Origin of the sequence: Marivita hallyeonensis, from assembly GCF_900129875.1 — a bacterium.
In the GTDB taxonomy this organism is placed as follows: Bacteria; Pseudomonadota; Alphaproteobacteria; order Rhodobacterales; family Rhodobacteraceae; genus Marivita; species Marivita hallyeonensis.
In genome coordinates, this window is sequence record NZ_FQXC01000006.1 from 1 (window position 1) to 55,086 (window position 55,086).

Here is a 55,086-nt window from a genome sequence, read left to right on the forward strand (position 1 = left end):
GTGGAGCGAGTATGATTGGCACGAGGACAAAGACTGGGACCCGTTCGCTAAGATACATGGCCTCATCTGATCAGGCGGAGTTTTTCACCGGTATCATTCGTTTTTTTCATTTAGGTCCACAACAACAGGCCAGTGACCATCTGTCGGTTTCACGACAGCAATCTTTGGCTCCAAACTTTGGAATGTCGGGACTTCGACTTCGCCATTTCTCGATATTTCAGCTATGGTTGCGTGACTGTGTTCGGTGTATACAAATTCGACGTAACCGGTGATTGGTTGTTTGTCATGATTTCTACAAATAAGCTTCTTCTTATGCATAGTCGAAAAAAGGGCACACCATGAAGTTGACTTCTGAACAATTGGTAGCGTTCGAAGAACTTGGCCGCAAGCTCGAAGAGGTCGGGTGGGAACCTAAAATTCCGGATGCAGCGCCATTTGATCAGATGGCCCCCGATGAAAAGAAAGGCAAAATCCGCAAAGCTATCTCGTTTCTGCGTGAACGTGGCCCGGAAGTGCGAGCATCTGTATGCGATGGCACGAACGTAAAGTTGAGCATTCAGACCGCTGGAAATGTTGTATCCGCAACCACAGACGCAATCGTTATGGCTGGTGGTATGATTGTACCTGCCGCAACTATTGCAAATGCGCTAGTGCAATATGGCTTGGGGAACTACTGTGCAAAGAGGTGATCGTATGCATTCAAATCAATATTTCATTTATTGAAATTTATGCGCTTACCAAGTTTGACATGGGTTGCATCGACATCCTGAAAAGCGAAGCGGTTGCTTGGTGCAAATAGATTATATTCCGCCCCCCTTCCCCCCAACATGCTCCAACCTCTGCCGAGCCACGACCTCATGCGCCTCGGCCTTGCGGCTGTCCGCCAGACAGCTCTCGACATAGGTCAGGTGATCCACCACCGCCTGCCGGGCGCCTGCCGGATCTCGCGCCTGTAGCGCGTCGTTGATCGCGCGGTGTTGGTCGAGCAAGGTCGCGCGGGTGGTCTTCTGTCGGAACATCATTTGCCGGTTGTAGAACACGCCCTCCCTCAATAACTGATACATCGAGCGCATCATGTGGAGCATGACGACGTTGTGGCTGGCCTCTATGATGGACAGGTGAAACTCGGCGTCGAGTTCGGCCTCATCCGACGGGTCGCGCTTCTGGTGCGCCGCTTCCATCTTGGCGAACACCGCCGCGATCACAGCTAGATCCGTGTCCGACGCCAACCGCGCCGCGCGTTCGGCGGCCAGCCCTTCCATGTCGCGGCGAAAGGAGAGGTAGTCGAACACCGCCTCGTCATGGCTCGCAAAGAGCTTCACCAAGGCGGGCGAAAAGGCGGACCCCAGCACATCAGCCACATAGACCCCCGCGCCCTTGCGGCTGGTCAGCAGCCCGCGCTCCGACAGGTCGGCAATCGCCTCGCGCAGGGAGGGGCGGGAGACCTCCAGCCGGTCCGACAGTTCCCGTTCCGACGGCAACCGCTCTCCGGGCCGCAGGATGCCGCGCAGGATCAGTTGTTCGATCTGGCGGACAACGGCGGTGGAGAGTTTCTCGGGGGTGACGGGAGTAAAGGGCATAGGGGCCTCAAGCTGAATTGGTCAAATGATATGACCAAAGCGCGCCCCAAACAACCTACCAGCGCGTCAAAGCATCCTCGTCTTCGTCTTTCGCAGCGACCCAATCGGTCTCGCCCGACGCAGAATGCTCTTTCTTCCAGAACGGCGCGCGGGATTTGAGGTAGTCCATCAGGTACTCCGCCGCCTCGAACGCGTCCTTGCGGTGCGGCGCGGCAGTAGCGACCATCATGATCTTCTCCCCCGGCTCCATCCGCCCGTAGCGGTGAATGACCAGCGCATCTCCCAAAGACCAGCGCTCCACAGCCTCCGAAGCGATCTTCTCCAGCGCTTTCTGCGTCATCCCCGGGTAATGCTCGATCTCCATCGCATCGAGGCCGCCGCCGCCGAAGTCCCGCACCACGCCGGTGAACGTCACAACCGCGCCCATATCGTGGCGGCCAGAGGCAAATGCCTCCGCCTCCGCCCCGAAATCGAACGGCGCTTCCTGAACGACAACTCGCATCAGCCGCCCGTCATGGGTGGGAAAAACGCGACCTCGCGCGCGCCTGCCAAAGGCGCATCGAAATCGGTCAGTTCCTGATCGACAGCCACACGCAACGCCGACAGGTCCGAGAACGCCACCGCATAGCGCTCTTCCTTCGCGCGCAGTTCCTCGACCAGATCGGCCACGGTCGCCGCGTCGGTCGTCACGGTCTCTTTCGGCAACCCGATCCGTTCCCGGACCCATGCGAAATACAGAACATCCATCCGATCAATCCTTCAAATGCGGCACTGCTTTGCGGAAATAGTCCCAACCGGTCATCAGCGTCAGGAATGCCGCGATCCAGAGCAGCAAAAGCCCGAGATTCCCGGCCCAGACCATGCCCGCCACTTTCCACCATAACCCGTGCAGGTCTTCAATCTCGCCGGTCATGATGCCATCCACGATCTCCGGCGACATGCCGATGATCGACATACCCAGATAGTGCTCGAAAACGCCCTGGGCGAAAAGCACCGCGATGGCGATCATCTGCAAGGTCGTTTTCCACTTAGCCAAAGGTGTGACCTTCAGCGTGCCCGCCGTGTCGCCCAGAAACTCGCGAAGGCCCGAGACAAAGACCTCACGGAACAGGATGAATGTCGCGGGCAGCACCAGCCAGGGCGACATCGACGAATAGCCCACGATCACCATCAAGGCGATCACCACCATCGCCTTATCCGCAATCGGGTCGAGCATCGCACCGAGCTTGCTCTCCTGCTTCCACGCGCGGGCGAGATAGCCGTCGAACCAGTCGGTCACGGCGGCCAGCACGAAGAGCACAAGCGCAAACCAGTCGGCGAGCGGGCGCGAGAAATAGAGAAACATCAACGCCACTCCCGGCGCCGCAAGCAGGCGCAGAACCGTCAGGATATTGGGCACTGTCATGTTCATGAGACACTACCTAACGCGGCAATGGGACAGTGAAAAGGCAGGTTTGACCTGAGACGCCCTATTCAGCCGATGCTGACGTCGCGCGGCGCTGCAATGCATCGATGAAGCGCGCGCGCGCTTGCGGGAGTGGCTTGCCGATCTGGTCTTTTGCGAGCTTGTTGACAAGGAAGTATTCCGTCACGCGCAGCGCCTCCACGATGTCAGTGTCATCGGTTGCCGCACCCTGCAGCGCGGGGGGCAGGGGCAGAAGGCGGTTGGCCCAATCGCCCGCGCCCTTGGACGACACGGCGCGCGCGCTTTTGGGTGAGATATAGATCAGGTCCTCGGTTGACCCTGTGACGGCACATTGCTTCAGATCAAGGCCATAGCCCAGATCGTCCAAAAGGGCGGTTTCCCACTGCAGATAGGCCAAGGGCCACAGGTCGGGTTGGTCCAGAAGATCCAGCAGGTTCTGGCTTTTTTGGTAAAGCGCTTCATGCGCCTCACGTTCGGGCAGGGCAAAGGCAAGAAGCGCAAGAACCGCGTTCATCCCCGCAAGCGCCAGCCGTTGCCCCATCGCGACGGCAGCGCGGGAGCGCTGCAGCTCGACCGTGAAACTGCCGATGTGGTCCTCCAGCCGCGCCCGCCATGCGAGGTCAAGCTGCGCGCCGGTTTGCAGGATCGGGGCGATTTTCCGCGACGCGCCTCCGCGCACGACACCGGCGTAGCGACCGCGTTCGGGCGTGAATACTTCGATGATCATCGAAGTTTCGCCGTGCCGTCGGCTGCTCAGAAGGATGCCCGTATCGCGCCAGTCCATGACCGGAGGCTATCCCGACAGGCCGTCTTCATCCAGCAGGTGCCGACCGTCCCGATCCTCGACCTCGATCACCCAGAGATCGGCGTCGAAGCTGCGCTGTTTCGCGATACTGGCATCGACATCCTGTTCAGCCCCCTCGGCCAGCACTTGCCAACTGCGTTCGCCGGTCATGAGGTCGAATTGGCGGACAAAGGCTTTGGCCCGCCCATTGAGCGTGTTGAGCTTCACCAGAACGGCGCCAGCTGTGTCGTCGCCATGCGCGGTCACAAAGGCAGGGATGTCATGCAGCGACAGGCGGCGCAGGTAGGCTTGGACCCAGAATGAGGCAGTGAGGCGGGTCATCAGCATGCTCGCGCGGAACAAGTCCGAAGGCAACCGCGCGATCGCCAGACCGGCGCTGGCAGTTGGTCAGGGTCAGCACTCTGATCGAATGGCAATAGGACTTGGTCGCCACGAACAGCACAGAACCAGCGTTGGGTCGCGTCTCTACGCACCATCCTTGAAATCCAGACCCATCTCGGAATAGCGCTCGGCTTCGTCCAACCACTTTTCGCGCACTTTCACCTGCACGAACAGGTGGATCCGCCGCCCAAGGAACTCTTCCAGTTCTTCCCGCGCCGCCTTGGAGATCGCCTTGATCGTCTCGCCCTTGTTGCCCAGCACGATCCCCTTGTGGCCGTCCCGCGCGACGTAAACGATCTGGTCGATCCGGGCCGAGCCATCCTTGCGTTCTTCCCAATTCTCGGTCTCGACGGTGAGCTGGTAGGGCAACTCCTGATGCAGCCGCAGCGTGAGCTTTTCGCGGGTCATCTCCGCCGCGATCATGCGCAAGGGAAGATCGGCGATCTGGTCTTCGGGGTAAAGCCACGGCCCTTCGGGAAGTTCCGCCGCCAGCCATTTGCGCAAATCCGCGACGCCGTACCCTTTTTCCGCCGAAATCATGAAGGTCTGCGCGAAATCGTATCGTGCGTTCATGTCTTCGGACAGTTTGAGCAAGACCGGCGCTTCGACGCGGTCGATCTTGTTGATGGCCAACGCCACCGGGCGTTTGCCCGCGACCTGACCCAGGTTCTCTAGAATGCGTTCTACGCCGTCCGTGATGCCCCGGTGCGCTTCGATCAGAAGCACAATGATATCTGCATCCGCGGCCCCGCCCCAGGCGGCAGCGACCATCGCGCGGTCCAGTCGGCGACGTGGTTTGAACAGACCCGGCGTATCCACCAGCACGATCTGCGCGTCCCCTTCCATCGCAACGCCGCGAATGCGAGCACGCGTTGTCTGAACCTTATGCGTGACAATCGACACCTTCGCCCCAACCATCTGGTTGGTGAGCGTCGATTTGCCTGCGTTGGGTTCTCCGATCAAAGCGACGAAGCCGGCGCGTGTGGTCATCGGGGTGCATCCGTTCCTAGAAGACCGGCCTCATACGCCAGATCAGGCGGCAGAGCCAGCCCCGTGTTTGCGGCCGCTGCGCAGAAGCGTGTAGGTGCCGCTCCCCACGATGAGCGCTGCGCCAGCAAGCATCACAGCGTCCGGTCGTTCGCCGAAAACGAAATAGGCGATCACCAGCGCGATCAAAAGCCGGGAGTACCTGAATGGGGCCACGACAGACACCTCGCCCGTGCGCATGGCAACGGTCAGCGCGCTGTAACCCACCAGACCGGCAAGGCCAGTGCCAAGAAGCAGGGTCAACGCTGGCAACGTTGGGGCGGATACTGGTGCATCCTCGAATATCGTGATGATGACACCGGCAATGAACACCATAAGAAATCCAAGAACACCCAATTGCGCCGCCGATACCTCGGGCGGGCTAGCCCGGGTCATCAGATCGCGCCCGGCGAAACCGATCATGCCAAGGATCGCGAAGATAGCGGTCGCGTCAAACCCAGTGGGTGTAGGGCGTACGATCAACAGAACGCCCAGGAACCCGATCAGCATGGCAGCCCATCGGCGCAAACCCACCGGTTCTTTCAAAACGACCACCGCCCCGAGCGTGACCACCAAGGGCGCTGCCTGCAAAATGGCAGACGTGGTTGATAGGGGCGCAAAAGCAAGGCTCAGGGCAAAGAAGAGCCGACCCATGATCTCGAACCCGGATCGGATCAAAAGCGGGCCTTCGACAAACCGCCGAGTGAACAGAGGGTCCTTGATCCACAGACAATATAGCGCAAAGCCCATTGTTCCGAACGTGCCGAAAACGATGGTTGCAACACCGGGCGAAACGCCTCCGGTCGCCGTTGCCCCTTTGAAAAACGCGTCTTCGATGGCAAAGCCGAGCATGGCGAGAACCATGAACAGACTGCCGCGCAGGTTGTTGCTCAAGAAGCGGTCCGTTCCAGCGCTGCAAGCAAGGCTTTTGCCGCAGCCTGCTCTGCCTGTCGCTTCGATCCGGCCTGTGCTTCGGCAGATTGCCCGTTCTCAAGCTTGGCACAAATCACGAAGCGCGGGGCGTGATCGGGGCCGTCCCGGCTTATCTCATCATAGGTCGGCGGCGGCATCCCACGCGCCTGTGCCCACTCTTGCAGCGAAGTTTTCGCGTCGCGCGCATCGTCTTCCACCGAACCGATCCGTTTGCCCCAGAGGCGCAGGACCATGGTTTTCGCCGAGTCAAACCCGCCGTCCAGATAGACGGCGGCGATCACTGCCTCCATCGCGTCTCCCAAAAGCGCCTGCTTTCGGCGACCGCCAGACATCATCTCTGACCGCCCGAGCTTCAGACTGTCGCCAAGCGCAATTTCGCGCGCCACGTCGGCGCAGGTCTCTTTGCGAACCAAGGCGTTGAACCGCGGGGCAAGCTGACCCTCACGCGCGCTTTTGTCTTCGGCCAGAAGCGCCTCGGCCATCACGAGGCCCAGTACACGGTCGCCCAGGAATTCGAGACGCTGATTGTCGTCCCGGTTGACGCCCGCCCGCGAGGAATGGGTTACGGCCCGCACAAGCAGTTCCGGGCGCTCGAACCGGTGCCCCAGGCGCTTGCTCAGCGCCTGAAGATCCGCCGAGAGTTTCATTACTCGATCTTCTCGAAAAAGCGGTCACCGCGCCAGGTCCAGAAATACAGCATGGACGATCCGGCGGAAGAGAACATCACGCGATTGGCCTTGCCGATCAGGTTCTCGAACGGAACAAATCCGACGCCACCGGCGACGGCGGGGACCCGGCTGTCAGACGAGTTGTCGCGGTTGTCGCCCATCATGAAGTAATGGCCCTCAGGCACCGTATAGACGGGCGTATTGTCCGACCCCTGGTTGCCGATATTCAGAATCGAATGCGTGGTGCCATCCGGCAGCGTTTCTAAAAACCGCTCTTTGACACAGGTGCCGCCATTGCCAACCGGACCATTTGCGCAGCGTGGGCGCAGGCGCTGCGGGCCTTGCGGCGCGGCGGTTTCTTCGAATACCGGCTGCGGGACAAGCTCGACGGGATCACCGTTGATATGCAGGACGCCACCGATCATCCGCACCTGATCGCCGGGCAGGCCGACAACCCGTTTGATGAAATCACGGCCTGTTACCGGATGCCGGAACACCGCGACATCGCCGCGTTCGGGTTCCGAACCGAACAGACGGCTGTTGTCGCCATCCGCCCAACCGCAAATGTCTCGCGCGTCGATATCGATCCCGAAATTCGGAAGGTAGAGGGACGGGCAAGACGCGTAGGAATAGCCGTAAGACATTTTGTTGACGAACAGGAAGTCACCGATCAACAAAGTGTCTTTCATCGACCCGGACGGAATCCAGAACGGTTGAAAGAACAGGGTCCGAAACACACCCGCGATCAAAAGCGCATAGACAACGGTCTTGATCGTTTCGACAATCCCGCCACCCTTTTTTGTTTCTGTCGCCATGTGCCCGCCTTTTACCCAAACCTCCCGCGGTAAATGAGCGGGGCTGACCCGGGTGTCAAGCAACGCGGCCGTTACTTTGGGCGGGCTTCGATCAGGACAGTGGCCTGTGCCCAGGGATGGTCGTCGGTGAGCGTGACGTGAATGATCGCCTCATGTCCGGGCGGGGTCAGTTCCTCGAGCCGCGCCTTGGCCCAGCCGGTGACCTCCATCACCGGTTGGCCGGTGCGCAGGTTCCGAACGGACATATCCTTCCACGCAATCCCCATGCGCAGACCAGTGCCAAGCGCCTTGGAACAGGCTTCCTTCGCCGCCCAACGTTTCGCATAGGTCCCGGCGACGTCTCGGCGACGTTCGGCTTTTCGCTGTTCGGTTTCGGTGAAAACCCGGTTGCGGAACCGATCTCCGAACCGTTCCAGCGTTCCGGCGATGCGGTCGATATTCGCTAGGTCCGTGCCGATGCCGATGATCATGCTGCCCTCTTACACCGAAAACATCGGGAAACTGACCCCCAGCGCCCATGCGAGTATCAATCCCAAGGCCAGCCCCGCCGTCAACGGCCCGGTTTGTTTCGCAAAGGCGCGGCCCATTGTTCCGTGAACGAGGAAGAAGAGAACGATGACCGGGGCAATCATCACAAGGAAGAAAAGGCTTTCGAAATCAAGCGTTACGGCAATTCCAAGCGAGATCAGAAGTGCGACACGGGACGCGATACGCTTCCAGATCGAGGCCCGCCATGCAATCGCGGCATCTGCGACCATGAAGGGCACCGCGCCAAGCGCAAGCGCCGCGATGATGGGCAACCGCTCTGCCACGGGGAAGAAATTTGCCCCGTACCGGTCCAGCGCAAAGCCGAAGACGCCGAGGCCCCAGACCAGCAGGCCTGTAAAGCCGATAAGGTTGACGCGATTCACTGGAACAGCACCGGTCAGCCAGCGCAGCAGGATGAGGCCTGTAATCCCGTACAGCCCAAGATGAACCGCGAGGTAGTCCGCGACAAGAACCGGAAGCGCGTCGATGTCGATGAGGGTCGCCAAAAGCGGCGTCAGAACCATCGGTCCTCCGATGACCAGAGCGAATTTCCAAGTTGGAAGGACCGGCTTGGGTGGGAGGTCGTCTTTGTGCACCAAGAGCCGCGCAAGGGGACCGGCAAGTGCCGTGATTGCCGCCATAACGGCAAGGAACGCCCATCCCGTCGGCGGAACCGCAACCGTCGCGTCGCGAACATAGGCGCGGTTGAGCCAGGCCAAAGCGTCTGCGCGCCCTTCCCGGGACTGCAGGATCGCCACATGTTCGACGTGTGGCGCAACCTTGGTTGCGCGGATGACGCCTTCTGATGTCACGACCTCGCCTTCGTCTGCGTCGGCGTCCACCATCCGCGCCGCGCGCAATCCGAAGTCGCGCAAAGGCGGCTCCCACTGACCCGAGATCAAAAGCATGTTTGCGGGGTGTTTATCGGTCACTGCCTGCGAGAACGCCGACAACAGGACCAGTGGGCCGGTACGATCGGATATCTCGGCCACCCGAACAAGCACGTCTGTCGCCATCGAATGGCCGAGCAGGGCTACAGGTTGCTCGCCATCCTGCACCGCATCGATCACCGCCAGCGTCTGATCCACCAGTCGCATCGTGGTGCCTTCGATGAGGTTGACGTCACCTGACATGGGTAGTGGATGGGCGCCGTGACCTTCGAAGTCGAACATGTGCACCCTGTATCCGGCTTGCGCGAGGACAAGGCCGTATCCCTGCATCATCTCTCGCGAGCCGGCAAACCCATGCGCGACCACGACGTGCGGTCCGTTTGCGCCGTCTTGCGCCAGAGTGGTGACCGGAGTGTTGCCGACCGAGGTCACGTCGAAGGCAACGCCACTTCGCGCGGATTCGAGCACGAAGACCCCGACCAGTCCAATCAGCAGGGTCAAAACCGTTAGGAAAGGACGGATCATTCTACGATCAGACAGCAGGTCAGGCGCGTGCTGCGTCCATCACGCGGCGCATCTCTGTAATGGCTGGGCCGAGGCCGCGAAAGATCGCTTCGCCGATGATGAAGTGACCGATGTTCAATTCGATGACTTCGGGCAACGCCGCAACGGGCGTTACGCAGTCATAGGTCAAGCCATGTCCTGCATGCACCTCCAGCCCGAGCGAGTGCGCGTATGCCGCCATGTCCCGCATCGCTTCCAGTTCGCGATCCCGTTCGTCGAATCGTCCCTCGGCGTGGGCATCGCAATACGCACCGGTGTGCAATTCGATGACCTGCGCGCCGATCCGGTGCGCGGCCGAGATCTGGCGTTCATCCGCCGCAATGAAGATCGAAACACGGCAGCCCGCCTCGCGCAGCGGAGCGATATATCCCGCGAGCCTGTTCTCTTCGCGGGCAACCTCTAGGCCACCTTCAGTTGTACGCTCTTCCCGCTTTTCCGGTACGATACAGACGGCGTGGGGTTTGTGGCGCAGGGCGATCTTCTGCATTTCCTCGGTCGCCGCCATCTCGAAATTCAGTGGTACGGTAAGGGTGTCCATCAAGCGTTCGATATCTTCGTCGCGGATATGGCGCCGGTCTTCGCGGAGATGCGCGGTGATCCCGTCGGCCCCCGCGTCCTCGGCGATTTTCGCCGCGCGTGTGGGGTCGGGCACATCCCCGCCGCGGGCGTTCCGCACCGTTGCAACATGGTCAATGTTCACACCCAACCGCAGTTTCCCGACATAATCCGTCATAGTGCACTCCTTCGCCTGAGCGTGAAGGTAGGGCGCAAATCCGCGAGGGGGAACAGAATTTCACGTACCGATACAATCGGCCGTGGGGCAACCATCCTAGTCTGCTGCCTGGCTTTCGTCGGTTTGCTTTTTCTTTTTCTTCAGCGACGCCAGTTTCGCCTTAAGCACACCTTTGCGGCGGTTCTGGTAGGCGCGGATAATCGGAACCGAAAGATAGTAACACACGAGCCCCGTCAGAATGCCGGGAAGGATGCCGCCGACCAGCCACGGAAAAAAGACTTCGTCATAGAAGATGCGCAGTGCGGACCAGTCCGCCGTGGCATCCGTGAAGATCGCGATGAAGTTCTGCCAAAGGTCTTCGCCCGCTTTGGCAAACTTGTAACCGATGCTGCCATGTTCATGCGCGACCTCGCCCAATCCCAAAAGCCAATACCCGGTCTGGAGCGAGGCGACGCTGATCGGAACGTAGGTGAGTGGGTTGCCGAAGAAGGTCGACAACAGCGCGGCAAGGATATTTCCACGCATCACCCACGCGATGATCGCGGCAGTGACGAAGTGCATGCCGTAGAAAGGTGTGAAGGTCGTCAGCACGCCAGCGAAGATCCCGCGCGCGATGCGTTCGGGCGGGTCGGGAAGTCGGTTCAAACGGTGCTGCACGTAACGGGCCGCACGGGCCCAGCCGCCACGCGGCCAAAGTGCCTCGCGGAGGGTGGTCAGAATCGACCGCCTGTCCCGCCGTTTGAAAACCAAATCTCGTCCCTTCGATCTTTCTACTCGGCCGCGGCCGCTTGCACCGACAAAGCGGGATCCCGTCTTCGGACGACAGACGCTACATCGCTTTCCGCTTCCAGTGCCGACATGACGGAATGCAGGTGGTTTGCATCACTCAGGTCGATATCTATCAGCAGCTTGTAAAAATCTGGTTTGCGATCCACAAAGTTCAAATCCGAGATATTGGCCTTCTGTTCGCCAATCAATGTGCAAATCCGTCCCAGTACACCAGCGTCATTGCCGATGGTCAGTTCAAGCGTGGCGGAGTAGACTGGTGGGTGGTTTCCGGACGCCCAGTGCAAATCAATCCAGCGGTCGGATTGGTCTTCGAACCCTTCCAAGGCGGAGCAGTCGATGCTGTGGACGACCACCCCCTTGCCGCGCTGGGCAATACCGACGATCCGTTCGCCCGGAAGCGGTTGACAACAGGGCGCGCGGTCAAAGGCCTGACCCTGATTGAGCCCGATCACCGCACGTTGCGTTTCGATGAAATCCAGCGGTTTCGGGGCGAGGTCGGGATACACAGCGGCGACCGCCTCGCGCGCGGACATTTCTGCGCTGCCAAGCCGCGCGAGGAGTTCCTGCGCGCTTTCGATGCGCAGGTTGCGTGCGGCCATTTCCAGCACCTTGTCGCTGGCTTTCTTGCCGACATTTTCGAACGCCGCGCGGGCCAGTTCGCGACCGAGTTGCGCATAGCGTTCGCGCCCGGCTTCGCGCAGGGCACGGCGGATGGCCGATTTCGCCTTACCGGTGGTGGCGATATCCAGCCAGGTCGCCTGCGGGGTTTGACCTTCGGCGGTCACGATGTCGACGGATTGGCCGTTTTTCAGCCGTGTCCACAACGGCACGCGCAGTCCGTCCACCTTGGCACCGACACAGGCCGCACCGATGCGTGTGTGGATCGCGTAGGCAAAGTCCAGAGGTGTCGCCCCGCGGGGGAGTTTGACGACATCGCCCTTAGGTGTGAAGCAGAAGACCTTGTCCGGATACATCTCGAGCTTGACCGCTTCGAGGAAATCCTCGTGATCATCCTCACCATCGAATTGTTCGGTGAGCGACGCCACCCATTTCGCCGGATCGACGGCAAACGGGTTCTCGCTGCGTACACCGTCGCGATACGACCAATGCGCAGCGACGCCGGTTTCGGCGACATCGTGCATCTGGCGCGTTCGAATCTGCACCTCGACGCGCTTTCCGTCCCGCCCCGAAACGGTGGTGTGAATCGACCGGTACCCGTTGGATTTGGGTTCGGAAATATAATCCTTGAACCGCCCCGGAATTGCGCGCCAGCGTTGATGGATCACGCCAAGCGCAGCATAGCTGTCGGAAATCGACCGTGTGATGATCCGAAAGCCGTAGATATCCGAGAGACGGGAAAAGCCAATCTCTTTTTCCTGCATCTTGCGCCAGATTGAATAGGGTTTCTTGGCGCGGCCGAAGACTTCGGCGTCGATATCCGCTTTCTCAAGTTCGGACCGCATGTCACTGGTGATGCGGTGGATCACGTCACCGGTTTCTTTCTGCAACGTGATGAAGCGGCGGATGATGCTTGCGCGGCCTTCAGGATTGAGAACGCGGAAGGCAAGGTCTTCCAATTCCTCGCGCATCCACTGCATCCCCATGCGGCCAGCGAGCGGCGCGTAGATGTCCATCGTCTCGCGGGCTTTCTGGATCTGCTTTTCGGGCCGCATCGCCTTAATCGTCCGCATGTTGTGCAGACGGTCGGCGAGTTTGACGAGGATCACCCGCAAGTCTTTGGACATTGCCATAAAAAGCTTGCGAAAGTTCTCGGCCTGTTTGGTCTCGGAACTGGACAGCTGGAGATTGGTCAGCTTCGTGACGCCATCGACGAGTATCGCCACCTCTTCGCCAAAGCGGTCGGCGATCTCGCTGTAGGTCGATTTCGTGTCTTCGATCGTGTCGTGCAGGATGGCGGTGATGATAGTCGCATCGTCGAGCTGTTGCTCGGTCAGGATCGCCGCCACCGCGACAGGATGCGAGAAATAGGGCTCTCCGGAATGCCGGAATTGCCCTTCATGCATGGCACGCCCGTACTCGTAAGCCTCACGAATGAGCGCTTCGTTTGTCTTGGGGTTGTAGTTGCGAACCAGCGCAACAAGGTCGTCAGCCGCGATCATCGGCGCCTCATTTTCATGCGGCCCGCATCGCGCCGCTGCTTAGCCCTGGCCTTGCGCCTCCATGAGAGCGCGAAGCAGTTTTTCCTCGGACAGATCGTCGTCCGCCGGTTTGTCGGGTTCTGCCCCCATCAGAAGGGCCATTGCGTCTTCTTCCGGCTCGTCCACTTCGATCTGGGTCTGGTTCGATTCGATCAGACGCTCGCGAAGTTCGTCGGCCGATTGTGTTTCTTCCGCGATCTCGCGCAGGGCAACGACCGGGTTCTTGTCGTTGTCACGGTCCACTGTGATTGCTGCACCGCTCGAGACTTCCCGCGCCCGGTGCGCAGCGAGCATCACCAGCTCAAAACGATTTGGGACTTTATCAACGCAATCTTCAACCGTGACGCGGGCCATGGAGCACTCCAATTCATCGGGCAACCTTCAAGAAGCCGTTAGATATAGCGCGTGCGCCTCGAATACAAGCAGATATCAATTGACAAGCTTGATCACTGCGGCCACGTCATCTGGCGGCAGCGCGGCACACATTTCAGCCACGGTCTTGTTCAAGACCGGGTGCACCCAGTCTGCCGCAATGTCCCGCCATGGCACAAGCACAAAGGCGCGCTCGTGAAGCCGGGGGTGTGGGAGGATCAACGTGTCCGGAGCGCGAACCCGTTGCTGATCGGGTGCAAGCTCCATCCAGTGTCGAAAGACCGCGGCGTTCGGCAGGACGAGATCGCCCGCCGCCAGAAGATCAAGATCGACGGTCCGGGCGCCCCATCTGCTTTTCCGTTCCCGACCCAAATCGCCTTCAAGTGCATGCAGGTGTTCCAGCATCTCGGTCGGCTTCAGATCGGACATCACCTTGGCCACTGCATTGACGAAATCAGGCCCGGCGCCTTCCGGAAAACACGGGGTCCGGTAGACATCGCTTGCCGCGATCATCTGTGTCGAGGCCACGTTCAAGCGATTCAATGCGCCTTGGAGAGTGTCCAGCGGCGAGTGTTCGCCAAATGGGAGATTTGCGCCAAGGGCAATATAAAAAACATTCATAAAAACACATATATGAGGTTCTGTCCGGAAATCGCACCTTGCGGTACGCTGGCAAACCATTAAATCACCGGTCGCGGCTTGGCCAAGAGACATTCGGATCAACCACTCCCGAAGGTTCGCCAGGCAGCGTTATTGTTTTGGAAGGCTCAATTCATGTTCTACAAAGACGAGCGGTTGGCACTGTTTATTGATGGGTCCAACCTCTACGCCGCAGCCAAGTCGCTGGGTTTTGACATCGACTACAAGCTTCTGCGTCAGGAATTCTTGCGGCGGGGCAAGCTGCTTCGCGCGTTCTACTATACGGCACTGTTGGAAAACGACGAGTATTCGCCGATCCGTCCCCTTGTGGACTGGCTGCATTACAACGGCTTCAACATGCGCACGAAGCCGGCAAAGGAATACACCGACAGCCAGGGCCGCCGGAAGGTCAAAGGCAATATGGACATCGAACTGACCGTCGATGCCATGGAGTTGGCCGATCACGTCGATCACATCGTTCTGTTTTCCGGTGATGGCGACTTCCGCCCGTTGGTGGAAAGCCTGCAGCGCAAGGGCGTACGCGTGTCTGTCGTCTCGACAATTCGTAGCCAGCCGCCAATGATTGCCGACGAACTGCGTCGGCAGGCGGACAACTTTATCGAACTCGATGAGTTGCGTGATGTCATTGGTCGACCGCCGCGTGACCCGATGCCGGATCGCCAGCCGATCTCGGCCGAGCAAGACTGATCTTGCTCCAGCGCCGATAGGCCCATGTGGGAAGACATACTCGCGTTGAGCGGGCTTTTCATCGTGGCCTTCGGCGCAGCAACGATCCTCCCGTTCCAATCCGAAATTGTGTTCGTCGCGCTTCAACTGCGCGGCGACATTCCTGTGCTCGAAATCATCCTTTTTGCCAGCGTCGGGAATACGCTTGGGTCAGGGGTCAACTACGCGCTGGGGCGAGTGATCGAGCATTACCGGGATCGTCGCTGGTTTCCGGTGTCCGAATCGCAACTGGAGCGTGCCCAAAACTGGTACTCCAAATACGGTGTCTGGACGCTTTTGTTGAGTTGGGCCCCACTCGGTGATGCGCTTACCGTTGTGGCAGGTGTAATGCGCACCAACGTGTGGCTGTTCTTCACACTGGTCGCGATTTCAAAAACGACACGCTACATCGCGCTGGCATGGGTCACTGCACAAGTCAGCTGAAACGTCTTTAGTTGCCGTACAGACTCGCGCGTTCGTTGATGCCGTTGTGGATTTCGATCACTTCGTCCGACCATGTGCTTTTGATGAAGGCCAAGACATCTTCGATCTCTTCGCGGCTGAGCACGTCGCCGAACCCCATCATGTTCGACTTGTACGTCCCGCCGACAATGGCTTCGGTCCCGCGGGTGACAATGTTGATCAAAAGGTCGTCGGCATGGTGCCAGGTGTGGCCCGTCTCGTCATGCGGCGGTGCCGGAAGGAATCCGTCTGCGTCCGGTTGACGCCACTCTTCGACCTGCCCCTCAAGATCGGCACCATGGCAGACCGCGCAATACTCGTTGTAAACGACTGATCCGTTGGCAATACGCTCGGCGTCCTCATAAGGCAGCAACCCAGAGGCCTGCGCCCCGGACGACAAAATTACAAAGGATAGGATCGCAATTGCGTGGCTGGGGCGCATTCTGATCTCCGATTTCGCGTCTTTGCGCGAAGAAACCACCATGTCGCGCTGGAAGGTCAAGTGACAGCCGCGTGATCAACGCTAGGGGCTGGACCCTTGCGATCAGTGGCCTTACCTCTGAAGCAACAGGAGACACGAGATGACCAAACCGCCCCTGACCCTGTATCTTGCCGCGCCGCGTGGGTTCTGCGCCGGTGTCGACCGTGCGATCAAGATCGTCGAGATGGCGCTCCAGAAATGGGGTGCGCCTGTCTACGTGCGACATGAGATCGTGCACAACAAATACGTCGTGGACGGGTTGCGGGACAAAGGTGCGGTCTTCGTGGAAGAGCTTGAAGACTGCCCGGATGACCGCCCGGTGATCTTTTCTGCGCATGGCGTGCCGAAGGCGGTTCCGGCCGCCGCGGCGAAGCGTGAGATGATTTACGTCGATGCCACCTGTCCGCTGGTGAGCAAGGTCCATATCGAGGCTGCAAGGCACCACGAAAACGGTCTTCAGATGATCATGATCGGCCACGAAGGCCACCCCGAGACGGTAGGCACCATGGGACAGCTGCCCGAAGGTGAAGTGCTTTTGGTCGAGACAGTCGAAGATGTGGCGACGGTAAAGGTGCGCGACCCCGAAAAGCTCGCCTTCGTGACGCAAACGACCCTGTCGGTCGATGATACCGCCGATATCGTGGCCGCGTTGCAGGCGCGGTTCCCGAGCATTGTCGGTCCGCACAAAGAGGACATTTGCTACGCGACCACCAACCGACAGGAAGCTGTCAAGGCGATGGCGCCCCGGTGCGACGCCATGCTCGTCGTCGGCGCACCGAACTCGTCCAATTCAAAGCGTCTTGTTGAAGTCGGGCGCAAGGCGGGATGCACCTATGCCCAACTGGTGCAGCGCGCGCCGGATATCGATTGGCGCGCTCTCGAGGGCATCTCGTCCATCGGCATCACCGCCGGGGCCAGCGCGCCGGAAGAGCTGATCAATGAAGTGATCGACGCCTTCCGCGACAGGTTCGACGTCAAGCAAGAGCTGGTCGAGACCGCCGTCGAGAATGTTGAATTCAAGGTGCCTCGCGTGCTGCGCGAGCCCGCGTAAGTGAGTAGGCCTCTCGCGGTTTGGCCCGATGGCATGTCCGGTGCAGACAATCCTTGGAAGATGTCCCCAGCGATTCGGTCTGGCGATCTGCTGTTCGTGACAGGTATGACGGGAAGTCTTCCGGACGGCACCATGCCGAACGAGCCCGAACAACAATTTACCAAAGCGTTCGACAAGATCGCCGAGGTCTTGCGGGCCGCGGGTCTTGATTTTGGTCACGTCGTCGACATGACCAGCTATCACGTGGGCATCCGCACGCATTTCGACTGCTTTGCGTCGGTCCGCAACAGGTATGTCGTTGAACCCTATCCAGCTTGGACTGCCGTTGGTGTCGCGGAATTGCGGCGCTCGGGCGCCTTGGTCGAGGTCAAGGTGACAGCGCGCTTCGCGGATTAGACAGCGACGCGACGCGTTCGGCCGCTATGGATCACGGCTTTCGGCTTGGCTTGCCGCCTAATTTCTGACGCGGTTTTCCCATCCGCTTAGACGTGTCGCTTGCCCCGGTTCGGGTTGCAGCGCGCGCCTTGTTCTTTTTGCTGGTTGGTTTCCCTTTCGGCGGAGGCGGCCCTTTCGGTTTGTCGCGCTTGTCGTCGCGCTTTTTGGCGGGCCCATCGCCTGCGCGCCGGGGCGGAGCATCACCGCCTGTTTTGCGCGGTTTTTGAGCCGGGCTGCGATCCGCTGACTTGGGCTTCTTCGCCTTGGGCGGAGGAGCCTCTTGCCGGTCCTCTATTGCGGGCCTGTCGACCACTTGCGGTGCGGATTTCTGTCGGTGCACGTCGCGGGGTGCGTCCCGTCGTGGTTTTCGCTCTGGTTTCGGTCCGCGCGCAGTCGCGGGCTTTCCGCCGCGTTCGAGGTCGGGCGCTGTGTCCAACCGGGTGAGGCTCACACCTTCTTCCAAGACCATCTCGGGGCCGACGGCATTCAGGAAGCGCGTAACCGAGGTTTCCTTGATCTGCACCAACGAATGATCCTGCTGGATCCGGATTGCGCCGACGTCTTCCTTGCTCAGCCCTCCGGCGCCGCAGATCATCGGCAGCACGCGACGCGGCTCTGCACCGGCTGCGCGCCCGCCTGAGACGGCGAACCAGACCGAAGGCCCGAACTCGGTCCGAGGCGCACGCGGTGCACTTGGGTCGGACAGGTCTTCCGGCGCTGTGTGCTGTTCACGGTAGAGCCGCAGGTAAGCCGTCGCGATTTGCTCGGGCGTCATTTCCGCTACAAGACGGTCCACTACGGCGCTTTCCGACGGCTCTGCTGGCACTGTCCATGCGGGATCGGCGAACATGCGTTCTTCATCCCGCGCCAGGACCTCATCGGCCGATGGTGCATCGGTCCACTCGGCCCGCAATTTGGCATCCCGCAAAATCCGTTCCGCTTTCTTGCGCACCTTCTTTGTTAAGACCAGCGCCGACACGCCCTTGCGGCCTGCGCGACCCGTGCGTCCAGAGCGGTGTAGCAAGGTCTCGTGGTTGGATGGCAGCTCGGCATGGACCACCAGATCGAGGTTCGGAAGGTCGATCCCGCGCGCGGCCACGTCCGTTGCGACGCAAACCTGCGCCCGCCCGTCGCGCATCGCCTGCAGCGCGTGGGTGCGCTCGGTCTGAGACAGCTCGCCCGACAGCGCGACCACCTGAAAGCCACGGTTCGACAGACGTGTTGTCAGCCGGTTCACCATGGCCCGGGTGTTTGCGAAAACGATTGCGTTCGGCGCTTCGTAGAAACGTAGTGTGTTGATGACGGCGTTATCGGTGTCGCGGTCAGCCACCATCATGGCGCGATAGGCTATGTCGGCGTGTTGGCTGGCCTCGGATTTCGTGACGATGCGCACCGCGTCGCGCTGATAGCTTTTCGCCAAAGTCGCGATCATCTTGGGAACGGTGGCCGAAAACATCAGCGTCTGGCGGTCTTTGGGCGCTTCGCCCAGGATGAATTCCAGGTCTTCCCGAAACCCGAGGTCGAGCATCTCATCGGCTTCGTCCAGCACCACCGCGCGGCACTGCGACAAATCAATCGACCCACGCATGATGTGATCCCGCAAGCGCCCCGGCGTCGCGACAACGATGTGCGCTCCTCGTGCCAGCGCGCGGCGTTCGTCGCGCATGTCCATCCCACCCACGGTCGAGGCCATGACCACTCCGGCCTTTTCGTAAAGCCAAGCAAGCTCGCGTTTGACCTGCAAGGCAAGTTCACGCGTAGGTGCGATCACCAAAGCGAGCGGCGCATCTGCAGCACCAAAACTGTCCGCCTCGCCCAACAACGTCGGCGCGATGGCGAGTCCGAAACCCAGTGTTTTCCCCGACCCGGTCTGCGCCGAGACCAGAAGGTCCTTACCGGTCAGCTCTGGTGCCAGGACGGCCTCCTGGACAGGGGTCAAAGTATCGTATCCACGCGCATCCAGCGCGGCTTGCAAGGCGGTCTTCACGGGGAGGGATCTTTCATCGGACATATGGCGACGGCGCCAAGCTTTGCGACCTAGAACATTGCCACGCAAATGTATAGCGTCACGGCATCGCACCCAAAGAGGACCCGTTATGCTTTCCATGCAATTCCTGCTTACTGCCTTTGTCGTGGTCGTCGCGCCCGGCACGGGTGTCATCTACACACTGGCCATCGGGCTGGGGCAGGGGCGCTGGCCGTCGATCTGGGCCGCTTTGGGATGCACATTTGGCATCGTACCGCACCTTCTGGCTGCGACGCTGGGACTGGCCGCGGTGCTGCACACGTCGGCGGTGCTATTCAACGTGGTGAAGTTTGCCGGTGTCGCCTACCTGCTGTACCTCGCGTGGCAGGCACTGAAATCCGGTGGCGCGCTGGCGGTGTCGCCAGAAAAGACCGCAGAAAACGGGTTTCGCATCGCCCGTCGCGGCGCGCTCATCAATATCCTGAACCCGAAGCTGTCCATTTTCTTCCTCGCGCTTCTGCCACCGTTCCTCAGTGGCAATCCGGCGACGGCCACGCTTGAGATGACGATGCTCGGCGCAGTGTTCATGGCGATGACTTTCGGTGTGTTCGTACTCTATGGCGTCTTCGCCGCAGCTGCGCGCACTTGGTTGCTAAGCAGTGAACGCGTGATGATCTGGCTCAACCGGACCTTCGCCGGCATCTTCGCTGCGCTCGCCGGCCGGTTGGCGCTGGAGCGTGCCTGACCTAGGTGGTGCACCCAAGTAACCCGCCAGAGGTGCCAGTATGACCGCGATACCCCGTTCCGCCCTGATCCTTGGCCTTGCCGGAGTGATCCCGTTTGCATGGGGCGCGCTCACGCTGGTTTCGGGCAGCGCGGCGGATTGGGGCCAAAGCACACTGGGGCCACGTTTCATCGGCCCTTTCGTGCAGCTCAATTACGGTATGGTGATCCTGAGCTTCATGTCCGGCGTGTTGTGGGGGTTTGCCACCAAGGCTGACGGCAGCCAGGCGGCAACGGGATACGCGCTTTCTGTCGTACCGGCGCTTTGGGCGTTCTTTATGACCGGCGGCGGACCCGTGACCGCAGGGATGAACCTGATCTTCGGCTTCGTCGGACTTCTTGCACTTGATTACGCCTTCTGGCGGTGGGGGTTGGCGCCGACCTGGTGGATGCAGTTGCGCATCTTGTTGACAGGTCTGGTGGTGCTTTGCCTGAGCGTGGGGGTCTTTCTGTGACCGATCCCAAGACAATCGCGGTCTACGACGCCCGCGCGGATGACTATGCACAGCTGGAGACATCCGAAAGACCAAGCAAAACGCTGGCCGCGTTCATGTCGGAGCTTCCGACAGGGGGTCATGTGCTTGATCTCGGATGCGGACCCGGCACCTCGGCGCGACATATGGTCGATGCTGGGTTCAAAGTGACCGCTTTGGATGCTTCAGAAAAGATGATTGCACTGGCTTCGCAAATTCCGGGCGTCACAGCGCGCGTCGCGGCCTTCGATGACGTGACCGGGGCTGCTGTCTATGACGGGGTCTGGGCCAATTTCAGCCTTCTGCACGCCCCGCGGGCCGATCTGCCGCGCCACTTGCGCGCGATCCACACCGCGCTGAAACCTGGCGGCCTGTTCCATATCGCCGTCAAGGATGGCGAAGGCGAGGCGCGCGATCGCATGGGTCGGCACTACGCGTATTACACGGAAGACAGCCTGACAGAGCTTTTGCAGGATGCCGGGTTTACCGTTGGTCCCTATCGACGTGGCCGGGACAAGGGGTTAAGCGGCCTCGACGAGAACTGGATTTCGACCACCGCGCATGCCTGACCTTATCGCCTACACAGACGGAGCCTGCTCCGGAAACCCCGGTCCGGGCGGATGGGGTGTGCTTTTGCAGGCCAAGGATGGGAATACCGTGCTGAAAGAGCGCGAGTTGAGCGGGGGAGAGCCGGAGACCACCAATAACCGGATGGAGCTGTTGGCGGCGATCACCGCACTGGAGACGCTGGACCGACCCTCGACACTCACCATCGTCACCGACAGCGCCTATGTGAAAAACGGTGTGACCGGCTGGATTCACGGCTGGAAACGAAATGGTTGGAAGACCGCAAACAAGAAGCCCGTCAAAAATGTAGAGCTTTGGCAGAGACTGGAAGAGGCGGCGCAACGGCACGACGTGACGTGGGAATGGGTCAAAGGGCATGCCGGACATCCCGAGAACGAGCGCGCGGATGAACTGGCGCGGGCCGGGATGAAACCCTTCAAGTCAAAATGACACTGGTCGCAGTTCTCGATCACGCGGCGGTGCTCGTCTTTGCGTTGACCGGCGCGCTGGTGGCAAGCCGTGCACAGCTCGATATCATCGGGTTTGCCTTTCTCGCCATCCTGACAGGCGTCGGCGGCGGTACGGTGCGCGACGTGCTTTTGGACAGGAACCCGGTGTTCTGGCTGGGTGATCCGACATACCTTGGCACGGCCACCGCTGCGGCATTCTTGGTGTTCTTCACCGCACATCTGATCGAAAGCCGATACAAGGCGATCCTCTGGCTGGATGCCGCTGCGCTGGCCTTTGCCGTCGCGGCGGGTGCGCGGATTGCCGCGACCCTAGATCAAAGCGTGACGATCATTATCGTCATGGGCGCGATCACCGGTTGTCTTGGCGGGTTGATGCGCGATGTGGTCGCCAATGAGGTGCCTTTGGTGCTCAAGCAGGGCGAGCTTTACGTGACATGCGCCGTGGCCGGGGCAGCGGTTGTCGCGGTGGCGCCGCTATTTGGCGCGTCCGCTTTGGTCACCGTCACAGCCTCTGCGGTGACCACCTTTGCGTTGCGAGCTGGATCGATCGCGTTCGGGTGGAAATTGCCGGTTTACAAGTCGCGACCGCCCAGGCTCTGACGAAACCCGCGTTGCGGCACTGCGAGCCTATTGCAGGTCAGCAAACGCTGTCTGCAACCGATGCACGGCCTCTACGACGCGTGCCTTTTGCGTTGCGAGGTTGAAACGCAGGAACGTCTCGCCTCCGGGACCGAATTCCGGTCCCGGGCTGGGCGCGATGCGGGCGTCTTTGCGAACACGACGGCTGATCTCTTCGAAATCCATGCCGGTGCCAGAAAAATCGACCCAAGCCAGATAGGTCGACTGAAGTGGCAAGGACCGCACGCCGGGGATCGCGTTGACACCTTCGTCGAAGATGGCCTTGTTCTCCATCAAATGCGCGATCTGCGCATCCACCCAATCGGCACCCTCCGGCGAATAGGCGGCGGTGACCATTTTCAATCCGAGCGCGTTGGGCGAGTAATCGAGCGACCGCAGCCGCTGCGCCATCGCGGCGCGCAGGTCATCGTCCGGAATGATCATGTTTCCGGTCTTCTGACCCGCGATGTTGAACGTCTTGGACGCAGCGGTGAGAACGACCAACCGGTCGCGAATTTGTGGCGCGGCGACATCCATCGGGACGAACGTGTGCCCTGGATAGATGAAATCATGGTGAATTTCATCGGATATTAGAAGCAAGTCGTTCCGCGCGCAAAACTCGGCCACTTGCTTCAATTCTTCGCGGGACCAGACGCGTCCCGAAGGGTTCTGCGGCGAACAGAAGATCAGCATCTTTTCTGTGCCGTCCAGCATGTCTTGCGCTGTGTCCAGGTCTAGGTCGTAGGTGTCACCGTCGCGCTTGAGCGGACACTGCACGGGAACGCGTCCGGCTTTGCGAATTTTGAATTCGAATTCGTGATACACAGGATTGAAGGTCACGATCCGGTCACCCGGCGCGGACCAGACATCCAGACACAGCGCGATCGCGTTGCCCAAACCCTGGCAAGTCAGGATCCAGTCGGTGTCGATGTCCCAGCCATGCCGGGATTTCATCCACCACTGTATCGCCTTGTGATATTCGCTGTTGTCGGTCCAGTAGCCAAAAACGCCATGATCCACCGCGTCCTGCAAGGCCTTCAACACACACGGCGCGGTCGGATAGTCGCTATCCGCCGTCCACATCGCCAGACCGTCTTCGCTCGGAACGTCGAACTTGCTCTCCAGAACGTCCCATTTTGAGCAATTTGTGCCCCGGCGGTCATTCATGGTGTTGAACTGGTAGGTCATGCGGGCTCCCTCGGTGGACGTGATCCCGGGATAAATAATCTGGACAGGGAGAAGTGAAAAGCCACGAGATCACGCGGTCGATCAAAGCGCCTCACGTTGCGCTTTTTTGCAGATGCGCCTACATGACCACCATGAAATTGCCGATCCTTATTCACCCTGACCCGCGTCTCAAAAAACGTTGCGAAGCTGTGCCCGATCTGACCGATGATCTGCGCACGCTGGCGGATAACATGCTGGAAACCATGTACGACGCGCCGGGCATCGGGCTTGCCGCGCCGCAGGTCGGTGTGTTGCAGCGGTTGATCGTGCTCGACTGCGTGAAGGAAGAGGGGGAAAGCCCGCGTCCGCTCATCATGTTTAACCCCGAGGTCATCTCGGCGTCGGACGAGACCAACGTCTACGAAGAAGGCTGCCTGTCCATCCCAGACCAGTTTGCGGATGTCACACGACCGGCCGAGGTGAAGGTGGCGTGGCTCGATGAGAACGGCACCCCGCGCGAGGAGGAATTCGGCGGGCTCTGGGCCACGTGCGTGCAGCACGAGATCGATCATCTCGATGGGAAGCTCTTCATTGATTATCTGAAACCGCTGAAGCGCCAGATGATCACCCGCAAGATGCAAAAACTGAAGCGCGAGATGGCGCGCGCATGACGGTGCGCCTGAGCCTGACATGGCCGGTTCAGCGCCTGTCTCAAGTTTGCGAGCCGGTTTCCAATATCAAGGCCACCGCGTGACGGTTCGCCGGTGTATTCCCTGGCCCGACAAACGGCTGCGAACCGTGGCCGATCCTGTCGCTGAGATCACCGAAGACACAAGAGCCATCTGGCAGGACATGATCGACACGATGGAGGCGATGCCCGGCGTCGGGCTTGCAGCACCGCAGATCGGTATCATGCAGCGACTGGCCGTGGTCGATGCGTCGTCCGAGCGGGGTCAGGCGATCCGTATGGCCAACCCGGAAATCCTGCATGCGAGCGTCGAGTTTCGTGAGCACGAAGAAGCCAGCCCGAACTTGCCCGGTGTCTCGGCTTCAATCGTACGGCCCCGGGCGGTAACCGTACGGTTCATCGACGAAACTGGAACCATCAAAGAGCGCGATCTCGTCGGGCTTTGGGCCACGTCCGTGCAACACCAGATCGACCATTTGAACGGTAAACTCTATTTTCATCACCTCAGCAAAACCAAGCGCGACATCCTTCTACGCCGCGCAAAAAAGCTCAAAGGATAAGTCATGACGTCGACCACCGAAAAAGGGCGCGCCCTTTCCGAAGAGCTGAACCCCGGAATGGAGGCAACGCTGGAGGCGCGCTACGGACATCTGGTTCCCGGCATGGCCGAAGGCATCGTCGACTTCGCCTATGGCCGCCAATATGCGCGCCCCGGATTGCCGCTCCGCGATCGGTACATCGCAACCATTGCTGCGCTGACGGCACAGGGCGGGCAAACGGCTCCGCAACTCAAGGTCAATATCGCGGGCGGCCGGAAAGCCGGGTTGACCCGTGAAGAGATTGGCGAAGTGATCTGGCAAATGGCGCTTTACGGCGGCTTTCCGGCGGCGATCAACGGCCTCAATGCGGCGCTCGAGGTCTTTGCAGCCGAAGACGCAGAAGACGAAGAATAACGCCATGCGCGTCGTCTTCATGGGATCACCTGACTTTTCGGTTCCGGTTCTGGACGCGCTGGTCAATGCGGGTCACGAGATTGCCGCGGTCTATTGCCAACCCCCGCGCCCTGCGGGACGAGGCAAGAAGGACCGTCCGACGCCCGTGCAACAGCGGGCGGAAGCGCTGGGTCTGACGGTGCGACACCCCACGTCGCTGAAAACCGAAGAAGAACAGCAGGCTTTCGCGGATCTGAATGCCGATATCGCGGTGGTGGTGGCTTATGGTCTGATTCTGCCACAGGCGATTCTGGATGCGCCGAAACACGAATGCCTCAACATCCACGCGTCACTTCTTCCCCGCTGGCGCGGCGCGGCCCCGATCCATCGCGCGGTAATGGCGGGGGACTCAGAGACAGGTGTCTGCATCATGCAAATGGAGGCAGGGCTAGATACAGGTCCGGTACTGTTGTGTGACGCGACCGCCATTGGAGCAGACGACACAACCGGTGATTTGCACGACCGGCTATCTCAGATGGGGGCCAAGCTTATCGTTGAGGCGCTCGCAAAGCTGGATGATCTGGTACCGCGCCCGCAGCCCGACGTGGGTGTGACCTACGCGGATAAGATCGACAAATCCGAGGCTAAGGTTGACTGGACACAACCGGCGACCCTCGTAGATCGTCAGATACGGGGACTGTCGCCATTCCCGGGTGCATGGACAATTCTCAACGGGGATCGGCTCAAGCTGTTGCATAGCAGACTCGCTGATGGCGCTGGGCGGCCCGGAATGGCGCTGGATGACCGCTTGACCATTGCGTGCGGGCGCGGAGCGGTTACCATCACACGCGCGCAGCGAGCCGGAAAAGGTGCACAAGACGCCGACACCTTTCTGCGGGGTCAGGCCGTTCCTGCGGGGACGCAACTTGGAGAGTAGGTATGTTCATGGTCCTGATGGGCACTGTCATTATCGCAGGGATCGTCGGATACATCTGCGAACGCACTGGCTTTACGAATAACGGCATCCTGCAAAGCATCATCATCTGCGTTGGCGGGGCCTTCCTTGCGTATTTCGTGCGGATCATGTTCGGTATCGGATTTCAGTCACCGGGCATCAACGCCATAGCTTCGTCCCTTGGTGCGCTGATTATCGTCCCGACCCATTGGCGTAGTACGGTGCGCGACAGGCGGCGGAGGTAGACATGTCGATTGTCCTGCTCGTGATCGTCGGGGCCGCAGCGGGTTTTCTGGCAACGCGTTTCATGGGCGTGCAAATGGGCACCCTGCAGACCGTCTTCGTTGGAGTGGCCGGTGCGCTGATCGGCGCGATGGTGATCCGACTGCTCTTGTCGATCACCGGTGCTTTGGCAGGGTTGGTTGGGGCAGTTCTTGGCGCGATGATCGTGATTTGGGTCATCCAGAAGCTACGGTCATAGGTCCAGAGCCTGAAGCGGCTTGCCCGTTCGCTTTTTGTCAGACCGCTTGCGCCGCAGCTTGGCCCGCGGCGTCTCCAGTGGCGAAGGCCGTTCCCATGACGCGGATCGAGGCATAGGCCAAAGGGTCGGCCCCGATCGTCCGGCCCGCATAAAAGAGATTGTCGAGGCCTTTGGCCCGAAGCGCGTCGAGCGGAATTGACGCCCAACCGTCTCCGCCGATTGACGTGTATTTGGGTTTCCCAGCGACGCTGTGATCCTCCATCGGCCACGCGGCTTTTGCGACCCCATCGTCGCGCTGTCGTCCGGTCGCCAGATCCGCTCCGGTCAGTTCGTAGCGTGCGGCAGGGTGACGGCTCTCGCGGATCCCGATCTGGGGGCCGGTTTGCACGAGATACGCGTTTTCGAACCCTGGCACCTCTTTTCGCAGAAGCGCAACGTAGTCATGTGCCGCATCGCGCGCGGCGCGTTCGGCTTTCGTAAAGCTGGCGGAACTCAGGTCCGGAAGCGGGTGATCGAACATCATCCACCACATTTCACCCGTGTTCGGCACTTCGGTGTAAATGCCACCGTCATCGCGGGCGGACGGCCATCTGCCATCCGCGTTGTATTTGGCGAAGGCCGCTTTTATCGCCGCCCGATCAATTGGCTTTGACATGTCCCGCCCGCCGATGCGGATCGGGGACGAAATCGCCTGAAGCTGCCCCTCCGCGTTGCCGATGCGGCAGGGAACACCGGCGACGAGGGACAGATTGGCGTCGCCGGTGCCATCCACGAATGCCTCTGCCGTGACCCGCGTGCGGCCGTCCATCCCCGCAAGTGTCACCGATTCAATGCGATCGGCCGTGCGCGTGGCCGCGGCGACCCGCGTGTGCAACAGAACGTCGACGCCGTTGGCCTCAAGCACCCGGTCGAGCGCAAGTTTGACGGCTTCCGGCTCAAGCAGGATGATCCAGTTCATGGTTGTAGGTGACCGGTACGGATCGCAGTTCAGCCCGAGTCTGCGCAATTCATCGAGGACAAGATCAGCCGCGCCGCCCACGGCCTTGATCGGGTTCGGTCCCTGTTGGAAGAAGCCGCAATAGGCCAGCACCTGGGCATTGGTCGCGGCTCCGCCGAGGAAGCCATACTTCTCGACCAGCAAGACCTTTGCCCCGGCACAGGCTGCGCCCAATGCAGCCCCAACGCCGCCCGCTCCGCCACCGGCCACGACGACATCGTAGTCGCTTTCCGGTTTGCGGGTCATGTGCGCCAGCCAAGCAATCGCCGTTCGACAAGGCCGATGACGGCGCTCACCAGAACGCCCAGCAGCGACAGAATGACGACACCCGCGAAGAGGCGTTCAAGGTCGTACAGAGACCCGGCTTCGAGGATGTACGCCCCGATCCCGTATTCCGCCCCAAGCATCTCGGCAGCGACCAGGAGGATGATTGCGATGGCAAGGCTGATCCTGAGGCCGGACAGAATGCCCGGCATCGCTCCGGGCAGCACGATCTTGCGGACGATGGACCACCACGACAGACCAAAGCTCTGGCCCATGCGGATCAGCGTCCGGTCCACATTGTCGACCGCGCCGTAGGTGGCGACCACTGTCGGGGTGAAGGTGCCAAAGGCGATGAGCGCGTATTTGGAGCCTTCGCCGATTCCGAACCAGATCACGAAAAGCGGCAAAAGCGCGATTTTGGGAATTGGGAAGATGGCAGCGACCAGCGGCACGAGTCCGGAGCGAATGTAGGAAAAAAGCCCGATCAGGATGCCGACACTGATGCCGATGCTTGCGCCTATCGCGGCGCCGACGATGAGGCGCGACAGGGATGGCGCCAGATGTTTGAACAGCAATCCGCTGTCGTAAAGTTCTTGGAATGTCTGCAAGACGTCCGATGGTTTCGGCAAGGTGAGCGCCGAGATCCATCCGGTGCGCGTGCCCCATTCGGCAAACAATATGAGGCTGATGAACACTAAGACACCGACCCAGCGGTGTGGTTTCGGCGCGAAGCCTCCGCCGCGGAATGCCACGGATTTCCCGAGAGATACGTCAGACATTGATCAGCTCCGCATCCGCAGCGCGGGCTTCATCGCGCATCAATTGCCACAGGTGTTTTTGCGCTTTGTCGAGGTCAGGATCCCCGAATTCACGCTGGTTCAGAGGTTTTTCGATCTCGACGATCTCCCGGATGCGTCCCGGTCGTCTTGAGAGAACCACAACCCGATGACCCAGCCGAACGGCCTCGGCAAGGTTGTGCGTGACATAGACGGCGGTGAACGGCTGGCGTGTCCAGAGGTCGATCAGGTCGTCCATCAACAACTCTCGGGTCTGGCTGTCGAGCGCAGAGAGTGGTTCGTCCATCAGCATGACCGCGGGATTGACGGCAAGCGCCCGCGCGATGGCCACCCGCTGTTTCATGCCGCCGGAGAGTTGTTTGGGAAGCGCCTTTGCGAAATCGCTGAGCTTGGTGCGGGCAAGTACGTCTTCGATGATCTTTCGCGCTGCCGACCCCTTGATCCCATGATCTTCGAGCACGAGCGAGACGTTCCCCGAAACACTGCGCCAAGGCAGCAAGGCGAAATCCTGAAAGATGTAGGTGAGCGGGTTCAGACATCCCTCTGGTGGATCACCCAATTGAAGCACCTGTCCGGACTGCGGGCGTTCCAACCCGCCGATAAACCGAAGCAGGGTCGATTTCCCACATCCCGATGGGCCGACGATACAGACGATCTGACCGCTGGAAATGTCCAGCGATATGTCCCGCATCACTTCGAAAGTGTCGTACGAGTGGCTGATGCCATCCAGACGGATATCCATGCGCTCTGTCCGCAGATTTTGGCGAGACCGGCAGCGGCCGGTCTCGCCGGTTCAGACTTAGGCGCCGATGATATCCACGTAGGATGTATCGACGAGCTTCTCGATGGTGATGTCGGCGTCGACCAATCCTTCGGACTGGAACCAGTTCAGCTGATCCTGGATCGATGCGATGTTCAACGCGGCACCCTTGTTCAGACGCATCGTCCCGTTGATGATCGACGGGGCCGCCTTGTCGCGCGGGCGGTCCGTGTAGACGTATTTGTGAATGAGATCGACCATCGCATCCTGATCGGCTGTGTTGTCGATCATGGCCGCTGCGTAGTCATCCACCCCTCGCGAAAACCCTTCGAGGAAGCTCTCAGTCATACCGCGTTCATCGGCAGCATGCTTGGCTGAGGTGAACACCGTCGTGACCTGATAGTCGGGAAGGTAGTCCGACACGTTGCCGATGATGTGGACTGCGCCGGAACCCGCCAGCGGCTTTGCAATATGCGGGACAATCGACCATCCGTCGACCTGCCCGGACTTCATTGCCCCGATAATGGCACCGACCTTCTGAAGCGGCGTGAAGGACATCTCGATGCCTTCTGCCTGCGCCATCTTGGAGCCCATGTAGTGGAATGAGGAACCGGCTTGCGTGACCGCGAATTTCTTTCCGTCCAAATCCTTGGGTGTTTTCACCCCGGCCTGGAATGCAGCATCCGAGGCAAGGAACTTTTGTCCGTCGATGCCTTCTTCTTCGCTCAGGGCGCCGCCGATCACCTTGATGGCGCCTTTGTCGGCAAGGCTGATCAATCCGCCCGAGACCGCTGTGACGGCGTAGTCGACGTCACCGGAAGCAATGGCGACGGCCATCGGCTGCGCCGCCTGGAAGAATTCGAATTCGACGTCCAAGCCCGCGTCGGCGAAGTAGCCCCGCTCGAAAGCAACGAAGTTCCCGGCATGCGAGGTGAAGCGGAGTGCGCCCACCTTGATTTTGTTGTTCATGGCCAAAGCCGGAGCGGCCAGCCCCGATGCGGCGACCGATGCGCCCATGAGCGCCAAAGCCTTACGGCGGTTAAGTGTGGTCATGATCTCCTCCCTTTTGATCATTAATTTGAGTTCAGCTCGGCCTCGATATCCTTCTGCAGCAAAGCACAGGCTGCGGTTTCGTCTCTTGCAAGGACCGCATCCAGCAAGGCCTTCTGGCGTGCCTTTCTGGTGGCCCAATCGAGCTTTCCTTCGCGCAATTGCGCCAAGCGAAAGCGACGGCTTTGGTCAAAGAACTTGCGATGCAGGTCGATCAGGCGTGGGCTGTCGCAAGCTTCGACGAGCGCCGAGGCAAAAGCACGGCAGGCTTCGTCCCATTCCAGCGCGGTCAGATCGTCCGGAGCTTCGGTCACAGCAGCCTCGGCTTTCTGCAGCGCGTGGTGCGCGGCAATTACGCGCCCTTCCCAAGACACATCGCCCCGTGTGATGGCCCGTGAGATTGCCACCTTTTCGATCTCGACACGGACAAGTTGGATATCGCGAAGATCGTCTTCGGTGGCCGAAGTCACCCGGAAACCGCGCTGCGCGGTTGCTTCCACCAAACCTTCGGCTGACAGAATGCGCAGCGTCTCGCGCATCGAATGGTTCGATCCGCCGTAGCGTTTCTGAAGTTCGTTTATTTTCAGCTTCTGATCCGGAAGCAGCGTGCCGAAAGCGATGTCGCGCCGGAGAGAGGACGCGAGCAGTTCCACGATCGTACTGTCTTCAGACGTCTTATTGGAAAAGATCATCACATTCCATAGAATCAAAAATATTGGATATTTTTACGAATGTGTGCTGAATTCTGTCAAGCTTCATGAATTCAGGGGGCATCGGTATGCGGATTTCAGGAAAGACGAAGCTGTTCCCGATCATCGGTGCGCCGGTCATGGGCGTGGTGTCGCCGCCTGCGGTGAATGCCTGGTTCGACGACAACGGCATCGACGCGCGCATGGTGCCGTTGGAGGTGCCGGAAAAGGTGCTTGGCGCGTTCTGGGAATTGCTCCGCGCGTCCGACACGTTTCTGGGGTGTTCCGTCACCTATCCGCACAAGCAGGCGGCGTTCGACATCGTGGACACGCGGACCGAACGGGCACAGCGTCTCGGCGCGCTCAACACGGTGCGAAGGGTGGCTTCTGGTGCGTTGGACGGGGATGCTTCTGACGGGCGTGCGTTGGTGCGCGCCATACGAGCGTCGGGCGTCGATTTGGTGGGTGAGACCGCCCATGTCATCGGTGCCGGTGGCGGTGCAGGCCGCGCCATCGTGGACGCCTTGTGCGAAAGCGGGCTAACGTCCGTCTTACTTGAAGACAATGACGCGCAGCGCCTGGAACAGACCCAAGATCTGATCCGTGGGTTCTGGCCCGCAACGAATATCCAAACAGCGTCGGACACCGCCAGTTTCCTGATCGACGCGACTCCAAACGGCAAAGACGCATCCGCCCCACCGCTTTTTTCACCAGAGGCCATCGACGCAAGCACGGTTGTCTGCGACGTGGCTGGAGCCATCGAGACGAGCCAGCTTTTGCAAGCGGCCAACGATTTGGGCAAAACATGCATCGATGCAGTCGCGATGGGCGAGGGGCAGGTGTCGGCGCAAATGGCCTTCCTGTTTCGTTCGGGCGGATGATGCGCCGACGCGTTTAAATCAGCCTTTATCACGCACTGACATCCGAGAGATCGGGGATCGACCAGACTTGCACTGCATCCGGAGATGCGCCCGCTGTGCGCAAATCGGGAATTATCTGCGCGGGCGTATGTGTTTTGCGCGGGCGGCCTTGGCCCTAAGTTATGCCGAATAAAGGATATGGAGCGCATTATGGGACTGCTGGTCGACGGCGAATGGAAAGATCAATGGTACGACACGAAAAGCACGGGCGGCGCGTTCAAGCGCAGCACCGCGAAATTTCGGAACTGGATCACGGCAGATGGCTCTGCGGGGCCTTCCGGTGAAGGCGGGTTTCCGGCTGAGTCCGGGAGATACCATCTTTACGTCAGTCTGGCTTGTCCATGGGCGCATCGCACCTTGATCTTTCGCGCACTGAAAGGTCTGGAAGACCACATCGGCGTGTCCGTTGTGCATCCTGATATGATGGGGGATGGATGGACGTTCGAAGCGGATTTCCCGGATGCGACGGGTGATACGCTCTACGGTCTGCCCTTTGCGCGGGACATCTACCTTAAGGCCGATCCGAAGATCTCCGGGCGCGTGACTGTGCCGATCCTTTGGGACAAGGAGCGCGAGACCATCGTGTCGAACGAAAGCTCCGAGATCATTCGCATGTTCAACGGCGCCTTCAACGGCATCACCGGAAACACGGACGATTACTGGCCCGAGCGTATGCGGGACGAGATCGAAGAGGTGAATGAACGGGTCTATGACACGGTCAACAACGGTGTCTACAAATCTGGTTTCGCCACGTCGCAGGAGGCCTATGACGCAGCTGTTGGGCCGCTTTTTGACAGCCTGGATTGGCTGGACGACCGGCTGGCGACGCGGCGCTACCTGATGGGTGAGCGCGTCACAGAAGCCGACTGGCGGTTGTTCACGACGCTGGCTCGGTTTGATTCTGTGTATCACTTGCACTTCAAGTGCAACCGTCGGCGGATCATCGACTATCCCAACCTCTGGGGTTACACGCGCGAACTCTATCAATGGCCGGGCGTGGCTGAGACGGTCAATCTGGACCACATCGTGCGCCACTATCACTTCAGCCACGAGAGCATCAATCCGCACCGGATCATTCCGATAAATCCGGTCTTGGATTTCGATGCGCCGCACGGGCGGGAGCGATTAAAGGCGGCTTAGGACGTTTTTGCGTAGTGTTCGACCATCGCGGCGAGGTCTTCGGGCTGCGTCGCGCTGGGAACAAAGGCGCAGGCGTTCGAGCAAAGCTGGAAGATCGATCCGTCCGAAAAGAAACTGGTGTTGGTGACAAAGATCACGCGGGCGTCGGGGTGACGGTAGCTGGCGTAATCTGCCACGGCGAACGCGCTTCCCTCATCAAGCACGACGTCCAGAATGATTATCGGGAAATACGTCTCGGACAGTTTGGCGATGGCGCTTTCCTGATCTGTCGCGATCTCAGCCGTGTGTGCATGACGCTGCAAATGCCGCTGCCACAGCTCTCCCAGGAAGGGCTTGTTTTGCACAATTAGGACATTCATCAAACAGACAAACCATAAGGGGCTTACGCTAGGTGAACCCAGACTCAGTTCCCAGAAGATAATAAAGGGTTAACGTCTCGGTAAGCTTTGTTTGGAAACCGTTAAAATAAGCGGAAGCTAGCCGATCTTCGCTTTAAGCGTGCGGATTTAAACGCATAGGTTGTGCGTATCGTAATCGGAGACATCGGGTGCGGAAGTTTTGTGCGGCATTGGCAACGTCCCTCCTGCTCACTGGGCCAGTGACGGCAGAGTGCGGTGGTGGATTCGCGGATTTTGTCGGGGACCTTAAGGCTGAGGCACAGGCGCGAGGCTTTGCATCATCGGTGACAACCGCTTTTTTCGACGGTGTCGTGCAGGATCAAGCGGTTTTGAGGGCGGATCGTCGCCAGGGCGTATTTCAATTGCCGTTCACGCAATTCGCGCGGCGACTGATCAGCGCCAACCGGATCGAGGCCGGTCGCGCAAACGCGGTGCGATGGGACAGCGTGTTCGATCGAGTTGAGCAGGATTACGGCGTGTCTCGCCATGTCTTGTTGGCGTTTTGGGCATTCGAGACGGATTATGGTTCCTATCAAGGCGATTTCAACACGCGGGACGCGCTGGTGACGCTAGCGCATGATTGCCGACGACCGGAACTCTTTCGGCCGCAGATCTTCGCCGCGATGGAGCTTTTTGCACAGGGTGACTTTGACCCGCAGCGCACGACTGGCGCTTGGGCGGGCGAAATCGGGATGGTGCAGATGCTGCCCGAGGACATATTGGACAACGGTGTCGATGGGGATGGTGACGGCCAGGTTACGCTGAAAACGTCTGTTCCGGATGCTCTCATGTCGGGCGGGAAAATGCTGCAAAGCCTTGGATGGCGGGCAGGAGAGCCATGGCTGCAAGAGGTGCGCCTGCCCGAGGGATTCGACATGTCTCTGACGGGTCTCCCAACCGTCAAACCAGTCACGGAGTGGCAGGCTCTTGGCGTGCAAGGACGTAGCACACCATTGCAGTCGGGATATTCCGGGTCGCTTATCCTGCCTGAGGGGCATGGCGGACCGACTTTTTTCGCGTATCCGAATTTCAACGTATTCTTCGAATGGAACCAGAGCTTCACCTACGTGCTGACCGCGGCCTATTTCGCGACACGCCTTGGCGGTGCCCCAATCTTTGATGCCGGGTCACCGCAGCCCGCGCTGAGCGGGGAACAGATGATGCTGCTGCAACGCAAGCTTCAAGATCGTGGGTTCGACGTGGGCGAAATCGATGGCATCCTCGGGTCGGGCACACGCGCCGCAGTGCGGGCTGTACAGAAAGAGCTGGGACTTCCGGTTGACGCTTGGCCGACAAAAGCCCTTCTGGATCGGTTGTAGCTGTATCACCGGCGCACGACATCGTGACACACTAGCCATCACACCCGCGCGAGCGGTGGATGCTTCGCAATTACGCTTGGCGTAGCGTCAATGGCATAACCTCTTGGAGTTTTGCCAAAATGAAACGATTGATTTTGTCCGCCGCTTTTGCAGTATTCGCCAGCGCAGCGTTTTCGGGTCCACAATATGTCGACGAAACCGGGTTTGCCGTGTCGGGATTCGACGTGGTCGCCTATTTCGATTTGCCGCAATCCGATATCGGGGCGCGGCAAACGCCTCCGGTGCCGGGGCGCAGCGACATCACGGCCGAGTACAACGGCGCGACCTTTGCGTTTTCGTCCGAAGCGAACCGTGATCGTTTCCTTGCAGATCCGGCAAAATATGCGCCACAGTTCGATGGGCATTGTGCCTATGGTGTATCGCGCGGCGGCAAGGTCCCTGCGAACCCCAACCTTTGGCGGATTGTAGATGGCAAGCTGTATCTCAACATCACCGAAAATGTCGTGGGGTTCTGGGAAGAAGACATTCCCGGCAACCTTACACTTGCCGGTGACAACTGGCCCGGGTTGGAGCCTGCGAATGCGTCGGACCGGACAATTCCGAACTTTTCGTCGGTTGCGCCTGTCGCGAACTAGGTTGGTCTGGTGCTGACCCGTCGCACGTTTCTGGGCGGGATTGCAATCACCGCGGCGGTTGCTTTTGGAGCTTATGCGTTCTGGCCGGGCGCACGGCAAAGTGCTGGCGTCAGCATGACACCGCCCGAAGCTCTTGCGGCGGCGCGCGACGGGTCTGTCATTCTGGTCGATATCCGACGGCCGGAAGAGTGGCAGACCACGGGCTTGGCCGAAGGGGCGGTACCCATCGACATGCGACGGTCGGATTTCATCAGCGCGCTTCAAGCGGAGCAGGGCAATTCTGCGCGGCCTGTCGCATTGATTTGCGCGCGGGGTGTGCGCTCACGCCGTTTGGCTGCCGCTCTCACCGACGCCGGGTTATCTGGTGTCATTGACGTGCCGGAAGGCATGCTCGGGTCTCGCGCCGGGCCGGGTTGGATCGCGCGGGATTTGCCGGTGGTTCCATGGTCAGGCTAGCGGCCTTGTTACGCGGAGTTTGCGGCGGCGGGATGCTGCTTATCACAATCCTGCTTTCCGCAACTTTCGCAGTAGCGTGTTCAGACACTGCGCCGTGTAAGGTAGATCAGGGCGACTACTTAATCGCACTGCCGCAGGATGGCTCTGCGCCTGTACCCGCCGTGGTTTTCATTCACGGTTTCGGTGGTTCGGGCGAAGGTGTGATGCGCAATCGCGGCCTCGTGGATGCGATGGTCGCGCGAGGATACGCGGTGATCGCGCCGTCCGGCCTGAAGATGAGCGGTCGCAACGGCGGATCATGGTCTTTCCATCCGGAACGACCGCGACGTCGCGATGAAATCGCGTTTCTCACGCAGGTTCGAGATGACGCCATTTCACGGTTCGGATTGGACCCCGACCGCGTGTTGCTATCCGGGTTTTCCATTGGCGGCTCAATGACCGCCTACCTTGCCTGTGCCAATCCTGACGCGTTCGCAGCCTATACGCCCATCGGGGGAAACTTCTGGCGACCGCATCCGGAGCAGTGCGCAGGTCCGGTGCGCATGCTGCACACCCATGGTTGGAGCGACGGAACCGTGCCGCTCGAAGGGCGGGTCTTGCGCGGCCAAGACAGCCGTGACCTCGACGCGTTGATCCAGGGGGATGTTTTCCACGCTCTATCGATCTGGCGTGAAACCAACGGATGTTTTCAGTTGAAACCGGACCGCTTCGAAACCAGCAGCCCGTTTTGGCGGCGTGCCTGGGATCGCTGCACGCCGGGGTCGGCGCTTGAATTGGCCTTGTTTCCCGGCGGGCACGTGATCCCTGCGGGGTGGGCGGACATGGCTTTGGATTGGTTCGAAAACCTGGAGTGAGGCACGAGTTCGGGCTATTCTGCAGCAATCGCCAGCGGTCTTTGTGGCGCGTCTTTCAACCGCCGGAGCATCTGCGCCCGCTCGGAACGGGCTTGCCTGAGTATCCGCGGCTCCCGTAGCGATTGAGGCGTCTCAAGGCGAAACGGCAGGGGAAGAGCTCTGCCCAACGGAAGCGCACTCAGCTTGGAGAGTGGCACTGCGAAAACCAAGCTGACGGCAATAGGCAGTAGCCAGGGCGAGATCGCTCCGAGCCCGATCCCCAAAACTGCAACAATGCCGAGCAGCGTTTCGATCCAATGAAAGCGTAACAACTCGGACCAAGTATGGCCTTTGACCACCCGGTTCTGCGGAATCCATGTGCTGGAGTGTCCCAGTAGAGCGCGCCCAACCGCGATGGATTGCTGGACCATCAGGATCGGAGCAAACAGGATGGCGCAGATGATCTCGAATCCGGTCGTCATGGCGAATGAAGCCCAACCGCCGTAATCGCGGCGGGTCCGGTCGTGCATGGCAAGGGCGACTGCTCCCGCGGCTTTCGGCAGGAGGAGCATCGTGAAAATGATGGCGAGGAACGCGGTCCCGTCGACGCTGCCGAGTGTAGGCCAAACGGGATACAGCGGGTTCGTAGCAGAGAAGTAGACCACAGCCGCTTCCGACTGCGTTCCCAACCAAGCCCAGATCAGGATCAAGGCCAGCCACGCAGGGGACAACAGAAAGGCAACTGCGCCCTGAAGCATGTGGAAGCGGGACAGTGGGTGAAAACCTTGCGCGCCCAGAAGTCGAAGATGCTGCAGATTGCCTTGGCACCAGCGCCGGTCGCGCAAGGCATAGTCAATCAAGGTCTGCGGCGTCTCTTCGTAGCTGCCCCCCGATTGTGGGAGAAACCGAACCGACCATCCCGAACGGCGCAGCATCGCTGCTTCAACGAAGTCGTGACTGAGGACCAGTTTTTCACGGCCTCGCCAACTGCGAAGCCGGGGCAAATGTGCACTGCTTGCAAAGGCACGCGTGCGGACAATCGCGTTGTGGCCCCAGTAATTGCTTTCGCGTTGCGACCACGTGGAAAGCCCTTCGGCCAGCAACCATCCGTACACCGCATTCGAGAATTGCTGCATGCGACCGAAAAGGGTTTCAGCACCGATCAGCTTGGGGATGCTTTGGACCAGCCCTGCGTCGGGATCATTGGCCAAAGCGCTCGCAAGTTCACGCATGGCAGCGCCGCTCATGAGACTGTCGGCGTCAAGAATGATGAACGCATCATAACCTGCGCCCCAGTTTTCAATCCAATCGGTCAGGTTGCCGACCTTCTTGTCTGTGTTTTGTCCGCGGCGACGGTAGTGGACCGCTATGTTCGCAGGCGCACGCTGTCGCAGGATTTCAAAGGCATGATCTTCGAGTTCCGTGACCGTTGGATCATTGCTGTCGCTTAGGATGAACAGTGTGAAACGGTCTCTTTGTGGCCCTCGGTTCAAATCGTCGAGCATGGCCGCTGCGTTGCCGAACACGGCTGCCGGGTCTTCGTTGAAGACCGGCATTACGACAGCAATGGATTGAGGAATGACGTGTCCATGCCGCTGGGCCACGTTAGTTTGGATAGCGCGGCGCAGCAATCCGATCGCCACCGTGCTGACTGACAGGGACACCCAGACAAAGGTCAGCGCGACGAGCGCGACGACTGTGACTTCGAGCGCGGTTGCGCCGCCCTGAAACATCCAGCGTGCGATGCCAATGCTGAACACCGCGCTGAGGATGAGGGCAGGCGCGAAGGCGGCCACGCGCCAGAGATCATCGGTGTCCTTTTGCCTTGCCATTTTGTGCCGGTGTGGCGCGGGCGAACGATAGTCCTGCTTCACCATCGGTAACGGCGCGCGTGCCGGCATGAACGCGCGGCAGTAGGGCGTCACGCCGTCCATCGGTACAGCCACGTTTCGCTCAGTGGTTGGCCATTCAGGCGGAGTTGCGCACGAAATTCGATGAGCGTCGCGTCGCCGGGGTGGAACTTGAAAGCCAGTCTCGGTCCGTTGGTTTCTGGATTTCTCTGCACGACGCCTGCCGATACCTCGCCCGTGCTGGAACGGATCAGTTTTTCGAGTCTGCTCAGGTCGTTGGGCACGCCGGGGCCGTCTGAGAAATCGATGGCGACGATGATGCCGTCCTCGAAGGCATCTCCAATGCGCGTGTTCAGAACCCTCAGACCCGCCCCGAAGTCGCTCTCGGAGCCCCATGAAAGTCCGTAGGACAGTCGGTGTTCCTGCCCCTTGGTCAGGCCGCCGTCGGGGCGCCAGTAGCACACGATATTGTCGTAGATTTCGCGATCCGTTGGAATCTCGACCAATGTGACGGCGCCGGGCCCCCAGTCTTCGCCCGGCGTGATCCATGCACCGGGCCGGCGGTGGTAGAGTGCGCTCAGGTCCGCAAAATCGCTAAAGGCCCGTGCGCGCTGCATCAAGCCGAATCCTCTCGGGTTGTCATCGCGGAATGCACTGATCTGGAGCGTTCTTGGATTGGCAAGCGGACGCCAGATCGTCTCACCCGCGCCGTTCAGGATCAGGAGACCGTCATTGTCATGCACCGCCGGGCGGAAATCGGAAAAGCGATCACGATTGGTTTCGTCAAACTGAAACATCGATGTGAGAGGGGCAATCCCGACATGCGCCATGTCGCGGCGTGGGAAAAGCGTTGCGTCGACCAGCATCTTGAGAGGCTGGCCCGGAGTGATGACAAAGCGGTATGCCCCGGTGCAGCTTGGACTGTCGAGCAAGGCGTGGACCACAAATGTTGCATCGCCAGCAGCCGGTGTCTCAATCCAGAACGCGCGGAAATCGGGGAACTCTTCTCCGGTCGGTTCTCCGGTGTCGATTGCCAGACCGCGCGCGGACAGACCGTAGATATCGCCGGTGCCGATTGCGCGAAAATAGGATGCGCCCTGAAACACCGCGAATTCCTGATGGATGCCGGGTTGTTCGATCTCGGCCCGCAGGCGAAGGCCAGAATAGCCCAGCGTGTCATCGATGGGGAGATCGGGAAACTTGTCGGTTTTGTCAAAGACCGCCATGTCGAATTTCAGCGGGCGGGCGGTGCCGTTCTCAATAACCGAAATCGCAACCGGGTGAGGGTAGAACAAGCCCGGCGCGAAAACGTCGACATGCAGGGGCGCGCTGTTGTCGTCTGCCCAAAGCGCGTTGCGGCCGTCAAACCAGATCGACACGTAGTCGTCGTAGGTGATTTCGGTCCAAGCTTTTGGAATTGAGCGAGGCGGCGCATAAGGTTTCTGGGCAAGCCCTCTTGCAAGCGAAACGACGTCACTCGCGGAAAAGGGTTGCGCTTCGCCAAGCTGCAGTCCCGGCTCTCCAGCCGAATAGGCAACCACCGGTGATGCCGCGAGGGCCATGAGGCCTTGAAGTACCTGCCGACGCAACATGCTCAGGCGGCCCTCTTCCAAGGGTGGGACTTGAACCAAGCTGCGCCGTAGGCCACGCCGATGATAAGCGCAAAGCCGAGAAGGTTGACCCAAAGCATCGAAAAACCAGTCCGGCCCACTTGATCGAGTAAGGCACCAAGGACGCGGGCGAGGTACATCGAGCCTATGAAAACGGCGAGCGACTGCTGCCCAACCTTCATGATGATCGCAAGGATACCTTGCCACGCACGCGCCAGGGCACCCGGGCGTGATCCCGGCAGAATGTTGACGCCCGCTGGTCCAACCAGAAACCAAGCCGCGTAGGCCGTGGCGAGGAAGTGCACGTAGCGCAGAATGCCGAATTCGGTTTTCTGGAACAGGAATGACCAGTCACGACGCCATTCGAGGAAAACCGGAAACGCATTGAAGACGCGGAAATACGCGAATGGAATGGTCACGAGGATGATGGCCACCGCGAGCCAGAACAGCCGTCTGTCGCGTGGGGGTGCAGGAAGCCAACCCGACATGAAGGCAAACCCGGTGAAGAATATCAATTGCCACCCAAGGGGATTGAAGAACCAACCCCGCTCGGACCACGGTTCCGCCGGGAAATTCCAGCCCAGGACGTTCGCACAAACCCAAAGCGTGATCGAGGCGAGCGCTGCGAGACCAAAGTGAATGCGGGCGAGGCCGATCATCAGCGGCATCATGGCAAGGATGACGAGGTACATCGGCAGAATGTCGAAGTAGTTCGGCACATATGTCAGCGTCATCAATCCTATGAGATTGGTCTGGGCATTATTGAAAAACGGATAGAGGTTGAGCTGCCCGACATAGTCCCGGCCATCGGGAAACATGGCGTTCAGAGCGACCATGGTCGCCGCGATGGCGAAGAAGAGGCCGATATGCGCCCAATAGACCTGCCAGATGCGAAAAGTGACGCGGGTTGTGCCCATAAGCAGGCCGCGATCCCTGAAAGCGCGCCCGAAAGCGATGGCAGATGCCATGCCAGAGCAAAAGACAAATGTCTCCGTGGCGTCCGAGAATCCGAACCGGGCCGGGATCCAGAGGGTGAACCAGTTGCCGGGAATATGCGCGATCAGGATGATGAACATTGCGATACCGCGAAAGAAATCGAGGCGCGGATCGCGTGTGCCCGCCTGCGGCATCGCATCGGATGTGCCTGATTGGCGCGAGAGTGTCATGGACGGATCGGCAAGCGTCATGTCAAATGTACTATTCCGCGGCCAGTGACGTGAGCAGGGCGCGTGTGTCGGCAATCAGTGTTCGGCGAGACTGGGCAAAAGAATCCTCGTTACCGTCCCGAATGGATGTGCGGGCGATAAGAAGTGCGTCTGTCTGGTCCAACTGTCCAGCGCGCAATCCGGCTTCGATCGTCAATCGTTCGAACACGTCGCGCTGGGCGTGGCTGCCGCCCATGGACTGGAAATGCGGCTGCGCATTCTGCAGGTGTTTGAACGCCAGATCGTATTGTCCTGCACCAAAGGCAGACAGGCCCTTCGCCGCGGACACACCCGGTCGATCCATGACCTTTGCACCTTCGTCCGACCTCTGTGCATCGCGGGCGATCCGGGCTGTCATTCGGGTCAGCGCATCTGCCCTGTGGTCACCGGCAAGGGCGAGCATGTAGTGCAGGTCCGCAAAAACGAGAAGCCCGTCCTTGCTTCGCATCTCGGACAGCGTTGCGAGTTCTTCCCACCGGTCGCCCACATCGACGCCATCCAGTTCCAGCCGCATGAGCAGGGATGTCGCATTGGATATATCGCGATAGTCGTCGGTTTTCTCACTCCGGACCTGCGTGTCGTAAAGCGTAAGAACCGTTTCCACGTCCCCTTTTTCAAGATGGAGAAGCGCCTTGTGCCACCAGACATGATACCGGAAATTGTTGCAGTGATCCCAGGCCGAGGTGTTCTCGTCGATCAAGGTGATGCCACGACCGACCTGATGGGTCATGTCATAAACATGCGTCACGGCATGCAATCCCCACGCGTCGTCCCCGGCCAGCTCAAGGCCAAGAAGACCCAAGCGTTCCGCCTCTGCATATTCGCCGGTTTCTTCCAATCCGAACGCGAGACACCCCAGAGCATACCCGCGCAGCGGGTGGTCGGCGCCGTGAGCGGGCATAACGGCTTCCACAGACGCGCGCATGCCGTGGTTGTCGCCAAGCATGAACCGGATCCCATGCGACAGCTTCATACTGATGGTGTCCGCGGGGTTCAGGCGCAAAGACGCCTCCATATGCGCAATGGCTTTGGACGGATGCCCGCCCAACCATGCGTCAAGCGCTGCGCACCACAGCCGTTCGCGCTCTGTTGCGCCGCCGAGTTGAAGTTTGGCCCGTGCCGTCCGGTTCGCATCAGCCGCAACCGCGACCAGCTCTCGACGCCCCAGCATGAGCGAGGCCAGACCTTTGAGCGCATGCGCGATGGCAAAGTCCGGCGCGCGGTCAAGCAATCGTCCGAGATGCGTCGCGGCGTTCTGCCCGTGCGAGAGAATACCAAGAACCACCGCATTCCAGTCAGACAGGGCGCGTTCGTCGGTAAGGCTGACCTCGCAAGAGCAGATATCGTGCAGCATGAAAGGTCCTTTGTGGATGTGGCAGTGATCAGAGCGCTGTCGTCGTTGGTAGACACTTCTTCAAACACGCTCACATCACAGGCGCGCTAGCGCGCGGGAACGTGAGAATGCCTCACGTTTCGGTGACTTGGCGTTTCAGGATTTGCGCGAGGTGTGCTGTGCCAAAATCGCCGAAAGCGCCTCGGTATCCTGCCCGAACCGAGGCGGCGCACGGCGCACGGAAACCGGCGTCCGGGACAGTTTCAGCGGGTTTCCAAGCAGGTTTACCTTGCCGGATGTGGTTTCCGGGTGATCGACCGAAATCACCGCGCCACGTGCTTCTGCCTGATCCGTGTTCAGGGCCTGTCCCACGGTATGGATCGGGCCACAGGGCACCTGAACCTTTTGTAACAGTTTCAGGACTGCGTCTGTTTTCATCGCAACAAGTGTTTCAGCGATCTGAGGTGTCAGCGTATCGCGATGTGCGATGCGGCCGGGATTCGTGGCAAAGCGGGGGTCGTCCGCCAGATCGGTGCGGTCAACCGCTTTGCAGAAGCGCTGGAACTGCGCGTCATTGCCCACGGCGAGGATGATATGGCCATCCGCGCAGCCAAACACATCGTAGGGCACGATATTGGGATGCGCATTTCCACGGCGTTTGGGTTCGGTTCCGGAGGCAAGATAATTCGTGCCTTCGTTGATCAGCCAAGCCATCTGGCTGTCGACCAGCGCGAGGTCGATATGCTGCCCTTCGCCAGATGCATCGCGGTGTCGGAGCGCCGCGAGGATACCAATGGTGGCGTACATCCCGCACATCACATCAGCGATGCCAACACCCACCTTCATCGGCGGTCCGTCGGGATCACCCGTCAGGGACATGATCCCGCCGTAGCCCTGAGCCATTAGGTCATATCCCGCGATATTTCGGTTCGGTCCGGTCTGGCCGAAACCGGAAATGGAGCAATACACAAGGCGCGGGTGCGCCGCGCAGAGCGTTGCATGGTCCAGTCCGAACTTCTCAAGCCCGCCGGGTTTGTAGTTCTCGATCACCACGTCCGCTTGCGCGGCGATGGCTTTGGCGAGTTCCTGACCATCGGCTTTCGAAAGGTCCGCCGCGACAGAGTACTTGTTCCGATTTGCGGCCATGTAATAGGCACTCAGGTCGCTTCGTCCGTCCGGAGTCGGGGCGTAGGGAGGGCCCCAGCTGCGCGTGTCATCGCCACCGGTCTTGGGATTTTCGATTTTGATCACCGTTGCACCAAGATCACCAAGCATCTGCGTCGCCGTGGGACCGGCAAGAATGCGTGACAGGTCGAGAACCAGAAGCCCGTCAAGTGCTCCGGGCATCTCAGAATGCGCCATCGTAGGCTCCGCGATCTATCTCAGCTGCAATCAGCGTGAAGGTGTCAGAGGCCACCGCATCGGTAAGCGCCTGTTCCAGCTCAGTTTTCGACTGCACGGTGTAACCTTTGCCTCCGAAAGCGTTGGCGACGGCTGCAAAATCGGTTCGGTCAAAGTCGACGCCCCGATTGGGCAGTTGCCTTTGGCGCTGCTTCAGTTCGATGAGGGCGAGGGACGCGTCAACGAAGACCACGAAGATGGTCTTGAGCGCAAGCTCTGCTGCGGTTGCCAGTTCGCCCAGCACCATCAGAACGCCCGCATCGCCGGAAAAGGCCACCACTGTACGCTGCGGTTCCGCAATTTGCGCTCCGATGGCCAGGGGCACGGCACATCCCATCGTGCAAAAGCCGGAAGATTGGGTCAGCGCGCGCGGGAAATTGCACCGCCACATTTGCGACAGCAGTATTCGATGCGCGCCACTATCCGCCGTGGCCAGAGTGTCCTTTGGTAAGATGCGCTGGCAGGTCGCGATGACTTGCGCGGGACCCCAGGTGTCGGGCGTGGGGAAAGCGGCCGCCAATTCAGACTTTGTTTTTTCAACGCGACCGCTCTCCCAGACAGGGTGACCGGTGTCCGGCAGGATCGCATCCACGCTGGCCGCGCAATCGCCAATGATGTTGAGCGTCGATTGATGCATGTAATGGTGGTTGGGCTCGGCCGTGATGTCGATCACCATCTGGTTTTGCGGATCCCACGGGTTCTGCCAACCGGCGCGCATCTCGATCGGGTCGTAGCCGATGGCAAGGATCACATCGGCTTGCCGGACCAAAGGCAGGAGCACACCATCGGCCTTGGGCGACAGCCCGGCACCCCCAAGTGACAGGGGATGATCCTCGGGCAGCAAGCCCTTGCCCTTGTATGTCGTGATGACCGGCGCTCCGAGCAATTCGGCCGCCTTTTGCACAGCGTCTGCGCCACCCGGTGCCAAGGCGTCGACCCCGGCTAGGATAAGCGGGCGCTTTGTATCGGCAAGTGCGGTGCGCGCGCGATTAAGCGCATCACCGGAGGGGGCAGTTTTGGCCGCCGGCGTGCGCAGAACGCCGGTTCCCTGAGCTGGCGCGTCGGCGACTGAGATCGGCACATCGATGTGAACCGGGCCGGGGCGCCCCTCCATGGCTATTGTGACAGCCTTGTCGGCGATGACATGCGCAGCACCAGCATTCAGGGTGAAGCTGGCCTTTGTAATCGGGCGGAAGACCTGAGGTTGGTCTAGCACCTGATGCGTATAGACTTCGGCAACCTCGGGATCGACGCATCCTGTCAGAACGATCATCGGAACACGATCCTGGCGCGCGTTTTCGACCACGTTGATTCCGTTCAGCGCTCCGGGACCCACGGTCGCCACCATGATCCCCGGTGCGCCCGTGCGGTGATAGGTGCCCTCCGCCATGAAGCCCGCAGCGTTTTCGTGTTTGCACAGGATGAACGTGATGCCAGCGGCTTCGAGCGCGTCGATCAGGGTCAGAACCTCTCCACCCGGTAAGCCGAAAGCCCACCGGCAACCCGCTTCGTAAAGGCGTTTTGCAACAACGTCGGCCGCGCGCATCGGCATTCCTTTTCCATTTGTTTCGCAAATGGGATGCGCCACAACGCGATAAGACGCAAAACACGTCCATGTGTTGCGGTTGAAATGAAGCTGTCGATTGGCCGTGACTTAAGGGCGGATCGGAAACCGATCACCTGCTTCGGTGATAAGGACGAGCCGGTCTGCCGCGTCGAGGACATACATGTCGCATCTTGAGAAACCGGTCACGAAATCAACGCAGATTGTGCTGTTATCCTTGACCTCGAAATAGCCGTACCCGGTGCCGCCGTCGTTGGCATAAGTGTAGGTGTAACGACCGTCTTCGAAGAAGCGCGACTGGCCATCGTCAAAGAAGGTGATCGTGGTCCCGCGCAATCTGGTGTCGAGTGTGGCCTGATCGAACAATCTGTCACCGTCGCGAGGGGACCAATCCTGCGCGACAAGAGTCGATGGCATCAGCACAAAGATAGCGAGAAACCGTATCATTCAATGAGCCTAGCGCGGAATGCTGCCGCGCGTCTCACACGATTACGCGACCATGCGTTCGGCTTTTTTCAGATCGACCGACACAAGTTGGCTTACGCCCTGTTCCGCCATCGTTACGCCAAAGAGGCGATCCATGCGCGACATGGTGACCGCATGGTGCGTGATGATGAGGAAGCGTGTCTCGGTGCGTCGGCACATCTCGTCCAGGAGGTCACAGAAGCGGGTCACGTTGGCGTCATCCAATGGCGCGTCGACCTCATCCAGCACGCAGATCGGAGCCGGGTTCGCCAGGAACACCGCAAAGATCAGCGCCAGCGCGGTCAAGGTTTGCTCGCCTCCGGACAGAAGCGACAGTGTTGACAGTTTCTTTCCGGGAGGCTGGCACATGATCTCGAGCCCGGCTTCAAGCGGATCATCACTCTCGACCATGACAAGGCTTGCCTCGCCGCCGCCGAACAGATGGGTGAAGAGAAGCGAGAAATTGCTGTTCACCTGCTCGAACGCGGTCAGAAGTCGTTCTCGGCCCTCACGGTTGAGGCTTGAGATGCCAGAGCGCAGCGTTTTGACGGCCTCTTCCAGATCCTGCTTTTCGGAGAGCAACGTATCGTGCTCTTCTTGGACCTCCCGCGCATCTTCTTCGGCGCGCAGGTTCACCGCCCCGAGCGCATCGCGCTGGCGTTTGAGGCGATTGACGTCGGCATCAATGGCCTCGGCTTTCGGCAGGTTGTCCGGATCGGCACCAAGTTTCTGCAAGAGTGCTGTCGGGCTTGTTTCCTGCTCTTCTGCGATCCGTTCCGCAGCAAGCGTCACCGCTTCCCGAGCCGCCTCTGCGCGGGCTTCGGACCGGGCGCGTGCTTCGCGCGCTTCGGAGGCGTGGCGTTCGGCTTCGCGTTCGGCCTGATCCGCGCTGCGCAGGGCGCTCTCTGCCGTGGACAGCGCATCGTCCGCAGCCGCTTTACGCGCTTCCGCCTGGGTGATTTCGTGACCAAGGCTGTCGCGCTGTGCAGCGAGTTCGGCCGGGGTGTTCGAGGCGGTTTCGAGCTCGTCCTGAGCGGCCTCGCGTCTTTCGGCCAGTTCCGCGCTGCGTTTCTCCGCCGTCTCGAGCCGATGACGCCATCCGCTCAGGTCCTTGGTGACTTGCTGCGCGCGGGCCTTTCGGGCCTCGCCTTCACGGCGCAGTTCATCATGTTCGGACCGTCGCGCCATCATCGTCATCCGGGCGGCTTCGACCGTCATCTTGAGGTCTTCCACCTCGGCGCGTGCGCTGTCCAGGTCTTCCAACTCGCCTAACGAGCGTTTTGCTTCGACCAGCTGTGTCCGGGCAGTTGTTGCCTCGTCTTCAAACCGCGACACCGCCAGCGACAGGCTTTCCAACTTGCCTTCAGCCATATCGCGATCCGCCTCAGCCCGGCTGAGCTTGCGCGCCGCGTCCGTGACGGCGGCGTCTGCATCTCGACGTGCCTGGCGCGCGGTTTTTTCACCCTGCGTCAGATCGGACAAGCGCTTGGTCAGGCTGTCATGCGCGTCCCGTGCCGCGTCGACCCGCGCAGACAGGCGCGCCGTTTCCTGTTTTAGCGTCTCAAGACGATTGAGCTGTTCCAGCCGAAGGGCTGCTGCGGACGGAGCATCCTCGGCCCAGGCACGATAGCCGTCCCAACGCCAGAGATCGCCTTCCGGGCTGACAAGCCGTTGGCCCGGTTTCAAAAGCGGTTGCAAGCGTGGTGCGTCGTCGGCATCGACCAAGCCGATCTGCGCCATCCGCCGTTCAAGCACATCGGGCACAGAGACATGCCGGGTCAGGGCTGTGACGCCTTCGGGGAGCGGTTGCGTGACGTCGTAAGCGGGTAGAACCGTCCAGCCTGTCGGGCCGTCCCCATCCACTTCTGGTGCGCGTAGATCATCGGCAAGGGCCGCGCCAAGAGCTTTCTCAAAGCCTTGTTCGACCTGCAGGCGATCGAGGATTTGACCACCCTCTGCCGTGTCTCGGTCCAGCAACCGAGCAAGAGCCGTGGTTTCTGCAGACAGCGCGCTAAGCTCACCTTCGGCCTCCGACCGCTCCGCGCGTGCATCGGCCTCACGCGATTGCGTCTCCGCGCGCGCTGCTTCAGCTTCGGACAAGACCTCTTCGGCGCGCTCTGCGAGATCGCGGGCAGCCAGCTGTTCCGCCGCTGCTTGCTCCGCCGTGTCCTTGGCTTGGTTGAGCGTGGTTTTGGCGTCTTCTACCGCCGCGCGCGCACGGTTCGCTTCGGCCTCATTGCGCTCAAGGGTTTTCTGGCTGTCGCTTAACAAGCGCTGGGCAGAGTGGTGGCGGGCGGCAAGGCGGGCCACGTCTTCGGTTTTCTCGCTCAGGTCAGCTTCACGCGCTTGCAAAACGGCGCCTGCCTCGCGCGCGGCTTCGGCGGCATCAGCGAGTTTTTCATCATGACCTTCGGCAGCTTTGGCCAGTTCAGCCGCTTCCCATTCCAACTGTGCGATGGTTTCGCCTGCATCCCGGTTCAGAGCACTTTCGCGCTCCATGTCCTTGCCCATCTGGTCGATGCGCCGGGTCAGTGTCTCGATCAACTCCTCAGCGCGGCGTTCTTGCTCGGACAGCGTATCGCGCTGAAGTGTCAGCCTCTGAACGATGGCGGCGGCGATGGCGGCCTCTTCGCGCAATGGTGGTAGGGCCGCGCCCGCGTCCTCTCTTGCCTTCGAAGCTTCTTGCGCGGCGGTTTCGGCCTTTGCCGCTTCAGTGATGCGTTCGCGTAGCTGCGCGTCCGCTTCGGCTCTTGCCACATCCGCGTCGTTCCAGCGGCGGTACAGCAGCAACCCTTCCGCGTGGCGCAATTCCTCACCAATCGCGCGGTAGCGCGCGGCCTGGCGGGCCTGTCGCGCGAGTTGGGCCAATTGCGCGGCAAGCTGTTCGATCACGTCATCGACCCGAAGCAGGTTCGCTTCCGTGCTCTTCAACTTCAGTTCAGCTTCGTGACGGCGTTGGTAGAGGCCGGAAATACCTGCGGCCTCTTCAAGAATTCGACGACGGTTCTTGGGCTTGGCGTTGATCAATTCGCTGATCTGGCCCTGCCGCACAAGCGCGGGGGAGTGTGCGCCGGTTGACGCATCTGCGAAGAGCATCTGGACGTCGCGCGCGCGGACGTCCTTGCCATTGGCTTTGTAGGCACTGCCCACGTCACGCGTGATACGACGGACGATGTCAAGCTGGTCCTGATCGTTGAACCCTGCCGGGGCGAGCCGGTCAGTGTTGTCGATCTGGATCGACACCTCGGCAAAGTTGCGGGCAGGCCGGGTGGCCGCGCCGGCAAAGATCACGTCTTCCATTCCGCCGCCACGCATTGCGGTCGGGCGGTTTTCGCCCATCACCCAACGCAAGGCTTCGAGCAGGTTCGACTTGCCACAGCCGTTCGGCCCGACAACGCCCGTCAGACCATCTGCGATGATCAGATCGGTCGGGTCGACGAAGCTTTTGAAGCCTGTCAGTCGAAGCTTGGAAAAGCGCACTATGCCTGCCTGCGTGATTCCTAGGTTGGCATTCAGTCTGTGGTGGTCAGGTCGTTCGAGTCAATGCGGGTGTGGCGTATGTGGTAAATTCGCAGTTCTTATCCACAAGATATTGACGCTTGCCTAGCTGGGTTTCCAGCGCTGCACCAATTCCCTTAGGGCACCCGCAAGTACAATAAGGTCCGCGCCTACAGCGATGAAATTCGCACCGCCGTCGATGTTCTCTTGAATGAGCTTCGGGTCGCCATCGATGATCCCGGCGGCCTTGCCCGCGGACCGAATACGGTTCAGCCCGTCGAGCACCTTTGCGCGCACCTCGGGATGGTTGATATCAGGCAGGTGACCCATGTCCGCACACAGATCGGCGGGCCCGATGAACACTGCATCGACGCCATCGACCGCGCAAATCTCTTCCAGTGCATCCATCGCGGCAACGCTTTCCGCTTGTACGATGAGGCAGAGCTCATCCTCGACCGTGGCCATGTAGTCGGGAATGCCGTTGAAGTTTGACGCCCGGCCCAAGACATGGCCGACGCCACGGATGCCGCGCGGCGGGTAGCGCATGGCTTGGACAATTTCGCGGGCATCCTCGGCGGAATTGACCATCGGGCACAGAAGCGTCTGCGCACCCATGTCCAGCACTTGTTTGATCAGCGCCGGATCATTGTGCGGGATGCGGACGATGGGTGTTGTGGTATGGCCCGACAGAGCCATCAGTTGTTCATTGATCGTACCCAGATCGTTGGGCGCGTGTTCACCATCTATCAGCAGCCACTCGAAACCGGCGGCGGCGGCAATCTCCGCGGCATAGCCGGTGCAGAGGCCCAGCCATAGCCCGATCTGCGGGGCGTCGCCGGTGAGGTTGGCTTTGAAACGATTGGTGGGCGCGGGCATATCAGTTTCCTTTTTAAAGGATCAGACAGCAGCGCGCGCCAGGGTTCAAGTCAGTCGCGATTGCGCCAGAGCTTCATCGCTGACCACACGGCGGTGCCACCAAAGAACAGTCCGGCAATGCCGACCACTTCGACCAGAGCCGGAGCGTTTGCAATTCCGCGCACAACGACGGCCACAACCAACAGGGCGAGGCCGAACAGGCTGAAGACAAAGCGGAACCAAAGCTCGTTTCGGGTGGGGCCGTTCATGGAGTCTCCTTTGCTGGGTGCAAAGGTAGGATGCGTGTGGTCGCGGGCCAGTTGTCAGAAGGTGACCGTCACACCGGGCAGATTCAGCGCCTTGACCAGATCGCGCAACTCCTGACGGGCGGCGATATTTGAAATATTGAGCTGTTTGACCCCGATATCTTTTAGGTCAAGCAAGGTGAGACCGCGGGGGAACAGCTCGCGAAAAATCACCCGTTCGTTGAATCCCGGGGCCACACGAAACCCGATCCGCTTTGACAACCGGTCCAGAGCCTTTTCCATTTTCGCCTTGTTCACCATCTGCTGCGCGCCGAGGCGGTTGCGCAGGACCACCCAGTCAATCGGCGGCAACCCCGCTTGCGCACGCAATTGGCGGGCGTTCCAGACCATCTCGGAATAGACGGACGGGCCTTCGATCTTTTCGCCGGACGCGTCGGTGTGGGCGAGCAGGTCGAAATCCACGAAGCTGTCGTTCAATGGCGTGATGAGCGTGTCTGCGAGGGAGTGCGCCACCTGGCTTAGGCGCGTGTGGGACCCGGGGCAGTCGATCAGGATGAAATCGCTGCCGGGTTCCAACTCTGCCACTGCTGCCGACAGTCGGTGATCATAAATGTTCTCACCGGGTTGCAGAGTGTCCGCATCGATTTCGGGCAGTTCCAGATAGCGTGGTGTCGGCAGGTCGAGCCCGTCGCTTTCCATCATCTTCCGGCGGTTGGTGACATAGCGCCCCATCGTTTTCTGCCGCAGGTCAAGATCAAGCGTCCCGACCTTGTGCCCCATGCGCGAGAGGGCCGTCGCGACATGCATGGAGACAGTCGACTTGCCCGCACCGCCCTTTTCGTTCCCGACAACAATAATATGTGCCATGCGCCTGCTCTTGGATCCGTTTTGGCCAGCTATGCGCATAGACGTACGCGGTTGCAACGTGAGATGCAGGATTTCCGGAAATCTGTCGGCAAGCGGTGCATGCCTGACTCACATCAAGCGCTGCGCTTAATGGGTCTGGTTCAGAGCGCTTGCGCCGTCAGCCTGACGTTTCCTTGCAGAAGACTGATCAACATCAAGGCCTCTGTCGAAGACGTATGCGAGAATCAGAAGATGTCAGCGCAAGAGCCAACTGGGTGGGTTTTGTCCTGGCACCGCGGAGAAACCGTCTTTGAGACAAGGGAGCAGATCATGTCAGACCTCAATATCGATGCGGAAAAGGCCATCCGTGATATCTCACAGTACCTTAAAGGCATCGTTGCAAAGGACCGAACCGATGGTGTCATCCTTGGATTGAGCGGTGGTCTGGATTCCTGCGTGATGGCGGCGCTTGCTGTGCGTGCCCTTGGGCCGGGCTCGGTTTCCGTCGTCTATCTTTTCGATCACGACAGTGATCCGGACATCGCCGACAATGCGCGCCTGATGGCGGAATTCCTGGGGCTGGATCTCGAGGTGATCGAGATCACCAAGGACATGGAAAACCTCAAAATCTACTCGCCTCTGTTTATGAAGCTCTTGCGGATTTCAAAGCTCATGGCACGGATCAGTGCCAGCTCCTACAAGTTGATATGCGGCGAAACACCGTTTCAGTCGACGCTTCGTGTTGGCCGCGGCGAAGTCTTGAAGCCCTGGTACAAAAGGTTCTTGTTCAACACCACGATCCGTCATCTCGACAATGGGTTCACGCAACGGCACGTTTTCCGGCGTGCCGTGCTGGAAAAGTTGGCTCAGGAACGAAATCTGTCCCTCATCGGGGCCGCCAATCTGTCTGAATGCGAGGTTGGTTGGTTCGTCAAAGACGGGATCGATGATGTGCCGGTGCAGCCAATGACAGGTTTGTACAAAACGCAGGTGCGCCAATTGGCAAAAGAACTTGGTTTGCCCGAGCGTGTGCGCAGTCAGCTTCCGTCACCGGACATGGCGAACGGCATCACGGATGAATTTGGCATTGGCCATGATTACGCGGATGTCGACATTGTCGTGGATGGATTTCATGAGCATCTGTCCAACGCCGAGATCGCGGCGCAGGGGGTTCCCGAACCCGAGATAGAAGACATTCGCAAGTTGATGAAGTTGTCGGATTGGAAACGGCAATCGCCGCACGAAGCTCCGCCGGTGTCGGGCGTGTTCGGGTCGCCGTTGCGCACAAATTCAGCGAAGACCCGCGACACCCATAAGACGACCAAGGTGACTTGCGACGCGTAGTCGTTGTTGACCGCGGTCACGCCGGTCTTGTCTTGGACGTCTCGGGCGTGACCGGACTTGCTTGCGGTAGTCCGACGAAAAAAGCCGCCCCAAACAGGAGCGGCTTTCGAAAAGGCAACCTGGTGTCGGTTTAGAAGCCGAGGCCTTCGTATTTCTTCTTGAATTTGGACACGCGACCGCCGGTGTCGAGCAGGCGTGCGCCGCCGCCGGTCCAGGCCGGGTGCGCCGATGGGTCGATGTCGAGCGACAGCGTGTCGCCTTCCTTGCCCCAGGTCGAGCGCATCTGAACGATGGTGCCGTCGGTCATCTTGACGTCGATGACGTGGTAATCGGGATGGATGTCTTTTTTCATCTCGGCAATCCTTACGCGTCTGCGCCCTTGAGCGGCTTGTAGGTGCTGTCTTCCGCGATACGGGCAGATTTGCCGCGGCGCGAGCGGAGGTAGTAGAGCTTGGCGCGACGCACGCGGCCACGGCGCACAACCTCGATGCTGTCGATGTTGGTGGAATAGAGCGGGAACACACGTTCCACACCTTCACCGAACGAAATCTTGCGAACTGTGAACGATCCGGCGATGCCGTCACCATTCCGGCGGCTGATGCAGACGCCTTCGTAGTTCTGCACACGAGTGCGTGTGCCTTCTGTCACTTTGTAGCCAACACGGATTGTGTCGCCTGCTTTGAAGTCGGGAATGGTCTTCCCGAGGTCGGCGATCTGTTCCGCCTCCAACTGAGCGATCAGGTCCATCGCTTCATCTCCTAATACTGCTTGCGGTTGCTCCGCAAAGGTGTGCACGCCTCAGAGCTCTTGGTCTTCGTCCGGGTCCGCAACCGCGCCCGCCAGAGATCAGGTCGACTTTGTCTTGTCGCGTCCGGGAGGGGTACGGCTTGTCCCTGTGCGAAGAACACACGGAATCACCGCACCGGGCTGACACCCGGAACACGCGCCGTAAACCAGAGACGTGGCTGCAAATCAAGGGGTATCGCTGTCTTTTCCACGGCCGACGCCACCGACGGAGACCAGCTAGCCGATGACCTCGCCGATGAGCATCTGTGGTTGCGTATTGGTGAACTTCGGGATGTCGGCGATGACCGGTCCTGCAGCCCTCAACGCCGCATCAAGCGCGTCCTTGTCGGAAAAGGTGAAAGTGGCCACGGCGTAGCTTTGTCGTGGCGCATCCGGCCCACCGGCCAGTCCTCTGGTGACCAGAGTCGTCGCGATATGCGGGCCCATATGCGTGTTCACCAGGTCCATATGCGTGCTGGTGTAGTAGTCGTAATCGAAATTCGTTTCACCGGTGATCGGGTAAATCACCTGCAATGACATCGGCATAGAATCCTCCCATGATTTGTCCGTCGGGGAACGCTAACACGGTCAGCGCTATTCGCTGATGTCTTTTCCTGAAGTGGTCGCGTTCCGCTCAGACCAAAGGTCCGGACGTCGCTCCTTGGTCAGTGCTTCTGACTGTGCCTTGCGCCATTTGGCGATTTCGCCGTGATGCCCTGACATCAGAACATCCGGGATCGTCATCCCGCGCCATTCGGCCGGGCGGGTGAATTGCGGGTGCTCAAGGAGCCCGTCAGCAAAGCTTTCCTCTTCGGTCGACGCCTCATTGCCAAGAACACCGGGCAAGAGACGCACGGTGGCGTCGATCACGGCCTGCGCTGCAATCTCGCCGCCGGTGAGGACGAAGTCGCCAAGACTGACTTCGGCAATTCCGTAGTGATCGATCACCCGCTGATCGAGTCCTTCGAACCGACCGCAGATCAGGGTCACGCCTGGGCCACCGGCCAGGCTCTGCGCCATATGCTGCGTCAGTGGTTTCCCGCGCGGGCTAAGATAGATCAGATGGGCATGAGCCGCGATTTTGGGTCGCGCATGGTCTATGGCTGCGGCCATCACGTCGGGACGCAAAACCATACCCGCGCCGCCTCCGGCGGGTGTGTCGTCCACGTTGCGATGCTTGCCTTCGCCAAATAGGCGCAGATCGATCGCTTCCAGCTGCCAAAGCCCGTCTTTCAGCGCACG

At 60.0% G+C, this 55,086-nt stretch carries 64 protein-coding genes (1 of these 64 only partly in view); 23 read left to right on the plus strand and 41 right to left on the minus strand.

Annotation, left to right across the window (positions count from 1 at the left end):
- Positions 1-338 precede the first annotated feature (338 nt).
- A complete protein-coding gene (locus tag BUA42_RS17720) occupies positions 339-689 on the plus strand; it encodes a hypothetical protein (RefSeq protein WP_072779683.1) in 351 nt (116 codons plus the stop codon).
- Positions 690-800: 111 nt separating this feature from the next.
- Here BUA42_RS17720 and BUA42_RS17725 read toward each other — a convergent pair whose 3' ends face one another.
- The 17 genes from BUA42_RS17725 to folK form a co-directional block, all read right to left on the minus strand.
- Entirely contained in the window at positions 801-1,580 is a 780-nt protein-coding gene (locus BUA42_RS17725; protein ID WP_072779684.1) for an FCD domain-containing protein, read from the minus strand.
- A 55-nt stretch (positions 1,581-1,635) separates the two neighbouring features.
- Entirely contained in the window at positions 1,636-2,082 is a 447-nt protein-coding gene (locus BUA42_RS17730) for a molybdenum cofactor biosynthesis protein MoaE (protein ID WP_072779685.1), read from the minus strand.
- A complete protein-coding gene (gene moaD / locus BUA42_RS17735) occupies positions 2,082-2,327 on the minus strand; it encodes a molybdopterin converting factor subunit 1 (protein WP_072779686.1) in 246 nt (81 codons plus the stop codon). The genes BUA42_RS17730 and moaD overlap by 1 nt, the downstream gene beginning before the upstream one ends.
- A 4-nt stretch (positions 2,328-2,331) precedes the next feature.
- Positions 2,332-2,991 (minus strand): CDP-diacylglycerol--glycerol-3-phosphate 3-phosphatidyltransferase, encoded by a 660-nt coding sequence (gene pgsA / locus BUA42_RS17740; protein WP_072779687.1) that lies wholly within the window; start codon positions 2,989-2,991, stop codon positions 2,332-2,334.
- A 58-nt stretch (positions 2,992-3,049) separates the two neighbouring features.
- On the minus strand, positions 3,050-3,790 hold the full coding sequence (gene recO, locus BUA42_RS17745; RefSeq protein ID WP_072779688.1) for a DNA repair protein RecO: 741 nt from the start codon (positions 3,788-3,790) through the stop codon (positions 3,050-3,052).
- Positions 3,791-3,799: 9 nt separating this feature from the next.
- Positions 3,800-4,132 carry a DUF1491 family protein gene (locus tag BUA42_RS17750; protein ID WP_072779815.1) on the minus strand — a complete coding sequence of 111 codons (333 nt, stop codon included), beginning with the start codon at positions 4,130-4,132 and terminating at the stop codon, positions 3,800-3,802.
- A 144-nt stretch (positions 4,133-4,276) separates the two neighbouring features.
- Positions 4,277-5,182, minus strand: a complete 906-nt coding sequence (era, locus tag BUA42_RS17755; protein ID WP_072779689.1) for a GTPase Era — start codon at positions 5,180-5,182, stop codon at positions 4,277-4,279.
- A gap of 42 nt (positions 5,183-5,224) precedes the next feature.
- Positions 5,225-6,112, minus strand: coding sequence for a DMT family transporter (locus BUA42_RS17760; protein WP_072779690.1), 888 nt, complete (start codon positions 6,110-6,112; stop codon positions 5,225-5,227).
- Positions 6,109-6,798: a ribonuclease III gene (gene rnc, locus BUA42_RS17765; RefSeq protein ID WP_072779691.1), complete on the minus strand. Its 690-nt coding sequence runs from the start codon at positions 6,796-6,798 to the stop codon at positions 6,109-6,111. Before rnc ends, BUA42_RS17760 begins: the two co-directional genes overlap by 4 nt.
- The gene (lepB, locus tag BUA42_RS17770) at positions 6,798-7,634 is read right to left on the minus strand and encodes a signal peptidase I (RefSeq protein ID WP_072779692.1); all 837 of its coding nucleotides are present in this window, start codon (positions 7,632-7,634) and stop codon (positions 6,798-6,800) included. The genes rnc and lepB overlap by 1 nt, the downstream gene beginning before the upstream one ends.
- Before the next feature lie 71 nt (positions 7,635-7,705).
- On the minus strand, positions 7,706-8,104 hold the full coding sequence (gene acpS, locus BUA42_RS17775) for a holo-ACP synthase (protein WP_072779693.1): 399 nt from the start codon (positions 8,102-8,104) through the stop codon (positions 7,706-7,708).
- Between the two features lie 9 nt (positions 8,105-8,113).
- The gene (locus BUA42_RS17780; protein ID WP_072779694.1) at positions 8,114-9,577 is read right to left on the minus strand and encodes an alpha/beta hydrolase; all 1,464 of its coding nucleotides are present in this window, start codon (positions 9,575-9,577) and stop codon (positions 8,114-8,116) included.
- 19 nt (positions 9,578-9,596) lie between these two features.
- Positions 9,597-10,349 carry a pyridoxine 5'-phosphate synthase gene (locus tag BUA42_RS17785; protein ID WP_072779695.1) on the minus strand — a complete coding sequence of 251 codons (753 nt, stop codon included), beginning with the start codon at positions 10,347-10,349 and terminating at the stop codon, positions 9,597-9,599.
- A 96-nt stretch (positions 10,350-10,445) separates the two neighbouring features.
- Entirely contained in the window at positions 10,446-11,099 is a 654-nt protein-coding gene (locus tag BUA42_RS17790) for a DUF2062 domain-containing protein (protein WP_072779696.1), read from the minus strand.
- 20 nt (positions 11,100-11,119) lie between these two features.
- A complete protein-coding gene (locus BUA42_RS17795) occupies positions 11,120-13,258 on the minus strand; it encodes a RelA/SpoT family protein (protein ID WP_072779697.1) in 2,139 nt (712 codons plus the stop codon).
- Between the two features lie 39 nt (positions 13,259-13,297).
- The gene (rpoZ, locus tag BUA42_RS17800) at positions 13,298-13,651 is read right to left on the minus strand and encodes a DNA-directed RNA polymerase subunit omega (RefSeq protein ID WP_072779698.1); all 354 of its coding nucleotides are present in this window, start codon (positions 13,649-13,651) and stop codon (positions 13,298-13,300) included.
- A gap of 75 nt (positions 13,652-13,726) precedes the next feature.
- Entirely contained in the window at positions 13,727-14,290 is a 564-nt protein-coding gene (folK, locus tag BUA42_RS17805) for a 2-amino-4-hydroxy-6-hydroxymethyldihydropteridine diphosphokinase (protein WP_072779699.1), read from the minus strand.
- 153 nt (positions 14,291-14,443) lie between these two features.
- On the opposite strand from folK, the gene BUA42_RS17810 reads away from it, so the two are divergent.
- Together BUA42_RS17810 and BUA42_RS17815 are read left to right on the plus strand one after the other, a co-directional pair.
- Positions 14,444-15,016, plus strand: a complete 573-nt coding sequence (locus BUA42_RS17810; protein ID WP_072779700.1) for a LabA-like NYN domain-containing protein — start codon at positions 14,444-14,446, stop codon at positions 15,014-15,016.
- 24 nt (positions 15,017-15,040) lie between these two features.
- The gene (locus BUA42_RS17815; protein ID WP_072779701.1) at positions 15,041-15,478 is read left to right on the plus strand and encodes a YqaA family protein; all 438 of its coding nucleotides are present in this window, start codon (positions 15,041-15,043) and stop codon (positions 15,476-15,478) included.
- A gap of 7 nt (positions 15,479-15,485) precedes the next feature.
- Here the strand turns inward: BUA42_RS17815 and BUA42_RS17820 are convergent, their stop codons facing one another.
- Positions 15,486-15,938, minus strand: coding sequence for a c-type cytochrome (locus BUA42_RS17820; RefSeq protein WP_072779816.1), 453 nt, complete (start codon positions 15,936-15,938; stop codon positions 15,486-15,488).
- 139 nt (positions 15,939-16,077) lie between these two features.
- On the opposite strand from BUA42_RS17820, the gene ispH reads away from it, so the two are divergent.
- Positions 16,078-17,028 (plus strand): 4-hydroxy-3-methylbut-2-enyl diphosphate reductase, encoded by a 951-nt coding sequence (gene ispH, locus BUA42_RS17825; protein ID WP_072779702.1) that lies wholly within the window; start codon positions 16,078-16,080, stop codon positions 17,026-17,028.
- 60 nt (positions 17,029-17,088) lie between these two features.
- Complete coding sequence (locus BUA42_RS17830) at positions 17,089-17,424, plus strand: RidA family protein (protein ID WP_245819056.1); 336 nt, start codon at positions 17,089-17,091, stop codon at positions 17,422-17,424.
- Between the two features lie 31 nt (positions 17,425-17,455).
- On the opposite strand, the gene BUA42_RS17835 is transcribed toward BUA42_RS17830, so the two are convergent.
- A complete protein-coding gene (locus tag BUA42_RS17835) occupies positions 17,456-19,474 on the minus strand; it encodes a DEAD/DEAH box helicase (RefSeq protein ID WP_245819057.1) in 2,019 nt (672 codons plus the stop codon).
- 85 nt (positions 19,475-19,559) lie between these two features.
- Between BUA42_RS17835 and BUA42_RS17840 the strand changes: the two genes are divergently transcribed.
- From BUA42_RS17840 to BUA42_RS17860, 5 genes are read left to right on the plus strand one after another with little or no spacing between them, the layout of a single operon-like run.
- The gene (locus tag BUA42_RS17840) at positions 19,560-20,174 is read left to right on the plus strand and encodes a LysE family translocator (protein WP_072779705.1); all 615 of its coding nucleotides are present in this window, start codon (positions 19,560-19,562) and stop codon (positions 20,172-20,174) included.
- Between the two features lie 40 nt (positions 20,175-20,214).
- Positions 20,215-20,667: a DUF3429 domain-containing protein gene (locus BUA42_RS17845; RefSeq protein WP_072779706.1), complete on the plus strand. Its 453-nt coding sequence runs from the start codon at positions 20,215-20,217 to the stop codon at positions 20,665-20,667.
- On the plus strand, positions 20,664-21,254 hold the full coding sequence (locus BUA42_RS17850; RefSeq protein ID WP_072779707.1) for a class I SAM-dependent DNA methyltransferase: 591 nt from the start codon (positions 20,664-20,666) through the stop codon (positions 21,252-21,254). Before BUA42_RS17845 ends, BUA42_RS17850 begins: the two co-directional genes overlap by 4 nt.
- Entirely contained in the window at positions 21,247-21,702 is a 456-nt protein-coding gene (gene rnhA / locus BUA42_RS17855) for a ribonuclease HI (RefSeq protein ID WP_072779708.1), read from the plus strand. Before BUA42_RS17850 ends, rnhA begins: the two co-directional genes overlap by 8 nt.
- Entirely contained in the window at positions 21,699-22,322 is a 624-nt protein-coding gene (locus tag BUA42_RS17860; protein ID WP_072779709.1) for a trimeric intracellular cation channel family protein, read from the plus strand. The genes rnhA and BUA42_RS17860 overlap by 4 nt, the downstream gene beginning before the upstream one ends.
- 27 nt (positions 22,323-22,349) lie before the next feature.
- Here the strand turns inward: BUA42_RS17860 and BUA42_RS17865 are convergent, their stop codons facing one another.
- On the minus strand, positions 22,350-23,528 hold the full coding sequence (locus BUA42_RS17865) for a MalY/PatB family protein (protein ID WP_072779710.1): 1,179 nt from the start codon (positions 23,526-23,528) through the stop codon (positions 22,350-22,352).
- A gap of 131 nt (positions 23,529-23,659) precedes the next feature.
- Between BUA42_RS17865 and def (BUA42_RS17870) the strand changes: the two genes are divergently transcribed.
- From def (BUA42_RS17870) to BUA42_RS17895, 6 genes are all read left to right on the plus strand, one after another.
- Positions 23,660-24,178 carry a peptide deformylase gene (gene def / locus BUA42_RS17870; RefSeq protein WP_072779817.1) on the plus strand — a complete coding sequence of 173 codons (519 nt, stop codon included), beginning with the start codon at positions 23,660-23,662 and terminating at the stop codon, positions 24,176-24,178.
- 79 nt (positions 24,179-24,257) lie between these two features.
- Positions 24,258-24,755 carry a peptide deformylase gene (gene def / locus BUA42_RS17875; RefSeq protein ID WP_072779818.1) on the plus strand — a complete coding sequence of 166 codons (498 nt, stop codon included), beginning with the start codon at positions 24,258-24,260 and terminating at the stop codon, positions 24,753-24,755.
- 3 nt (positions 24,756-24,758) lie between these two features.
- Entirely contained in the window at positions 24,759-25,148 is a 390-nt protein-coding gene (locus BUA42_RS17880; RefSeq protein ID WP_072779711.1) for a carboxymuconolactone decarboxylase family protein, read from the plus strand.
- A gap of 4 nt (positions 25,149-25,152) precedes the next feature.
- Positions 25,153-26,064, plus strand: coding sequence for a methionyl-tRNA formyltransferase (gene fmt / locus BUA42_RS17885; RefSeq protein ID WP_072779712.1), 912 nt, complete (start codon positions 25,153-25,155; stop codon positions 26,062-26,064).
- A gap of 2 nt (positions 26,065-26,066) precedes the next feature.
- On the plus strand, positions 26,067-26,327 hold the full coding sequence (locus BUA42_RS17890) for a hypothetical protein (RefSeq protein WP_072779713.1): 261 nt from the start codon (positions 26,067-26,069) through the stop codon (positions 26,325-26,327).
- Between the two features lie 2 nt (positions 26,328-26,329).
- Entirely contained in the window at positions 26,330-26,563 is a 234-nt protein-coding gene (locus tag BUA42_RS17895; protein ID WP_072779714.1) for a GlsB/YeaQ/YmgE family stress response membrane protein, read from the plus strand.
- 37 nt (positions 26,564-26,600) lie between these two features.
- On the opposite strand, the gene BUA42_RS17900 is transcribed toward BUA42_RS17895, so the two are convergent.
- Genes BUA42_RS17900 through BUA42_RS17920 form a run of 5 tightly spaced genes read right to left on the minus strand, consistent with a single transcriptional unit; the run spans position 26,601 to position 31,123 of the window.
- On the minus strand, positions 26,601-27,806 hold the full coding sequence (locus BUA42_RS17900) for an FAD-dependent oxidoreductase (protein ID WP_072779715.1): 1,206 nt from the start codon (positions 27,804-27,806) through the stop codon (positions 26,601-26,603).
- Positions 27,803-28,603, minus strand: coding sequence for an ABC transporter permease (locus tag BUA42_RS17905; protein ID WP_072779716.1), 801 nt, complete (start codon positions 28,601-28,603; stop codon positions 27,803-27,805). The genes BUA42_RS17900 and BUA42_RS17905 overlap by 4 nt, the downstream gene beginning before the upstream one ends.
- The gene (locus BUA42_RS17910; RefSeq protein WP_072779717.1) at positions 28,596-29,363 is read right to left on the minus strand and encodes an ABC transporter ATP-binding protein; all 768 of its coding nucleotides are present in this window, start codon (positions 29,361-29,363) and stop codon (positions 28,596-28,598) included. Before BUA42_RS17910 ends, BUA42_RS17905 begins: the two co-directional genes overlap by 8 nt.
- 57 nt (positions 29,364-29,420) lie before the next feature.
- Entirely contained in the window at positions 29,421-30,434 is a 1,014-nt protein-coding gene (locus tag BUA42_RS17915) for an ABC transporter substrate-binding protein (protein ID WP_072779819.1), read from the minus strand.
- 20 nt (positions 30,435-30,454) lie between these two features.
- A complete protein-coding gene (locus BUA42_RS17920) occupies positions 30,455-31,123 on the minus strand; it encodes a GntR family transcriptional regulator (protein WP_072779718.1) in 669 nt (222 codons plus the stop codon).
- A gap of 86 nt (positions 31,124-31,209) precedes the next feature.
- Between BUA42_RS17920 and BUA42_RS17925 the strand changes: the two genes are divergently transcribed.
- A complete protein-coding gene (locus tag BUA42_RS17925) occupies positions 31,210-32,001 on the plus strand; it encodes a shikimate dehydrogenase family protein (protein ID WP_072779719.1) in 792 nt (263 codons plus the stop codon).
- A 189-nt stretch (positions 32,002-32,190) separates the two neighbouring features.
- Positions 32,191-33,180: a glutathione S-transferase family protein gene (locus tag BUA42_RS17930; RefSeq protein ID WP_072779820.1), complete on the plus strand. Its 990-nt coding sequence runs from the start codon at positions 32,191-32,193 to the stop codon at positions 33,178-33,180.
- Here the strand turns inward: BUA42_RS17930 and BUA42_RS17935 are convergent.
- The gene (locus BUA42_RS17935; protein WP_072779720.1) at positions 33,177-33,539 is read right to left on the minus strand and encodes a response regulator; all 363 of its coding nucleotides are present in this window, start codon (positions 33,537-33,539) and stop codon (positions 33,177-33,179) included. The two genes, BUA42_RS17930 and BUA42_RS17935, sit on opposite strands and share 4 nt — an antisense overlap.
- A gap of 188 nt (positions 33,540-33,727) precedes the next feature.
- Between BUA42_RS17935 and BUA42_RS17940 the strand changes: the two genes are divergently transcribed.
- The 4 genes from BUA42_RS17940 to BUA42_RS17955 all read left to right on the plus strand — a co-directional run bounded on the left by BUA42_RS17940 (position 33,728) and on the right by BUA42_RS17955 (position 36,842).
- Positions 33,728-34,897 carry a lytic murein transglycosylase gene (locus tag BUA42_RS17940; protein ID WP_072779721.1) on the plus strand — a complete coding sequence of 390 codons (1,170 nt, stop codon included), beginning with the start codon at positions 33,728-33,730 and terminating at the stop codon, positions 34,895-34,897.
- Positions 34,898-35,016: 119 nt separating this feature from the next.
- Positions 35,017-35,532, plus strand: coding sequence for a YHS domain-containing (seleno)protein (locus tag BUA42_RS17945; RefSeq protein WP_072779722.1), 516 nt, complete (start codon positions 35,017-35,019; stop codon positions 35,530-35,532).
- A 9-nt stretch (positions 35,533-35,541) separates the two neighbouring features.
- Complete coding sequence (locus BUA42_RS17950; RefSeq protein ID WP_245819058.1) at positions 35,542-35,988, plus strand: rhodanese-like domain-containing protein; 447 nt, start codon at positions 35,542-35,544, stop codon at positions 35,986-35,988.
- Positions 35,989-36,020: 32 nt separating this feature from the next.
- The gene (locus BUA42_RS17955; protein WP_084066290.1) at positions 36,021-36,842 is read left to right on the plus strand and encodes a CE1 family esterase; all 822 of its coding nucleotides are present in this window, start codon (positions 36,021-36,023) and stop codon (positions 36,840-36,842) included.
- A 14-nt stretch (positions 36,843-36,856) separates the two neighbouring features.
- Here BUA42_RS17955 and mdoH read toward each other — a convergent pair whose 3' ends face one another.
- From mdoH to BUA42_RS18010, 11 genes are all read right to left on the minus strand, one after another.
- On the minus strand, positions 36,857-38,767 hold the full coding sequence (gene mdoH / locus BUA42_RS17960; protein ID WP_245819059.1) for a glucans biosynthesis glucosyltransferase MdoH: 1,911 nt from the start codon (positions 38,765-38,767) through the stop codon (positions 36,857-36,859).
- A complete protein-coding gene (locus BUA42_RS17965) occupies positions 38,743-40,233 on the minus strand; it encodes an OpgD/OpgG family glucan biosynthesis protein (RefSeq protein ID WP_245819060.1) in 1,491 nt (496 codons plus the stop codon). The genes mdoH and BUA42_RS17965 overlap by 25 nt, the downstream gene beginning before the upstream one ends.
- Positions 40,234-40,265: 32 nt before the next feature.
- Positions 40,266-41,447: an OpgC family protein gene (locus tag BUA42_RS17970; RefSeq protein ID WP_245819061.1), complete on the minus strand. Its 1,182-nt coding sequence runs from the start codon at positions 41,445-41,447 to the stop codon at positions 40,266-40,268.
- A 31-nt stretch (positions 41,448-41,478) separates the two neighbouring features.
- Positions 41,479-42,840, minus strand: a complete 1,362-nt coding sequence (locus tag BUA42_RS17975) for a tetratricopeptide repeat protein (protein ID WP_072779728.1) — start codon at positions 42,838-42,840, stop codon at positions 41,479-41,481.
- Between the two features lie 135 nt (positions 42,841-42,975).
- Complete coding sequence (locus BUA42_RS17980) at positions 42,976-44,181, minus strand: CaiB/BaiF CoA transferase family protein (RefSeq protein WP_072779729.1); 1,206 nt, start codon at positions 44,179-44,181, stop codon at positions 42,976-42,978.
- On the minus strand, positions 44,168-45,766 hold the full coding sequence (locus BUA42_RS17985) for a thiamine pyrophosphate-binding protein (RefSeq protein ID WP_425435044.1): 1,599 nt from the start codon (positions 45,764-45,766) through the stop codon (positions 44,168-44,170). Before BUA42_RS17985 ends, BUA42_RS17980 begins: the two co-directional genes overlap by 14 nt.
- Before the next feature lie 108 nt (positions 45,767-45,874).
- Positions 45,875-46,201, minus strand: a complete 327-nt coding sequence (locus BUA42_RS17990; RefSeq protein WP_143152741.1) for a hypothetical protein — start codon at positions 46,199-46,201, stop codon at positions 45,875-45,877.
- A gap of 72 nt (positions 46,202-46,273) precedes the next feature.
- Entirely contained in the window at positions 46,274-49,729 is a 3,456-nt protein-coding gene (gene smc / locus BUA42_RS17995) for a chromosome segregation protein SMC (protein WP_072779732.1), read from the minus strand.
- A 123-nt stretch (positions 49,730-49,852) separates the two neighbouring features.
- The gene (locus BUA42_RS18000; protein ID WP_072779733.1) at positions 49,853-50,623 is read right to left on the minus strand and encodes an aldolase/citrate lyase family protein; all 771 of its coding nucleotides are present in this window, start codon (positions 50,621-50,623) and stop codon (positions 49,853-49,855) included.
- A 50-nt stretch (positions 50,624-50,673) separates the two neighbouring features.
- The gene (locus BUA42_RS18005; RefSeq protein ID WP_072779734.1) at positions 50,674-50,871 is read right to left on the minus strand and encodes a hypothetical protein; all 198 of its coding nucleotides are present in this window, start codon (positions 50,869-50,871) and stop codon (positions 50,674-50,676) included.
- A gap of 54 nt (positions 50,872-50,925) precedes the next feature.
- Positions 50,926-51,735 carry a division plane positioning ATPase MipZ gene (locus tag BUA42_RS18010; protein ID WP_072779735.1) on the minus strand — a complete coding sequence of 270 codons (810 nt, stop codon included), beginning with the start codon at positions 51,733-51,735 and terminating at the stop codon, positions 50,926-50,928.
- Positions 51,736-52,044: 309 nt separating this feature from the next.
- Between BUA42_RS18010 and nadE the strand changes: the two genes are divergently transcribed.
- Positions 52,045-53,058 (plus strand): NAD(+) synthase, encoded by a 1,014-nt coding sequence (gene nadE / locus BUA42_RS18015; protein ID WP_072779821.1) that lies wholly within the window; start codon positions 52,045-52,047, stop codon positions 53,056-53,058.
- 130 nt (positions 53,059-53,188) lie between these two features.
- On the opposite strand, the gene rpmE is transcribed toward nadE, so the two are convergent.
- From rpmE to trmD, 4 genes are all read right to left on the minus strand, one after another.
- Positions 53,189-53,410, minus strand: a complete 222-nt coding sequence (gene rpmE, locus BUA42_RS18020) for a 50S ribosomal protein L31 (protein ID WP_072779736.1) — start codon at positions 53,408-53,410, stop codon at positions 53,189-53,191.
- Between the two features lie 11 nt (positions 53,411-53,421).
- On the minus strand, positions 53,422-53,805 hold the full coding sequence (gene rplS / locus BUA42_RS18025) for a 50S ribosomal protein L19 (protein WP_072779737.1): 384 nt from the start codon (positions 53,803-53,805) through the stop codon (positions 53,422-53,424).
- 276 nt (positions 53,806-54,081) lie between these two features.
- Positions 54,082-54,390 (minus strand): EthD family reductase, encoded by a 309-nt coding sequence (locus tag BUA42_RS18030; RefSeq protein WP_072779738.1) that lies wholly within the window; start codon positions 54,388-54,390, stop codon positions 54,082-54,084.
- A 48-nt stretch (positions 54,391-54,438) separates the two neighbouring features.
- On the minus strand, positions 54,439-55,086 hold the 3' portion of the coding sequence (gene trmD / locus BUA42_RS18035; RefSeq protein WP_072779739.1) for a tRNA (guanosine(37)-N1)-methyltransferase TrmD. The gene runs 177 nt beyond the window's last position; 648 of the gene's 825 nt are visible here — the last part of the coding sequence; the start codon falls outside the window, past its right edge — the gene reads right to left on this strand; its stop codon occupies positions 54,439-54,441.

Coding starts and splice junctions, on each gene's coding strand:
- BUA42_RS17720 (WP_072779683.1), top strand. CDS start 339: ATGAAGTTGACTTCTGAACAATTGGTAGCGTTCGAAGAACTTGGCCGC.
- BUA42_RS17725 (WP_072779684.1), bottom strand. CDS start 1,580: ATGCCCTTTACTCCCGTCACCCCCGAGAAACTCTCCACCGCCGTTGTC.
- BUA42_RS17730 (WP_072779685.1), bottom strand. CDS start 2,082: ATGCGAGTTGTCGTTCAGGAAGCGCCGTTCGATTTCGGGGCGGAGGCG.
- moaD (WP_072779686.1), bottom strand. CDS start 2,327: ATGGATGTTCTGTATTTCGCATGGGTCCGGGAACGGATCGGGTTGCCG.
- pgsA (WP_072779687.1), bottom strand. CDS start 2,991: ATGAACATGACAGTGCCCAATATCCTGACGGTTCTGCGCCTGCTTGCG.
- recO (WP_072779688.1), bottom strand. CDS start 3,790: ATGGACTGGCGCGATACGGGCATCCTTCTGAGCAGCCGACGGCACGGC.
- BUA42_RS17750 (WP_072779815.1), bottom strand. CDS start 4,132: ATGACCCGCCTCACTGCCTCATTCTGGGTCCAAGCCTACCTGCGCCGC.
- era (WP_072779689.1), bottom strand. CDS start 5,182: ATGACCACACGCGCCGGCTTCGTCGCTTTGATCGGAGAACCCAACGCA.
- rnc (WP_072779691.1), bottom strand. CDS start 6,798: ATGAAACTCTCGGCGGATCTTCAGGCGCTGAGCAAGCGCCTGGGGCAC.
- lepB (WP_072779692.1), bottom strand. CDS start 7,634: ATGGCGACAGAAACAAAAAAGGGTGGCGGGATTGTCGAAACGATCAAG.
- acpS (WP_072779693.1), bottom strand. CDS start 8,104: ATGATCATCGGCATCGGCACGGACCTAGCGAATATCGACCGCATCGCC.
- BUA42_RS17780 (WP_072779694.1), bottom strand. CDS start 9,577: ATGATCCGTCCTTTCCTAACGGTTTTGACCCTGCTGATTGGACTGGTC.
- BUA42_RS17785 (WP_072779695.1), bottom strand. CDS start 10,349: ATGACGGATTATGTCGGGAAACTGCGGTTGGGTGTGAACATTGACCAT.
- BUA42_RS17795 (WP_072779697.1), bottom strand. CDS start 13,258: ATGATCGCGGCTGACGACCTTGTTGCGCTGGTTCGCAACTACAACCCC.
- rpoZ (WP_072779698.1), bottom strand. CDS start 13,651: ATGGCCCGCGTCACGGTTGAAGATTGCGTTGATAAAGTCCCAAATCGT.
- folK (WP_072779699.1), bottom strand. CDS start 14,290: ATGAATGTTTTTTATATTGCCCTTGGCGCAAATCTCCCATTTGGCGAA.
- BUA42_RS17810 (WP_072779700.1), top strand. CDS start 14,444: ATGTTCTACAAAGACGAGCGGTTGGCACTGTTTATTGATGGGTCCAAC.
- BUA42_RS17815 (WP_072779701.1), top strand. CDS start 15,041: ATGTGGGAAGACATACTCGCGTTGAGCGGGCTTTTCATCGTGGCCTTC.
- BUA42_RS17820 (WP_072779816.1), bottom strand. CDS start 15,938: ATGCGCCCCAGCCACGCAATTGCGATCCTATCCTTTGTAATTTTGTCG.
- ispH (WP_072779702.1), top strand. CDS start 16,078: ATGACCAAACCGCCCCTGACCCTGTATCTTGCCGCGCCGCGTGGGTTC.
- BUA42_RS17830 (WP_245819056.1), top strand. CDS start 17,089: ATGTCCCCAGCGATTCGGTCTGGCGATCTGCTGTTCGTGACAGGTATG.
- BUA42_RS17835 (WP_245819057.1), bottom strand. CDS start 19,474: ATGTCCGATGAAAGATCCCTCCCCGTGAAGACCGCCTTGCAAGCCGCG.
- BUA42_RS17840 (WP_072779705.1), top strand. CDS start 19,560: ATGCTTTCCATGCAATTCCTGCTTACTGCCTTTGTCGTGGTCGTCGCG.
- BUA42_RS17845 (WP_072779706.1), top strand. CDS start 20,215: ATGACCGCGATACCCCGTTCCGCCCTGATCCTTGGCCTTGCCGGAGTG.
- rnhA (WP_072779708.1), top strand. CDS start 21,247: ATGCCTGACCTTATCGCCTACACAGACGGAGCCTGCTCCGGAAACCCC.
- BUA42_RS17860 (WP_072779709.1), top strand. CDS start 21,699: ATGACACTGGTCGCAGTTCTCGATCACGCGGCGGTGCTCGTCTTTGCG.
- BUA42_RS17865 (WP_072779710.1), bottom strand. CDS start 23,528: ATGACCTACCAGTTCAACACCATGAATGACCGCCGGGGCACAAATTGC.
- def (WP_072779817.1), top strand. CDS start 23,660: ATGAAATTGCCGATCCTTATTCACCCTGACCCGCGTCTCAAAAAACGT.
- BUA42_RS17880 (WP_072779711.1), top strand. CDS start 24,759: ATGACGTCGACCACCGAAAAAGGGCGCGCCCTTTCCGAAGAGCTGAAC.
- fmt (WP_072779712.1), top strand. CDS start 25,153: ATGCGCGTCGTCTTCATGGGATCACCTGACTTTTCGGTTCCGGTTCTG.
- BUA42_RS17890 (WP_072779713.1), top strand. CDS start 26,067: ATGTTCATGGTCCTGATGGGCACTGTCATTATCGCAGGGATCGTCGGA.
- BUA42_RS17895 (WP_072779714.1), top strand. CDS start 26,330: ATGTCGATTGTCCTGCTCGTGATCGTCGGGGCCGCAGCGGGTTTTCTG.
- BUA42_RS17900 (WP_072779715.1), bottom strand. CDS start 27,806: ATGACCCGCAAACCGGAAAGCGACTACGATGTCGTCGTGGCCGGTGGC.
- BUA42_RS17905 (WP_072779716.1), bottom strand. CDS start 28,603: ATGTCTGACGTATCTCTCGGGAAATCCGTGGCATTCCGCGGCGGAGGC.
- BUA42_RS17910 (WP_072779717.1), bottom strand. CDS start 29,363: ATGGATATCCGTCTGGATGGCATCAGCCACTCGTACGACACTTTCGAA.
- BUA42_RS17915 (WP_072779819.1), bottom strand. CDS start 30,434: ATGACCACACTTAACCGCCGTAAGGCTTTGGCGCTCATGGGCGCATCG.
- BUA42_RS17920 (WP_072779718.1), bottom strand. CDS start 31,123: ATGATCTTTTCCAATAAGACGTCTGAAGACAGTACGATCGTGGAACTG.
- BUA42_RS17925 (WP_072779719.1), top strand. CDS start 31,210: ATGCGGATTTCAGGAAAGACGAAGCTGTTCCCGATCATCGGTGCGCCG.
- BUA42_RS17930 (WP_072779820.1), top strand. CDS start 32,191: ATGGGACTGCTGGTCGACGGCGAATGGAAAGATCAATGGTACGACACG.
- BUA42_RS17935 (WP_072779720.1), bottom strand. CDS start 33,539: ATGAATGTCCTAATTGTGCAAAACAAGCCCTTCCTGGGAGAGCTGTGG.
- BUA42_RS17945 (WP_072779722.1), top strand. CDS start 35,017: ATGAAACGATTGATTTTGTCCGCCGCTTTTGCAGTATTCGCCAGCGCA.
- BUA42_RS17955 (WP_084066290.1), top strand. CDS start 36,021: ATGCTGCTTATCACAATCCTGCTTTCCGCAACTTTCGCAGTAGCGTGT.
- BUA42_RS17965 (WP_245819060.1), bottom strand. CDS start 40,233: ATGGCCCTCGCGGCATCACCGGTGGTTGCCTATTCGGCTGGAGAGCCG.
- BUA42_RS17970 (WP_245819061.1), bottom strand. CDS start 41,447: ATGACACTCTCGCGCCAATCAGGCACATCCGATGCGATGCCGCAGGCG.
- BUA42_RS17975 (WP_072779728.1), bottom strand. CDS start 42,840: ATGCTGCACGATATCTGCTCTTGCGAGGTCAGCCTTACCGACGAACGC.
- BUA42_RS17980 (WP_072779729.1), bottom strand. CDS start 44,181: ATGGCGCATTCTGAGATGCCCGGAGCACTTGACGGGCTTCTGGTTCTC.
- BUA42_RS17985 (WP_425435044.1), bottom strand. CDS start 45,766: ATGCGCGCGGCCGACGTTGTTGCAAAACGCCTTTACGAAGCGGGTTGC.
- BUA42_RS17990 (WP_143152741.1), bottom strand. CDS start 46,201: ATGCCATCGACTCTTGTCGCGCAGGATTGGTCCCCTCGCGACGGTGAC.
- BUA42_RS18000 (WP_072779733.1), bottom strand. CDS start 50,623: ATGCCCGCGCCCACCAATCGTTTCAAAGCCAACCTCACCGGCGACGCC.
- BUA42_RS18005 (WP_072779734.1), bottom strand. CDS start 50,871: ATGAACGGCCCCACCCGAAACGAGCTTTGGTTCCGCTTTGTCTTCAGC.
- BUA42_RS18010 (WP_072779735.1), bottom strand. CDS start 51,735: ATGGCACATATTATTGTTGTCGGGAACGAAAAGGGCGGTGCGGGCAAG.
- nadE (WP_072779821.1), top strand. CDS start 52,045: ATGTCAGACCTCAATATCGATGCGGAAAAGGCCATCCGTGATATCTCA.
- rpmE (WP_072779736.1), bottom strand. CDS start 53,410: ATGAAAAAAGACATCCATCCCGATTACCACGTCATCGACGTCAAGATG.
- rplS (WP_072779737.1), bottom strand. CDS start 53,805: ATGGACCTGATCGCTCAGTTGGAGGCGGAACAGATCGCCGACCTCGGG.
- BUA42_RS18030 (WP_072779738.1), bottom strand. CDS start 54,390: ATGCCGATGTCATTGCAGGTGATTTACCCGATCACCGGTGAAACGAAT.